At 57.3% G+C, this 49,124-nt stretch carries 48 protein-coding genes and 3 tRNA genes (1 of these 51 only partly in view); 16 read left to right on the top strand and 35 right to left on the bottom strand.

The genetic code is table 11. The features are described 5' to 3' along the window. Window positions 1–122: 122 nt before the first annotated feature. Window positions 123–2,723: an ATP-dependent chaperone ClpB gene (gene clpB / locus GWA01_RS12885; RefSeq protein ID WP_146798713.1), complete on the bottom strand. Its 2,601-nt coding sequence runs from the start codon at window positions 2,721–2,723 to the stop codon at window positions 123–125. Between the two features lie 87 nt (window positions 2,724–2,810). Next, window positions 2,811–3,890 carry an aldo/keto reductase gene (locus tag GWA01_RS12880; RefSeq protein ID WP_146798747.1) on the bottom strand — a complete coding sequence of 360 codons (1,080 nt, stop codon included), beginning with the start codon at window positions 3,888–3,890 and terminating at the stop codon, window positions 2,811–2,813. Between the two features lie 185 nt (window positions 3,891–4,075). Here GWA01_RS12880 and GWA01_RS12875 point away from each other — a divergent pair, with 185 nt between their 5' ends. After that, on the top strand, window positions 4,076–6,289 hold the full coding sequence (locus tag GWA01_RS12875) for a S9 family peptidase (protein ID WP_146798711.1): 2,214 nt from the start codon (window positions 4,076–4,078) through the stop codon (window positions 6,287–6,289). 27 nt (window positions 6,290–6,316) lie between these two features. On the opposite strand, the gene GWA01_RS12870 is transcribed toward GWA01_RS12875, so the two are convergent. Both GWA01_RS12870 and GWA01_RS12865 read right to left on the bottom strand, forming a co-directional pair. Continuing rightward, a complete protein-coding gene (locus tag GWA01_RS12870) occupies window positions 6,317–6,868 on the bottom strand; it encodes a hypothetical protein (RefSeq protein WP_146798709.1) in 552 nt (183 codons plus the stop codon). A gap of 6 nt (window positions 6,869–6,874) precedes the next feature. Beyond that, complete coding sequence (locus tag GWA01_RS12865; RefSeq protein WP_146798707.1) at window positions 6,875–7,459, bottom strand: YqgE/AlgH family protein; 585 nt, start codon at window positions 7,457–7,459, stop codon at window positions 6,875–6,877. A gap of 74 nt (window positions 7,460–7,533) precedes the next feature. Here GWA01_RS12865 and GWA01_RS12860 point away from each other — a divergent pair, with 74 nt between their 5' ends. Both GWA01_RS12860 and GWA01_RS12855 read left to right on the top strand, forming a co-directional pair. Then, window positions 7,534–8,289: an SDR family NAD(P)-dependent oxidoreductase gene (locus GWA01_RS12860; protein ID WP_146798705.1), complete on the top strand. Its 756-nt coding sequence runs from the start codon at window positions 7,534–7,536 to the stop codon at window positions 8,287–8,289. Further along, window positions 8,279–9,151 (top strand): polyphosphate kinase 2 family protein, encoded by an 873-nt coding sequence (locus GWA01_RS12855; protein ID WP_146798703.1) that lies wholly within the window; start codon window positions 8,279–8,281, stop codon window positions 9,149–9,151. The genes GWA01_RS12860 and GWA01_RS12855 overlap by 11 nt, the downstream gene beginning before the upstream one ends. Window positions 9,152–9,212: 61 nt before the next feature. Here the strand turns inward: GWA01_RS12855 and GWA01_RS12850 are convergent, their stop codons facing one another. After that, complete coding sequence (locus tag GWA01_RS12850; protein WP_186819577.1) at window positions 9,213–11,024, bottom strand: DEAD/DEAH box helicase; 1,812 nt, start codon at window positions 11,022–11,024, stop codon at window positions 9,213–9,215. A gap of 134 nt (window positions 11,025–11,158) precedes the next feature. Then, on the bottom strand, window positions 11,159–11,809 hold the full coding sequence (locus GWA01_RS12845; RefSeq protein WP_186819574.1) for a class I SAM-dependent methyltransferase: 651 nt from the start codon (window positions 11,807–11,809) through the stop codon (window positions 11,159–11,161). An 84-nt stretch (window positions 11,810–11,893) separates the two neighbouring features. Between GWA01_RS12845 and dapF the strand changes: the two genes are divergently transcribed. The 3 genes from dapF to ftsY all read left to right on the top strand — a co-directional run bounded on the left by dapF (window position 11,894) and on the right by ftsY (window position 14,883). Next, window positions 11,894–12,667: a diaminopimelate epimerase gene (gene dapF / locus GWA01_RS12840; protein WP_146798697.1), complete on the top strand. Its 774-nt coding sequence runs from the start codon at window positions 11,894–11,896 to the stop codon at window positions 12,665–12,667. Window positions 12,668–12,720: 53 nt separating this feature from the next. Continuing rightward, window positions 12,721–13,857 (top strand): MiaB/RimO family radical SAM methylthiotransferase, encoded by a 1,137-nt coding sequence (locus GWA01_RS12835; protein WP_228118660.1) that lies wholly within the window; start codon window positions 12,721–12,723, stop codon window positions 13,855–13,857. Window positions 13,858–13,920: 63 nt separating this feature from the next. Continuing rightward, on the top strand, window positions 13,921–14,883 hold the full coding sequence (gene ftsY, locus GWA01_RS12830; protein WP_146798692.1) for a signal recognition particle-docking protein FtsY: 963 nt from the start codon (window positions 13,921–13,923) through the stop codon (window positions 14,881–14,883). Between the two features lie 33 nt (window positions 14,884–14,916). Here the strand turns inward: ftsY and GWA01_RS12825 are convergent, their stop codons facing one another. The 10 genes from GWA01_RS12825 to GWA01_RS12780 all read right to left on the bottom strand — a co-directional run bounded on the left by GWA01_RS12825 (window position 14,917) and on the right by GWA01_RS12780 (window position 24,645). Then, window positions 14,917–15,396: a hypothetical protein gene (locus tag GWA01_RS12825; protein WP_228118654.1), complete on the bottom strand. Its 480-nt coding sequence runs from the start codon at window positions 15,394–15,396 to the stop codon at window positions 14,917–14,919. Between the two features lie 6 nt (window positions 15,397–15,402). Continuing rightward, the gene (locus GWA01_RS12820) at window positions 15,403–17,370 is read right to left on the bottom strand and encodes a serine/threonine-protein kinase (protein WP_146798690.1); all 1,968 of its coding nucleotides are present in this window, start codon (window positions 17,368–17,370) and stop codon (window positions 15,403–15,405) included. A gap of 115 nt (window positions 17,371–17,485) precedes the next feature. Then, window positions 17,486–18,775 (bottom strand): adenylosuccinate synthase, encoded by a 1,290-nt coding sequence (locus tag GWA01_RS12815; RefSeq protein WP_146798688.1) that lies wholly within the window; start codon window positions 18,773–18,775, stop codon window positions 17,486–17,488. 55 nt (window positions 18,776–18,830) lie between these two features. Then, the gene (locus GWA01_RS12810) at window positions 18,831–19,970 is read right to left on the bottom strand and encodes an ATP phosphoribosyltransferase regulatory subunit (RefSeq protein WP_146798686.1); all 1,140 of its coding nucleotides are present in this window, start codon (window positions 19,968–19,970) and stop codon (window positions 18,831–18,833) included. Beyond that, window positions 19,967–21,124, bottom strand: a complete 1,158-nt coding sequence (locus GWA01_RS12805; protein WP_146798684.1) for a phosphoserine transaminase — start codon at window positions 21,122–21,124, stop codon at window positions 19,967–19,969. The genes GWA01_RS12810 and GWA01_RS12805 overlap by 4 nt, the downstream gene beginning before the upstream one ends. Before the next feature lie 51 nt (window positions 21,125–21,175). Further along, a tRNA-Leu gene (locus GWA01_RS12800) sits at window positions 21,176–21,259 on the bottom strand. A gap of 59 nt (window positions 21,260–21,318) precedes the next feature. Then, complete coding sequence (gene argC, locus GWA01_RS12795; RefSeq protein WP_146798682.1) at window positions 21,319–22,218, bottom strand: N-acetyl-gamma-glutamyl-phosphate reductase; 900 nt, start codon at window positions 22,216–22,218, stop codon at window positions 21,319–21,321. A 38-nt stretch (window positions 22,219–22,256) separates the two neighbouring features. Continuing rightward, window positions 22,257–22,754 (bottom strand): GNAT family N-acetyltransferase, encoded by a 498-nt coding sequence (locus GWA01_RS12790; RefSeq protein ID WP_146798680.1) that lies wholly within the window; start codon window positions 22,752–22,754, stop codon window positions 22,257–22,259. 68 nt (window positions 22,755–22,822) lie between these two features. Next, complete coding sequence (gene ettA / locus GWA01_RS12785) at window positions 22,823–24,502, bottom strand: energy-dependent translational throttle protein EttA (protein WP_146798678.1); 1,680 nt, start codon at window positions 24,500–24,502, stop codon at window positions 22,823–22,825. A gap of 69 nt (window positions 24,503–24,571) precedes the next feature. Then, window positions 24,572–24,645 (bottom strand) — tRNA-Ile (locus GWA01_RS12780). A 217-nt stretch (window positions 24,646–24,862) separates the two neighbouring features. Between GWA01_RS12780 and GWA01_RS12775 the strand changes: the two genes are divergently transcribed. The 4 genes from GWA01_RS12775 (at window position 24,863) to GWA01_RS12760 (ending at window position 29,921) form a co-directional block, all read left to right on the top strand. Next, window positions 24,863–27,007 (top strand): FUSC family protein, encoded by a 2,145-nt coding sequence (locus tag GWA01_RS12775; protein WP_229316088.1) that lies wholly within the window; start codon window positions 24,863–24,865, stop codon window positions 27,005–27,007. Between the two features lie 111 nt (window positions 27,008–27,118). Further along, entirely contained in the window at window positions 27,119–27,511 is a 393-nt protein-coding gene (locus GWA01_RS12770; protein ID WP_146798676.1) for an alcohol dehydrogenase, read from the top strand. Between the two features lie 157 nt (window positions 27,512–27,668). Continuing rightward, window positions 27,669–28,190, top strand: a complete 522-nt coding sequence (gene ppa, locus GWA01_RS12765) for an inorganic diphosphatase (RefSeq protein WP_146798674.1) — start codon at window positions 27,669–27,671, stop codon at window positions 28,188–28,190. A gap of 198 nt (window positions 28,191–28,388) precedes the next feature. Further along, complete coding sequence (locus GWA01_RS12760; RefSeq protein ID WP_146798672.1) at window positions 28,389–29,921, top strand: carbohydrate porin; 1,533 nt, start codon at window positions 28,389–28,391, stop codon at window positions 29,919–29,921. Between the two features lies 1 nt (window position 29,922). On the opposite strand, the gene GWA01_RS12755 is transcribed toward GWA01_RS12760, so the two are convergent. The 3 genes from GWA01_RS12755 to GWA01_RS12745 form a co-directional block, all read right to left on the bottom strand. Continuing rightward, window positions 29,923–30,807, bottom strand: a complete 885-nt coding sequence (locus GWA01_RS12755) for a LysR family transcriptional regulator (RefSeq protein WP_146798670.1) — start codon at window positions 30,805–30,807, stop codon at window positions 29,923–29,925. Continuing rightward, window positions 30,804–32,144: an FAD/NAD(P)-binding protein gene (locus tag GWA01_RS12750; protein WP_146798668.1), complete on the bottom strand. Its 1,341-nt coding sequence runs from the start codon at window positions 32,142–32,144 to the stop codon at window positions 30,804–30,806. Before GWA01_RS12750 ends, GWA01_RS12755 begins: the two co-directional genes overlap by 4 nt. Window positions 32,145–32,322: 178 nt before the next feature. Then, window positions 32,323–32,397: transfer RNA gene (locus GWA01_RS12745), tRNA-Gly, on the bottom strand. 215 nt (window positions 32,398–32,612) lie between these two features. Between GWA01_RS12745 and GWA01_RS12740 the strand changes: the two genes are divergently transcribed. From GWA01_RS12740 to GWA01_RS12730, 3 genes are read left to right on the top strand one after another with little or no spacing between them, the layout of a single operon-like run. Next, a complete protein-coding gene (locus GWA01_RS12740; protein ID WP_146798666.1) occupies window positions 32,613–33,572 on the top strand; it encodes a thioredoxin family protein in 960 nt (319 codons plus the stop codon). A gap of 4 nt (window positions 33,573–33,576) precedes the next feature. Then, window positions 33,577–34,272, top strand: coding sequence for an LON peptidase substrate-binding domain-containing protein (locus GWA01_RS12735; RefSeq protein WP_146798664.1), 696 nt, complete (start codon window positions 33,577–33,579; stop codon window positions 34,270–34,272). Continuing rightward, complete coding sequence (locus tag GWA01_RS12730) at window positions 34,269–34,460, top strand: Trm112 family protein (RefSeq protein ID WP_146798662.1); 192 nt, start codon at window positions 34,269–34,271, stop codon at window positions 34,458–34,460. The genes GWA01_RS12735 and GWA01_RS12730 overlap by 4 nt, the downstream gene beginning before the upstream one ends. Here the strand turns inward: GWA01_RS12730 and GWA01_RS12725 are convergent. Both GWA01_RS12725 and GWA01_RS12720 read right to left on the bottom strand, forming a co-directional pair. After that, the gene (locus GWA01_RS12725) at window positions 34,443–36,017 is read right to left on the bottom strand and encodes a globin-coupled sensor protein (RefSeq protein WP_146798660.1); all 1,575 of its coding nucleotides are present in this window, start codon (window positions 36,015–36,017) and stop codon (window positions 34,443–34,445) included. The genes GWA01_RS12730 and GWA01_RS12725 overlap by 18 nt on opposite strands. 129 nt (window positions 36,018–36,146) lie before the next feature. Next, window positions 36,147–36,473: a hypothetical protein gene (locus GWA01_RS12720; protein ID WP_146798658.1), complete on the bottom strand. Its 327-nt coding sequence runs from the start codon at window positions 36,471–36,473 to the stop codon at window positions 36,147–36,149. Window positions 36,474–36,588: 115 nt separating this feature from the next. Here GWA01_RS12720 and GWA01_RS12715 point away from each other — a divergent pair, with 115 nt between their 5' ends. Then, the gene (locus GWA01_RS12715) at window positions 36,589–37,251 is read left to right on the top strand and encodes a protein-tyrosine phosphatase family protein (RefSeq protein ID WP_146798656.1); all 663 of its coding nucleotides are present in this window, start codon (window positions 36,589–36,591) and stop codon (window positions 37,249–37,251) included. Here the strand turns inward: GWA01_RS12715 and GWA01_RS12710 are convergent, their stop codons facing one another. From GWA01_RS12710 to GWA01_RS12690, 5 genes are all read right to left on the bottom strand, one after another. Further along, window positions 37,252–37,770 carry a helix-turn-helix domain-containing protein gene (locus GWA01_RS12710; protein ID WP_146798654.1) on the bottom strand — a complete coding sequence of 173 codons (519 nt, stop codon included), beginning with the start codon at window positions 37,768–37,770 and terminating at the stop codon, window positions 37,252–37,254. Between the two features lie 61 nt (window positions 37,771–37,831). Continuing rightward, a complete protein-coding gene (gene lnt / locus GWA01_RS12705; protein WP_146798652.1) occupies window positions 37,832–39,358 on the bottom strand; it encodes an apolipoprotein N-acyltransferase in 1,527 nt (508 codons plus the stop codon). A 131-nt stretch (window positions 39,359–39,489) separates the two neighbouring features. Then, window positions 39,490–40,320, bottom strand: coding sequence for a GNAT family N-acetyltransferase (locus GWA01_RS12700; RefSeq protein ID WP_146798735.1), 831 nt, complete (start codon window positions 40,318–40,320; stop codon window positions 39,490–39,492). Between the two features lie 101 nt (window positions 40,321–40,421). Then, window positions 40,422–40,973 carry a Fur family transcriptional regulator gene (locus GWA01_RS12695; RefSeq protein ID WP_371858451.1) on the bottom strand — a complete coding sequence of 184 codons (552 nt, stop codon included), beginning with the start codon at window positions 40,971–40,973 and terminating at the stop codon, window positions 40,422–40,424. A 103-nt stretch (window positions 40,974–41,076) separates the two neighbouring features. Continuing rightward, window positions 41,077–41,484: a MucR family transcriptional regulator gene (locus GWA01_RS12690; protein ID WP_146798650.1), complete on the bottom strand. Its 408-nt coding sequence runs from the start codon at window positions 41,482–41,484 to the stop codon at window positions 41,077–41,079. An 86-nt stretch (window positions 41,485–41,570) separates the two neighbouring features. Here GWA01_RS12690 and GWA01_RS12685 point away from each other — a divergent pair, with 86 nt between their 5' ends. Beyond that, on the top strand, window positions 41,571–41,813 hold the full coding sequence (locus GWA01_RS12685) for a sulfurtransferase TusA family protein (protein ID WP_146798649.1): 243 nt from the start codon (window positions 41,571–41,573) through the stop codon (window positions 41,811–41,813). Here the strand turns inward: GWA01_RS12685 and GWA01_RS12680 are convergent. The 6 genes from GWA01_RS12680 to GWA01_RS12655 form a co-directional block, all read right to left on the bottom strand. After that, window positions 41,803–42,237, bottom strand: a complete 435-nt coding sequence (locus GWA01_RS12680) for a GNAT family N-acetyltransferase (protein ID WP_146798647.1) — start codon at window positions 42,235–42,237, stop codon at window positions 41,803–41,805. The genes GWA01_RS12685 and GWA01_RS12680 overlap by 11 nt on opposite strands. Continuing rightward, window positions 42,234–42,860, bottom strand: coding sequence for a tRNA (adenosine(37)-N6)-threonylcarbamoyltransferase complex dimerization subunit type 1 TsaB (gene tsaB, locus GWA01_RS12675; protein ID WP_229316090.1), 627 nt, complete (start codon window positions 42,858–42,860; stop codon window positions 42,234–42,236). The genes GWA01_RS12680 and tsaB overlap by 4 nt, the downstream gene beginning before the upstream one ends. Next, window positions 42,851–43,504, bottom strand: coding sequence for a malonic semialdehyde reductase (locus GWA01_RS12670; RefSeq protein WP_146798645.1), 654 nt, complete (start codon window positions 43,502–43,504; stop codon window positions 42,851–42,853). The genes tsaB and GWA01_RS12670 overlap by 10 nt, the downstream gene beginning before the upstream one ends. Before the next feature lie 3 nt (window positions 43,505–43,507). After that, window positions 43,508–44,071, bottom strand: a complete 564-nt coding sequence (locus GWA01_RS12665) for a NifU family protein (RefSeq protein WP_146798727.1) — start codon at window positions 44,069–44,071, stop codon at window positions 43,508–43,510. A gap of 51 nt (window positions 44,072–44,122) precedes the next feature. Next, window positions 44,123–45,448 (bottom strand): ATP-binding protein, encoded by a 1,326-nt coding sequence (locus GWA01_RS12660; protein ID WP_146798725.1) that lies wholly within the window; start codon window positions 45,446–45,448, stop codon window positions 44,123–44,125. A 77-nt stretch (window positions 45,449–45,525) separates the two neighbouring features. Beyond that, complete coding sequence (locus tag GWA01_RS12655) at window positions 45,526–46,290, bottom strand: response regulator transcription factor (protein ID WP_146798643.1); 765 nt, start codon at window positions 46,288–46,290, stop codon at window positions 45,526–45,528. 170 nt (window positions 46,291–46,460) lie between these two features. Between GWA01_RS12655 and fbaA the strand changes: the two genes are divergently transcribed. Continuing rightward, entirely contained in the window at window positions 46,461–47,534 is a 1,074-nt protein-coding gene (fbaA, locus tag GWA01_RS12650) for a class II fructose-bisphosphate aldolase (RefSeq protein WP_146798641.1), read from the top strand. A gap of 48 nt (window positions 47,535–47,582) precedes the next feature. Here the strand turns inward: fbaA and GWA01_RS12645 are convergent, their stop codons facing one another. The 3 genes from GWA01_RS12645 to thyX form a co-directional block, all read right to left on the bottom strand. Next, window positions 47,583–48,314: an SDR family NAD(P)-dependent oxidoreductase gene (locus GWA01_RS12645; protein ID WP_146798639.1), complete on the bottom strand. Its 732-nt coding sequence runs from the start codon at window positions 48,312–48,314 to the stop codon at window positions 47,583–47,585. A gap of 91 nt (window positions 48,315–48,405) precedes the next feature. Continuing rightward, a complete protein-coding gene (locus GWA01_RS12640) occupies window positions 48,406–48,627 on the bottom strand; it encodes a hypothetical protein (protein WP_146798637.1) in 222 nt (73 codons plus the stop codon). Window positions 48,628–48,645: 18 nt separating this feature from the next. Continuing rightward, window positions 48,646–49,124, bottom strand: partial view of an FAD-dependent thymidylate synthase gene (gene thyX / locus GWA01_RS12635; RefSeq protein ID WP_146798635.1) — the 3' portion only. 442 nt of this gene lie beyond the right edge of the window; the window shows 479 of its 921 coding nt (coding positions 443–921); its start codon lies beyond the right edge, outside the window; its stop codon occupies window positions 48,646–48,648.

Genomic DNA, 49,124 nt, shown 5'->3' with positions numbered 1-49,124 from the left:
TACATTCAAGGCCCGGATTTCTCTTATTTTTTAGACTTATCCCCGTTTTCCGTTGTTAAATCGATCCAGATAAAAATCAAAAAAATGCCGATTTCTCGGCACTTTTCTGGAATTGCTTCAGATTATCCCTCTGAAGCAGTGTGACCGTTGATAACCAGTCCTTTGTCATCCGCAGAAACGCTGATTGTCTCACCGTCATGAATGCTTCCGTCCAGCAATAGGCCTGCAAGAGGGTTCTGGAGACTGCGCTGAACCACGCGCTTCAACGGACGCGCACCATAGATCGGATCATACCCAGCTTCCGCCAGCCACTCCGTTGCCTTGTCATCCAGTGAAAGTGAGATCTTGCGATCGTCCAGCAGCTTACGCAGCCGTCCAAGCTGGATCTCTACAATCCGCCCCATATCTGCCCGCTGCAGACGGGAGAACAGGATGATTTCATCCAAACGGTTCAGGAACTCAGGCCGGAAGTGATTGCGCACAACAGACATAACCTGTGCCTGCACCAGTTCGACAGGTTCGCCATCTGGCTGATTCGCCAGAACATCAGACCCGAGATTACTGGTCAGCACGATAATCGTGTTGCGGAAATCAACCACACGCCCCTGGCCGTCCGTCAAGCGGCCGTCATCAAGTACCTGCAGAAGAATGTTGAAAATGTCCTCATGGGCCTTCTCAACTTCATCAAACAGGATGACCTGATAAGGACGACGACGCACGGCTTCAGTCAGTACGCCACCTTCGTCATAACCGACATATCCCGGAGGAGCACCGATCAGCCGCGACACAGCGTGCTTTTCCATGAACTCGCTCATGTCGATACGCAGAAGCGCGCGCTCATCATCAAACAGGAACTGAGCCAACGCCTTTGTCAGTTCGGTCTTGCCAACGCCCGTCGGTCCGAGGAACAGGAATGAGCCAATCGGACGATTAGGATCCTGCAGACCAGCCCGCGCACGACGAACAGCGTTCGATACTGCAACGAGGGCCTGCTCCTGCCCAACCACACGGTCTCGCAGCACCTCCTCCATCCGCATCAGCTTGGCGCGCTCACCTTCGAGCATCCGGTCCACGGGAACTCCCGTCCAGCGGGAAACGATCGCCGCGACCCCCTGATCCGTCACAGCATCTTCAAACAGACCATTTTTGGATGCCTCGGCCTCTTCTTCCTGAGCCTTGGAAATTTCTCCCTCAAGCCTTGGAATGACGCCATACATAAGTTCGGACGCGCGACCGAGATTGCCCTGCCTTTGTGCGACCTCAACATCTGAGCGCGCCGAATCAAGCTGTTCCTTCAGCTTCTGTATCGCGTTTACGCGGTCTTTCTCTGCGTGCCAGGACGCACCCAGCGCATCTGACTGCTCCTCCAGATCTACAAGCTCGGCTTCCAGCGCAACCAGTCGATCCCTGGAAGGGGTGTCGTCTTCCTTGCGAATTGCCTCACGCTCGATCTTGAGCTGAATGATGCGGCGATCCAGTTCGTCCAGAGCTTCGGGCTTGCTGTCGATCTGCATCCGCAGACGGCTGGCTGCTTCATCAATCAGATCGATGGCTTTATCTGGCAGGAAGCGATCCGTGATATAACGGTTGGAAAGGGTTGCAGCGGCCACAATTGCATTATCGGTAATGCGGATACCGTGATGCAGCTCGTATTTTTCCTTGATGCCGCGCAAGATCGAAATTGTGTCAGCCACCGATGGCTCGCCCACGAATACCGCTTGAAAACGGCGGGCAAGAGCCGCGTCCTTTTCGATATATTTACGATACTCATCGAGCGTGGTGGCACCAACGCAATGCAGGGTTCCGCGTGCCAGTTCCGGCTTGATGAGGTTGGAAGCATCCATCGCTCCGTCCGAACGCCCAGCGCCAACCAGCGTGTGCATTTCGTCAATGAACAGGATGATCTCGCCTTCTGCCGTCTCGATTTCCTTGAGAACGGCCTTCAAACGCTCTTCGAACTCGCCACGATATTTGGCACCGGCAACAAGTGCGCCGAGATCAAGGGAAAGAAGCTTCTTGTTGCGCAGCGCCTCCGGCACATCGCCATTTACAATACGCTGTGCAAGCCCCTCCACAATGGCAGTCTTGCCAACGCCCGGTTCACCGATCAGCACCGGATTATTCTTGCTGCGACGCGCAAGAACCTGGATCGTCCGACGAATTTCCTCATCGCGACCAATCACCGGATCAAGCTTGCCCGTCTGAGCAATGGCCGTCACGTCACGCGCATATTTTTTCAGCGCGTCGAAATTGTTCTCGGCAGACGCACTGGTGACTGTGCGTCCTTTCCGGATCTGCGCCACAGCACGTTCAAGAGCCGCAACACCTGCTTTGCCATCATTTAGCGCTTTGCCCGCAGCCGTATTGCTGCCAGCAATCGCGATGAGAAGCCGGTCCTGCGCAACATGACTGTCCCCCGCAGCCTTTGCAGATGCTTCTGCACCATCAAGCATGCGTACGAAATCTGGCGTTGCCTGCGGTTGCCCTGCACCACCGCCCTGCACTTTTGGCAGCTTGGCCAATGCCGCGTCATTTGCGACCTGAACAGCCTTTGGATCGCCACCCGCTGCGCGGATCAGACCGAAAGCAGCACCTTCCTCGTCATCCAGCAGCGCCTTGAGAAGATGCTCGGGCGTCAGTTGCTGGTGATAGTCCCGAAGCGCAATGGTCTGTGCGGCCTGAAGAAAGCCCTGACTGCGCTCGGTGAATTTCTGAATGTCCATACCTAGATCCTTTTATGCCCCGTTACGGCGACAATGATGTGCTCGGCCGCCCCCGAAGGCAGCGGCCTGTGCACAATATTTAGGCAATCATTTCTTCTGTTCAAGGGCATCCCGATGACGTTTTGCAGGCCCATGCAAAACAAGGTCCGCCGGAGAGAGACGCTCGAATGCCGAACGGTTCTGATGCCAATATGGATAAATGAGGTCCGGGGCGCTCGCCTCATCCAACCGTGCAACCTGATCTTTCGTCAGGCGCAGCGTCGCCGCAGAGAGATTGTCCAGAAGCTGACTTTCCTTGCGCGCGCCCAGCACCAGCGACGTGATGCCCGGTTTGTGCATCGTCCACGCAAGTGCGACGCGCGCAGCAGAGACATCATGCTCCTCAGCAACCTGTACGAGCACTTCAACCGTATCGTAGAGCTTCTCGATATTACGGACCTCTGGCTCACTCCATCCGGCAATCCGGCGGGAATCTTCAGGTGTGGCCTTTCCGCGACGATATTTCCCGGTCAGCAAACCACAGGCAAGCGGGCTCCAGACCTGCACCCCAAGCCCCTGGTCCACAGCCATAGGCAACAGCTCAAATTCCGCATCCCGCGCTTCCAGCGAATAATAGATCTGCTGGGACACCGGGGCGATGAGGCGATCGCGCTCTGCCGCAGAGAGCAATTTCATCACATGCCATGCCGAGAAATTTGAAATTCCCGCATACCGGATCTTACCCTGATCCCGGAGCGTCTGAAGCGCTTCCAACATTTCCTCGACAGGGCTTTGGCCATCCCATTCATGAAGATAGTAAAGATCAAGATGATCCCGGCCCAGTCGTCGCAGACTATCATCACAGGCATTGAGAATATGATGCCGTGAAAGTCCCTGCTCGTTAGGCCCCTTCCCCGTCGGGAACCGGACCTTGCTGGTCACAAGCAGTTCCCGGCTGCGGCCCTTCATGGCCTTTCCAAGAATTTCCTCTGCCTCTCCACCGGAATAAGCATCAGCCGTATCAAACATGTTGACACCATGCTCGACACAGATGTCGATCATCCGCGATGCCTGGGCGATATCCACGTCCCCGGTGGCGGCGAAACTGCCGCTTCCACCAAATGTCACTGATCCAAAATTGAGGGCTGAAATCTTGAGGCCGGAGCGGCCAAGCTGACGATACTGCATATTCATCAGGTTCCTCTGTTGAAGCGTACCGTCATACGAACTCCTCAAATCCCGAACGGTCCCAAAAAAGCTTGGCCACCTCTCGCAATCGTGAGGAAACCAAGATTCGTTCGACAGAGACTCTGTTCACTACCTCTCACCCGGTCCATGATCGAAATCAAAACAGCCTACAGACTGGAGACGCCATGTTGTCCCGCCGCCTCCGCAGAGCCGCGCTGCTCTGCGCCTGCGCAACACCGCTTGCCGTTACAGCCATATCCAATGCTCTCGCAGCAGACCCTGCCGCATGCATGATCGATCTGGCCAAAACCCGGAACGGCACTCTGGGCCTTCCAATCCGCGCACAGATGACACCGGACGGCCGCTCGGCCCTGTTCGTGCGCTCTGGCCCCAGCGACACGCGCCTGCACCTTTACCGCTACGATTTGGCCGATCATTCAACCCATGAACTCGCAGCCCCTGCGTCCGGCCCTGAAACCCTTTCCGTCGCCGAGAAAGCCCGGCGCGAGCGGGCCAGACAGTCCATGTCCGGTATCGCGGAATACCAACTCAGCGATGATGGGCAGACCGTTCTGGCGTCCGAAGGCGGACACCTCGAACGCGTGGACCTACAGACCGGCAAGGTCAGCCCGGTCTCCGGCGACTGGATCGCACCCCGCCTTTCCCCGAACGGAAAAATGCTCGCTGTCGTCAAAGACAACGATTTGTATTCCGTGGATCTCGCAACAAATCACGAAACACGCTTGACGACCGGTGGTACCGAAACCCTCACACACGGCTTGGCCGAGTTCGCCGCCGCCGAAGAGCTTGAGCGCGCAGATGGCGCCTGGTGGTCTCCCGACAACCAGCAGCTCCTGTTTGAAGAAGCCGACACCAGCGGTGTCGAAAAGCACTACATCACAAACCCACAATCGCCCCAGAGCGCACCAGTCGAGTTCCGCTATCCTCGCGCAGGCACAGAAAACGCAAAAACCCGCTTCGGGCTGGTATCAGCATCTGGCGGCCCCGTCCGCTGGATCTCATGGGATCATGACGCCTTTCCGTATCTGGGGCGCGTGGTCTGGCGTAAAAATGGTGGCCTGTTCGTCGTACTGCTCAACCGTGCACAGACCCAAGAGCAACTTCTCTCTGTGGACGCGGCAACAGGTGCTGCAAAACCAATTCTTTCCCAATCTGATGCTGCATGGATCGAACTGGACCCTCGCGCCGCTTCCGGTGGTCACGATCTCCCCGTAGCACTTGCAGATGGATCAGGTTTTCTATGGGCAGCCGATCGCGGCAAGAACTGGCAACTGGAACTTCATGCACCGGATGGCCGCCTCAAAACGGTCCTGACACCGCCAAACCTGCCTTACGTCGCGCTCAATGATTATGATGCCGCATCCGGCACCCTGACCGTCACCGTCCGTCAGAATCGCATCGACAACGAAGTGGTTCACATTTCACTAAAAGACGGCAGCATCAGCCCGATCGTGACGGAACACGGTATTCATAACGTTCACTTCACACCCGGCGCCCATGCCATGATGGTGGACAATTTCCTGAGTGCCAATGGTACACGCCAGGCACTCCTGCGAGACCGGGACGGGCACATACTCGGTACCCTGCCGAGCGTGGCCGAAACACCAAAAATCAAGATGCACGTCCAGTTCACCACAGCTGGCGCACGTGATCTGGATGCCGCGATCATTCGCCCGGAAGGATTTGTTGCCGGGCGCCACTATCCCGTCGCACTCTCCGTGTATGCCGGACCCGGCGTGAAGCTCGTGCATGACACTCCCAGCAGCTTCATCGACGATCAGTGCCTTGCCAACCAGGGATACATCGTCGTGACTCTGGATGGCCGAGGCACTCCGGGCCGCAACCATGATTTCGAACGCGCCATCAAGGGAAACCTGATTGACGCGCCTTTGCAGGATCAGGTTGATGGCCTTCAGGCGCTCGGCAAGCGATTCCCCGAACTCGATTTGAGTCGCACAGGTGTTTATGGCTGGTCATTCGGTGGATATTTCACAGCTATGGCCACCATCCGCCGACCAGATGTCTTCAAGGTGGGCGTAGCAGGCGCACCACCCGTCGACTTCGCCGATTATGACACAGCCTACACCGAACGGTATCTAGGCGTCCCGAAGACGGATGCCGAAGGCTACAGGAAAAGCAACGTGCTCACCTATGCCAGCAATCTTCAGCGTCCTCTGCTGCTGATGCACGGCATCACTGACGACAACGTCTATTTTGAAAATACGATGAAGCTGACACAGGAATTGCTGCACGACGGCAAACCCTATGACCTGCTTCTTCTTCCAGGAACGCACATGCTTCCAGACCCCGTCATCCGCGCCCGCGTCACTGAACGGCGCGTACAGTTTCTTGGAAACGTCCTGAAGCCTGGGAAATAGCCAGCCATCGGAGGCTCGGGTCAGGCCTCAGGGCGTGGGTCGGGCTTCCGGATTATAAGGGGAGCCACTCCAGGCTTTCAGGGCCGAACGATATTCGGGCGAAGCCCTGAGCCGTGGCAGATAATGGATCGGTCGCTGGCTCGACAGAGACAGTTTGGTGCCGCCGAGCGCGCCGCGCGCTCCACAATAAGTGCCACAGCTCCGTGCCCCGTCATCCAGAACAAGCTGGCCGCCCTTGCGCTCGAAACGCAGGACACATACGGGCTGATCGGGTAGCGGCGTGGATGTATCGTGATAGACAAGAGCCTCTCCTTCGAGACGCCCTACGCCCGAAATCGAACACTGATGACCATTGAAAAACTGCAAGTCCGCGCGAACATACGCAGCCATATCGTTCAGCGGCACAATCTCCACGACGTCGTCGCTCCAGTACACATCTCCGGTCACGTCGCCGTTTTTAAAATGCGCACCATAACGCCCGGCAAAAGCCGACATTGTTTTTGGCACCGCAATATCCGCGGCACTGGCAACTGACGGGAGCGCTAAAACTGCCAGTAACAAGACCACGTAGCGCATCACGATATCTCAGGCCTCACCAACCGCCATCGACAAAGCTCCAGGATCGAGATTGATCGCAGCCAGAGCCTGACGCCATTTTTTAGAATGGTCAGTGCCAAACACAATGTCTTCCGTCGCAGGTGCCACAAACCACGCACTGTCACGCAGCATTTCTTCCTCGAGTTGTCCCGGCTCCCATGCAGCATGACCAAGCGCCATCATCGCCCTGCGTGGGCCATGGCCCGCTGCAAGTTCGCGTAAAACATCAAGGCTTGCCGTCAACGTCGCATTGCCATTCACGCCCAGACTTCCTTCCCCCTCCCAGTCAGTGGAGTGCAGGACAAATCCGCGCTCACTGTCCACAGGCCCCCCCATGCACAAGCCAATACGGCGCTGCGGTGGAGACGGCTCAATGTCCAGCTGTGCGAAAAGATCATCCAGCCCCGGTTGGGAAAGACGGCGATTCACGATCAGGCCCATCGCGCCATCTTCAAGAGAATGTGCACACAGATAGATGACCGATTGGGCAAATATCGTTCCGGCCAGGACTGGGCCAGCAACCAGGAGCTTTCCTGTCAGATTTTGATCATGTCCGGCAAAAGTGTTCTTCATCCTTGCCAAGATGGGTGCATCAGGCCCTTCATTGCAAGCGTTGCACATGCAGCAGTTCCCTTATGGAGGCTCCCATGTCCCTTACCGTTTTCGTAACTGGTGCCACTGCCGGATTCGGGCACGCCATCGCCACCCGCCTTGTTCAGGATGGACATCGCGTCATTGCGACAGGCCGCAGGCTCGACCGTCTGGAGGCCCTGCGCCACGAACTGGGTGAAAACCTTCTGCCATTCCAGCTGGACATGACAGACCGCGCAGCGATCCGTGCACTCCCCGCCAACCTACCGGAAGACTGGAAGACCGTAGACGTCCTGATCAACAACGCAGGCCTCGCCCTGGGTATGGACGCCGCACAGAACTCAGATCCCGATGACTGGGAAACCATGATTTCCACAAACGTTTCCGGCGTTGTGGAAATCACCCGTGCGCTTCTGCCGCTGATGGTGGAGCGCAATTCAGGATATGTCATTTCGCTGGGAAGCACCGCTGGCACATACGCCTATGCTGGTGGCAATGTATACGGAGCCACCAAGGCATTCGTGCATCAGTTCATGCTGAATCTGCGCACGGATCTTTTAGGCACCCGCGTCCGCGTCACCAATATCGAGCCGGGACTCTGCGGCGGCAGCGAATTCAGCAACGTGCGCCTGCGCGATGATGACAAAGCCGCAGCGGTCTACAAAAACACCACACCTCTCACACCGGCCGACATGGCAGAAACAGTCTCTTGGCTCATAAGTCTGCCTTGGCATGTGAACATCAATTACATGGAAATGATGCCCGTCTGTCAGGCATCCGGTGGCCTTGCGGTGAACCGTGATGTCGGCTGAAATCGGAATCCCCCCACATCTGCGCATCACGGACGGAAAAAATTTCCGTCTTTCGTCCATTGATACTCACGATAAACTCGGCCGCGAAAAACTCACATCCCGAACACGCATCCGGGACTGCGTAGATCGCATGGCCGTCCTGCAGGGCCGCCTTGCGGCCTATGCGTCTAACGGCATTCTCGTGGTGCTTCAGGGCATGGATGCCGCAGGCAAGGACGGTGCCGTCCGTCATGCCTTTTCCGGACTGAACCCGGCAGGCGTCCGCGTTACATCCTTCAAGGCGCCCGGCCCAGTCGAAAAACGACACGATGACTTGTGGCGCATTCATGTCGCCATGCCATCACGTGGCGAGATCGGTATTTTTAACCGCAGTCATTATGAGGATGTGCTGATCGAGCGTGTCCATCCCGACATGGTTCGCGCACGCGGGCTTGATCCTGATGCGCCCGGTTTCTGGGAGAATCGTCTCGAAGATCTGCGCAATTTCGAGACTTATCTGACCAGACAGAACATTCTGGTCGTGAAGCTTTTCCTCCACATTTCCCCGCAAAAACAGCGCAAGCGTTTGCTCAAACGTCTGGATCAGCCCGAGAAACGCTGGAAATTCGACCCCTCCGACCTCGCGGAGCGCCAGCTCTGGCCTGCTTATACACAGGCCTACGAAGAAGCGATCCGTGCGACGGCAACGCCCGAAGCCCCGTGGTACATCATTCCCGCAGACCGCAAATGGCTGACGCGGGTGATGGTCGCCGAGGCCTTACTGGCAACACTCGAAAGCCTGCACCTCAAAGAGCCAAGTGCAGATTTTTCCCCTGCACTAAAAGCTGCACAGGAAGCGCTCCTCAAAGACGGGCACAACTGACCTGGCAGATATAAAAAAGGGCCGCCGGAGATGCTCCGACGGCCCTTTTCAAACCTGAAACTCAGGAACGGCGCTTACGGCTGGACCCGTCACCCTTGGGCGCACCCGAAGGCTTGCCACGGCTGACACCGGCGCCACCGCGCCCCTTGTAGCCACCGCCGCCACCGCGCGGACCACCCTTGAAGCCACCGCCGCCGCCAGAACGACCGGAGAAGCGCTTGCCTTCGCCCGGATTACGGCCACGCGGGCCATAGCTCGGACCACCGGCAGGGGCTTCTGAAGGCTCGATGGAAACCTCGTCCGCATCTGCACCAGCAAGGCAGGCCTTGAAGCGGTCAACGCTCTCATCAGCGATCTGGAACAGCGTATGATCGGTATCAATACGAATGCTACCAATTTCGCGCTTCTGAACGCCACCAAGGCGGCAGATCAGCGGGATAAGCCACTTCGGATCTGCACGCTCCGAACGGCCGACGCCCAGCTTGAACCATTCGCCGGAGATTACGCGCGGCTCGCGATCTTCGCGCTCCGGACGGTCACCTCGCTCGCGTGGCTGATCAACAGTCAGCGGACGGATCTGCTCAACCTTCGGAAGACGCGCGGTATACATGTTCACCAGTGCAGCAGCGAGCTGCTTGGCATCATGCGTCTCGACCAGACGTGCAACCAACTCATCACCCTCTGGGGTGGTGGCTTCGGTCAAAATCGGATCGTCCAGCAGGCGCTTGGTGTCCTGCTCGGCAATCGCCTCGGCAGTAGGAACGGCTTCCCACTCAGCCTTGATCTTTGCCCCCATCAGCAGGCGCTCGGCCTTGCGGCGCTGGCTCAGCGGAACCATCAGAACGCTGGTGCCCTTGCGACCTGCCCGGCCCGTACGGCCCGAACGGTGCAGAAGGGTCTCAGATGCGCTCGGTAGGCTCGCATGGATCACGAGGTTCAGCGCAGGAACGTCAATACCGCGGGCAGCAACATCCGTTGCAACGCAGACGCGTGCCTGACCAGAGCGCAGGCTCTCGATTGCGCGGCTACGCTCGTTCTGACCCATTTCGCCCGAAATAGCGACGGACGCGAAACCACGCTCAAGCAGTGCAGCCTGCACCTGACCAACAAGCAGACGCGTGTTGCAGAACACCATCGCGGTCGGGCTCTCGTAAAAACGAAGCACGTTGACCAGCGAACGGCCCACTTCCTGCGGCGGCGTCATGACACAGCGATAGGTAATGTCAGAATGCTGTTTTGCGCCACTGACCGTATCAATACGGGTAGCATCTTTCTGGAAGCGCTTTGCCAGCGACGCGATTTCGCGTGCGATGGTTGCAGAAAACAGAAGCGTGCGACGCTCTGCAGGGGCCGCATCAAGCAGCTGCTCCAGCTCGTCGCGGAAGCCCATGTCGAGCATTTCATCGGCTTCGTCGAGCACTACGCACCGCAGTGCGGACAGGTCAAGCGAACCTCGGGAGAGATGGTCACACAGACGGCCCGGCGTACCAACAACGATATGCGCACCACGGCCCAGATTGCGGGCTTCGGCGCGGGCGTCGGTTCCACCAATGCAGCTTGCGATGCGTGCCCCAGTCTCTGAGTAAAGCCACTCAAGCTCGCTCTGGACCTGAAGGGCCAGTTCACGCGTCGGGGCAATGACCAGAGCCATCGGCTGAGGTGCAGGCGGCAAACGATCAGCATCACCCAGCAGGGTCGGAGCGATCGCCAGACCAAAGGCCACCGTCTTTCCCGATCCAGTCTGGGCAGACACCAGAAGGTCACGTGTTTCCAGTCCCGGCTGCAGCACAGCTTCCTGGACGGGAGTCGGCTGTTCGTAGCCGCGCGCGTCCAGCGCGCGCCTGAGAGCGGGATGGGTATCGGGAAATGGCATCTTTAATGAACACTCGGCAAACGTCACGCCGACGACAGAAAGCGGCGGCTGGGATGCCGCTGCATAAAGACTTCCGGACACAAATGCCAGAAGCTTCGCTCATCTACCCGTAATTCTCTTGCTTTTTGTGCGAATCAGACCACTGGACGACGTCCGACAACCGCATGAACAGTGTCCTGCCAAGCCGTGAGATCTTCCGGTGGCACCACTTCACCTGTGTCCAGTTCGACCAGTCCAGCGCGTGACATCAGCACACTCACCAGCCGCCCACGATCCGACGGCTCAAGCGCCTGCCACATCGCCACCGCCTTAGGTGCATGGAACTGGTCTGAGAACGTGACGATCAGCGGAGCACCAGGCTTCAGAACACGCACAACTTCGCCAAGAACGGTGAGAGGCCGCGTCAGATACGCCAATCCGTCACAAAGACAGACTGCATCAAAACTCTCATCCTCAAAAGGCAGTTCCGGCACATCGTTGAGGTCCTGGACAACCCGTTCGTCGAAGGCCGGGTTGGCATCCAGAGCCGCCTTCGAAACATCCAGACCAACCACATCCTGAAAAGCCGCTTCCGTGGGAAAATGGCTCATCGAACCGCCCATCAGGTCCAGAACGCGCCCACCGACGGGCAATGTGGTCTGGTACAGTGCCGTTACGGCGGTCCGTGCTCCCATGTCCATCAGCGAATCCGGAAGTCGCTGGGCAAAGAAGATCGTATCGGGCTCATTATTGGCACGTGTGAACGCCGCCGCATGAAACCCTTCCAGATTGTCTGTCCCGCTCATATCAATTCCTTCCTCGCTAGCCTGCGGAGATGAGCGCAGGTTCTCCGTGCGTCAACCCGGACGATGCTTTATGGAGACGCTGCCATGATGATTGCTTTCACCAAAATGCACGGACTGGGCAATGATTTCATTGTCATCGACGGCCGTGAAAACATGCCTGCACTCGACGAAGCCACCATCCGCCGCCTGTGCAACAGGCGGTTCGGAATCGGGTGTGACCAGCTTGTGCTGCTTTCCGCCCCTACACTCGCCGGAGCAGACGTTGGGGTGCGTTTTTTCAATCCGGACGGGTCCGAGGCAGGCGCCTGTGGCAATGCATCGCGCTGCGTCGCATGGCTGGTGGGAAACGCACCAACCCTTCAAACCCCCGCCGGGCTCCTTCCTACGCAGCAGAATGGCAGCCTGATTACGGTCAACATGGGCAAACCACGCTTCGAATCGGGAGACATCCCGCTTTCTCATGCCTGCGATACGCTGCACCTGCCATTACAGGACGCCGCAGCCTGCTCCATGGGAAACCCACATGCGACTGTGTTCGGCGATATCACGCGCGCAGAGACGCTCGGCCCTGCCATGGAAACTGATCCTCTTTTTCCAGAGCGCGCGAATATCGGTTTTGCGGAAATTATATCTCGCTCACACATGCGTCTTCGCGTCTGGGAACGCGGCGCGGGCCTCACACTGGCCTGCGGTTCCGGAGCATGCGCCGCAGTCGTCAACGCGGTACGCCGAGGCCTGACCGAACGTAGCTGCACCGTCACGATGGACGGTGGAGACCTGCACATCACTTGGCTCGAAAATAGGGACGTCCTGATGGCAGGCCCTGCTATGACGGTTTTTTACGGGACAACCGTGTGAACCCGACACTCCTCACCTTCGGATGCCGTCTCAACGCTCACGAGAGCGATGCAATGGCACATCATGCGCGCGGGAAGGACGATACGATTATCGTCAACACGTGCGCCGTCACGACCACCGCAGAACGCCAGGCCCGTCAGGCAGTCAGACGCGCGCACCGTGAACGGCCTGATGCCAAAATCATCATCACAGGATGTGCTTCCGAAATTGACGCAGCACGCTGGTCAGCCTTGCCAGGCGTGACCCGTGTCATACCAAACGCGGACAAGCTAAAGCCTGAAATATGGGGCGACACCACGCCAGGCCTCCCCCCTTCCCGCCACGCCCGCGCGCTCCTGCAGGTTCAGCAGGGCTGTGACCACCGATGCACATTCTGCATCATTCCCTTCGGTCGAGGGGATTCGCGGTCCACCCCCACTGAAGAAGCCATCACCCGCGCGCAGGCTCTCTGCGAAACAGGACACCGGGAAATCGTTCTGACAGGTGTGGACATTGCGTCGTGGTCAGGCGCAAACAATGAAGGTCTGGGGGCAATGTGCCGCAGCCTGCTTCGGGCCGTGCCGGGGATCGAGAGGCTGCGTCTATCCTCCATTGATCCAGTGGCGCTCGACACAAAAAATGGCGACCCTGATCTGTGGTGGCTTCTCGAAAACGAGCCCCGCCTGATGCCCCACCTGCATCTTTCCCTGCAGGCCGGATCAGACCTCATCCTCAAACGCATGAAGCGCCGCCACACCACAGCCTGCGTGGCAGACCTGATCAGTCGCGCCCGACAGATGCGCCCGGATCTGGGAATCGGCGCAGATCTCATCGCAGGCTTTCCAACGGAAACGAACACACTATTTGAGGAAACCCTCTCCTTCATTCAGGATCAGGCCATCCCCTTCCTGCACGTCTTCCCATACAGCGAACGTCCCGGAACACCTGCTGCACGCATGCCAGCCGTTCCAAATTCCGAACGTCAGGAGCGTGCCGCACGCCTGCGCGCCGCCGGCGAAGCAAACCGGGACGCATTCCTGGCCCGTTTCATCGGAAAAAACGTTACTGTGCTGGTCGAAACCCCCATGCGAGGACACTCCCCGGAATTCGCCCCTGTGAACCTGAGTGGAAACATTCCTCCACGAGGCACCATCGCTCTCGCATCTGTAACAGGCATTGAAAACGGCGCACTCATTGGGAAAATCAGCTGAGAAACACACTCTATCTGCACGGATGCACTTGACGTCAGGCCGGACCTGTCCGAACTCCGCTGCATGGCTGGATTTTTCTCACGACTCAAACAGGGTCTCTCTCGGTCGAGCACGCGGCTCGGTGCGGTTTTCACACATCGCAAACTTGACGATGCTGCGCTCGAAGAGCTGGAAGATGAACTGATCGCTGCTGATCTTGGCCCTGCTGTGGCCGAGCGCGTAATCGAGGAATTCCGAAGCTCACGCTTTGGAAAAGACGTCACCAGTGATGAAATCCGTGATGCCCTCGCCACCGAGATCTCCCGCGTTCTGGAGCCTGTGGCCATTCCTTTCGAACCGGACCCAGCCAGAAAGCCGCATGTCGTGCTGGTTGTTGGCGTCAATGGCGTCGGCAAAACCACAACGATTGGAAAAATGGCGCGCCATTATTCCGAACTCGGCAAATCGGTCATGCTCGTTGCCGGCGATACCTTTCGTGCAGCAGCCGTCGAACAGCTTCAGGTCTGGGGGGAGCGCTCCGGCGTGCCCGTAATCTCCGGGAAACATGGAGCAGACGCTGCGGGGCTGGCGTTTGACGGCCTCAAGCGTGCGACAGAAGAGGGCACGGACCTCCTGCTGATCGACACTGCGGGCCGCCTGCATAACAAAGGCGCGCTCATGGAGGAACTGGCCAAAGTCATCCGCGTCATGCAGAAATTTGACGCCACAGCGCCCCACTCCGTTCTGCTGGTGCTAGACGCAACCACCGGTCAGAACGCCATTGAGCAGGTGCGTGTTTTCCGGGATCTCGTGAACGTCACAGGACTAATCGTGACAAAGCTGGACGGGTCCGCCCGCGGAGGAATCGTCGTCGCGCTGGCAGACCAGTTCAAACTTCCTGTGCACATGGTCGGCGTTGGCGAACAGGCAGAAGATCTGCGCCCCTTCTCCGCACAGGAATACGCGCGGGGATTGGTAGGAGGTGGCGCCGATCTCGCTGCACGCCTTGTCGAAACACAGTCTGAGGAAACAGACACATCTGCCTGACGGCAAATATTGCTTCCGGACGCGGATAGTAGCTCAGTCTTCGCTGCTATCCGGCTGAATCCACTCTTCCTGCAAAGCCTTGATGCGTGCTTCGATGGCTTTGCGACGCTGACGCTCGCTTTCAGCATACCAAACTCTGGCACCCATTGAGCCAACCTCGGCAATCAGCCACGCAGCGCCAAGCGCCAGCCAGTCCAATATCAAAATAGTGGGCTGCGTGATCTCACTGAGACATGTTGCCCAGTCACCTCGGACCGACCATGCAACCCGAAGCGGATGCACCATCGCAGCCCCCAGATAAAACATGACGACCATGACCCGCTGCCCATCTGCCTCGGGATCGATAAGACGCAGAAACACGAGCGGTAGAAGAAGCACGCCACCCACCAGAAGACTTCCGGGCGTATAGGCAAGCAGCAACCCGATAATGATCCCGTGCCACCAGCGAAACGCGGGAATATCCGGAACTGACAGGGTCGCTGCCGAACCTTTGTTACGCATCAGCTTTGCCATGGCCCCTCACCGACAGAACTCGAACCACACACTCGTCATCGCCACGCCAATGCCCGTGATGAGGGACACAAACTCACCTGTATTCCGCGCGAGACGCTTATTTCTGGCGCTCATGTCCGGATCCGGCTCAAGAGCGTGGACGAGACGCGCGATTTCCTGCTCGGCACGCTGCGCCGTCTGCTGATCCAGACGCAGCCCATGCGGATCTTCAGCAATTCGAAGCAGCTTCGTCAGGTTTCCCTGTGCAACAGCATCTTCCAGAGCAAGACGCCGCTTGGCCCGCCCAGTCCGGCTGCGCCAATGTCGAAGCTCTTGCTTGAGTAAGGGAAACATGCGGCGCGTAATTGCCGGAACGGCGCCCTGCTCTGCCACACGCTGCACCGCAGCTAGCAAAATCAGGTCAGCATTCCAGATCGGCAACCCGGCTTTCTGTGCCTCCAGCGCACTCGTCAGGCGCTGCCTTGCGAAATGACTGGCGAGAAACGAACGCATTTCCGCATCCAGCAGACCATTACGCGTCAATCCCTCAACCGGAAGCTCATTCTCCGAAGAATGCTGCTCGGCCCAGGACAGGATACCACTCATCTGTGAGATGCGATCGACGATGCATCGTGGCGACAGACAGACCTGTAATGGGTTATTATCATAAGGAAGTCGGCGGATGCGATCAGGGCCTTTGACACCCGTCCTCTGCCCCAGCACAACCAATTCCATGACCTGCGTTTTCTGAGCCTCAGGAACCAGCGGATGATCGAACATCTCCGGATTGCCCATGATAAAACTGGTAATCATGGAGACGTCGCGCTCTTCATTCTGGCGCTTGTCACCGAGGCTGCCAGCATAAGCGAGCATCTGTGGCAGGGCATTCGGCCAGAACCATCGTCCGCCCCAGAAAAGAGGCGCTGAAGGATCAAGAATTGCGATAACGCGGGTTATTGCCAGCGTCGCGGGATCAATGGCCTTGCGATCACTGGAGGGCAAAAAGCTGCCCCCTGTCTGCTCGATCAAGGATGCCATTCGCCCTTGCTTAAGCTCATTGCGAAGCCAACTTGCAATGACCTGCCGTTGCAGCAGAGACGAAAATTCTACAGGCGCACGCGCGGCATGCCATGCCAGCGCGCGGGGCGTCCACACGTCTACCGTCCCAATCCGCAGCGGTACCCGGGCAGGGCTTTCCGGCCGAAGGGAAAAAAGCTTGCTTGGCGCCATGGTAAAGAGATCGCTGGGCGAAGGGCGCGACGCAGGATCGTCGGACAGCATAGCCCACAACATGGACGCAAGCCCATCTGGCAGGCTTCGGCCACCGATATAGGCCTCGGCACTACCCATTTGGAGACGACGCTCGAGTATCTGTTCGTCTGTCAGTCCCTTGAGGGGAACTTCGCCAAAACAGAGTGAGACGATAAGAACGCCCATCGAAAAAACGTCACAGGCCAGCGTACCATCGCCCCTCGCCGCGGGATGACAAACCGCAGACGACAATGGTTCAAAAACCAGCGGCTGATGCATGCCAGGAGGCGCAAGCCCTGCAGGACCAAGCACCAGCTTGTTCATGCCGCTTCCAAAAAACAGATTGTCGGGTCTAATGGCGCGGCAGGTGAGCTCTGCTTCCTGCATCAGAAGCAGAATGGCAGCCAGCGGGCGAACTGCACCCTCGATGATCTGATTTTCACCCCATGAAGGAAAACCATCCGTCAAAGGTGGGCCGGGCGGATGGCCGCAGATGACCCAGAGCGCACCTTTACTGTGCTCATGCGCATAGACTGACATCAGGCAGTCATGTCGCAGCATCAGAATTTCAGGCAGTCGCGGCGACGGCGATGAAGGCGCCAGTGCCAGACAGCTACTGCCCGAAGCACCAACGTTCTGCGCGGCGAATGTGGGGCATCCCCCGATATCGGCAAGGCGTCGGCTCTGGCTAACCAGATACCGATCTCCGATCATCAGTTCCGGGAGCTCTTCCTTCCCCTGCATCCCGACCGCCCCTGCGCCATTGTTTCACGCTCCTTTCTGGACAAACAGAATTGAGACTTCGTTAACGGCGCAGGTGATTCGAGACAGCTTCCCCGTTTGGGAAAGATTATGAAACTCAGTCTTCGAACGGATCACGCATCAGGATCGTGTCATCACGCTCCGGACTCGTGGAAAGCAGGGTTACCGGCGCCTCGATCAGTTCCTCGATGCGACGCACATACTTGATGGCCTGTGCCGGAAGTTCAGCCCACGAACGTGCACCAGCAGTCGTCTCGTTCCAGCCTGGCATCGTCTCAAAAATCGGCTTGACGCGGGCTTGTGCACCAGGAGCAGACGGGAAGCTGGTGATTTTTTCGCCATCCAGCTCATAGCCAACACAAATCGCAATTTCTTCAAGACCGTCCAGAACGTCCAGCTTGGTCAGGGCAATACCGCTGACACCACCAACACGACAGGCGCGACGCACCAGAACAGCATCAAACCAGCCACAGCGGCGCGGACGGCCCGTCACTGTTCCGAATTCGTGACCGCGCTCACCAAGTGTCCGGCCCACAGCATCATACAGTTCAGACGGGAAAGGACCTTCACCAACGCGCGTTGTGTAAGCCTTGGCAATACCCAGAACAAAACCAACCGAGTTCGGCCCCACACCACTTCCGGATGCCGCAACAGCAGCAACCGTATTGGAACTGGTGACGAACGGATATGTGCCGTGATCGACATCCAGCATCACAGCCTGCGCACCCTCGAAGAGAATACGGCGGCCAGCACGACGGGCATCGTCAAGGCGATCCCAGACCGCACAGGAATAAGGCAGCAGGCGAGGAGTAATCTCGGCTAGAAAAGCTTTCAGTTCTTCCTTGGTGAAGGTGTCTGCACCCAAGCCTGCGAGCAGCGTGTTGTGATGCAGCAGAACTTCGTCCAGCTTCCAGTCCAGCGTCTCCGGCTCGGCCAGATCACAGATACGGATAGCGCGACGGGCCACCTTGTCTTCATAGGCAGGGCCGATACCTCGGCCTGTCGTGCCGATCTTGCGATCGCCACGTGCAGCTTCACGCGCACGATCCAGCGCACCGTGCACAGGCAGGATCAGCGGAGCATTCTCGGCAATCCAGAGCGTTTCGGGGGTGACGGTCAGGCCCTGTGCCGTCACGCGATCAATCTCGATCATCAGTGCGCGGGGATCAACCACAACACCATTACCAATCACGCCAATCTTGCCACGGACAAGACCGGAAGGCAGCAGGGAGAGCTTGTAGACCTGCTCGCCCACAACCAGCGTGTGGCCCGCATTGTGGCCACCCTGGAAACGAACAACGATGTCTGCACGACTGGCAAGCCAGTCTACAATCTTGCCTTTGCCCTCATCGCCCCACTGGGTGCCGATCACGGTGACGTTGGACATGACTTGGCTTCCTCGACCTAAAATTCAGAGCAGAAAATACGTAAAGACAGGCAGATCAGAGCGGTAACGCCACACCATCCCGCCAGACATGGGTGCAGCGCAGACGCTGGGCCTCTGCTGCGGGGTCCTGATCGCGCCCAAGGGCCGCAACCGTGGCAAAACCGCTGCCATGCAATTCCACGAGATCCGCACGGGCAAGATCAACGGGAACATAGCAGCGCGGTCTGGCATCCGGAACCGGTGCGGCGCGCAGGAGAGCCTGCGGACGCAATGTCAGACCACAGGCCGCTTCCTGACCAGCCAGATAACGGCCACCACGCCCAAGCTCTTCACGGGATGTGGTGGAAAAAACGGTGACGCAGAGACCCGTATGGTATCTCCAGCCACGAACATCGACCGGATCAATCGTCAGGCGCAGCTCAGGCGAGCGCTCACGAATGGCGTCAACGCTCGCTTTCAGACGATCGAAATGCCCACGAATTTTTTCGGGAAAATCGACCTGCGACAAGAGCTCCAGACCACGATCCGCCGGACCAGCCGAACGCAGCATAACCGCCAGTTGCTCGCGCACGGAGCCCCCAAGCTCCTCAACCGCGCTGGCATCTTTTCGATCAAGCGCATGAATCAGGGCAGCACGTTCGCCCTCCGGGATCGCACCTTCAATCAAACCAAGCAGCAACGCTGGCATGGACAGATCAAACGACACGCCATCAATACCAAGCTCCTGCAGAGCTTCCGCACCCAGAGCCACCACTTCAGCATCGGCCTGAGCCGAATCCGGACCAATCAGTTCGACACCCGCCTGCGATACCTGACGGTCAGACTCACGTCCCGGCGTTCCGATAACGACGCAACTTCCAGAATAGGAAAGGCGCAGCGGACGAGGCGCATCTTGCAGACGTACCCCGGCAATACGGGCGATCTGCGTCGTCATGTCGGGGCGCAGGGCCATCATACGATGGGAGCTGGGGTCCATGATCCGGAACGTCTGCTCCGAAAGGGCCTCACCTGAACCACCGAGCAATGAGCTTTCAAACTCCAGGAGCGGCGGGCGGACACGCTGATAGCCATGGCGTGAAAATGCTTCCATGACGCGCGCAATGCCGCGGGCCTCGGCTTCAGCTTCCCCTGGAAGAAGGTCTGCAAAGCCAGACGGCAGCAAAGCTGCGCTTGGTGTCTCGGAATATGGGCTCATGCTGCAAACTCCGTGCAGGTCAGCTCGTAGGCCCAGTCGAGCCAGGGCAGCAAGGCCCTGATATCTTCAGCTTCAACAGTGGCTCCACCCCAGATCCGCAGTCCTGCAGGTGCATCGCGATAAGACGCCAGATCATAGCCAGCGCCTTCCGATGCAACGAGGCCCGTCAAATGTTTGACAGCCTTGGAGCGTGCGTCGGGAGAAAGCGCCTCGAACCATGGAGCCGTGATTTTCAGGCAGATGGACGTGCACGAACGTGTCTCGACCGTTTCGGCCAAAAAGGACACCCACTCCGTCCGCTCAACCCATTCACTGATAATGGCAAGATTGGTCTCGGCTCGCGCTTTCAGCGCCGGAAGGCCGCCTGTGTTTTCTGCCCACCGCAATCCGTCCAGCGCGTCCTCGACGCACAGCATGGACGGCGTATTGATGGTATCGCCCTCAAAGATGGCTTCCATCAGCCCCTTTTTATTCGTGAGGCGGAAAATTTTGGGCAAGGGCCGCGAAGAAGCCTTTGTTAGACGCTCGGCAGCACGCGGACTGATGGCGAGCATGCCATGTGCGGCTTCACCACCCAGCGCCTTCTGCCAGGACCAGGTCACCACATCGAGGCGATCCCACGGTAGATCCATCGCAAATGCAGCCGACGTCGCATCACAGATCACCAGACCATCATGCTCCTCGGGAATAAGCTCCGGACCCGGAATTCGCACGCCGGACGTTGTCCCGTTCCATGTCAGAATGACATCGCGCGACCAGTCCACGGCAGAGAGATCTGGCAGGGCACCATAGGGAGCCTCAAGCACGCGTAGATCTTCGATTTGCAGAATATCGCGCAGATCCTGCGCCCATGTCCCCGAGAAGCTCTCAAATGACAGCACATCAACGCCACGCTCACCAGCCAGCGCCCAAAGGATCATTTCAACAGCGCCGGTATCAGACGCAGGAACGATCGCAACCCGCCAGTCTGAAGGAATTCCAAGTACGCTTTTGGAAAGCGTAATAACCTCTTTCAGGCGCCCCTTGCCCTCTGGCGTACGATGAGAGCGTCCAAGAAGGGCCTGATCAAGTGCAGAGAGCGTCCATCCGGGTCGCTTGGCACAAGGGCCGGATGAAAAGAACGGGCGGGAAGGCTTGGCGGTCGGCTTGGACATGCTCGTTCCGGGCTGATCGATCCGGGATTGCCTTGAAAAAGCACCCGTCTGTGGTGCGAGAGGGGGGATTCGAACCCCCATGCCTTTCGGCGGTCGATTTTGAGCCGACTGCGTCTACCGTTCCGCCACTCTCGCGTCTGCGGCCCGAACCCTAGTGCATTCGCACCAAAAGAACCAGACCGCGAAAGAAAAAGTCAGTGCCCCGTCATCAGAAGAAGATTCTGGATAGCTGCACCTGAAGCACCTTTGCCCAGATTGTCAAGTCGGGCCGTAAGGACAACCTGATCGCCTGAACCATGAACGCGCAACTCCATGCCGTCCGTATCCGCCAGTGTATCCGCGAGCAGCATGGTCTCCTGCGGCAAGACCCGGACGCGATCCGCAGCCTGATAGGTCTGTTTCAGAACGTTCTCGACATCCGAAGCATCGGGCTTGCCGGGAAGATCCGAGAGGTGAAGCGGAATGGAAACGATCATGCCCTGCGGGAAATGTCCGACGGACGGCACGAAAATCGGCTGGCGTGTCAGACCCGAGTAATGACGCATCTCAGGAAGATGTTTGTGCTGAAGTGCCAGACCGTAGAGAAAAAATGCCGGGCCACCATTGCGCTCATGTTCTTCGATGGCCGAGCGGCCCGCACCGCTGTATCCCGACACTGCGTTGACCGAGACAGGATGATCAGCAGGCAGCAGACCTGACGAAACAAGCGGGCGAAGCAAAGCAATCGCGCCCGTAGGATAGCAGCCGGGATTTGCAACATACTTTGCGCGGCGAATACGCTCTGGCTGTTCTGAATCGAGTTCAGGCATGCCGTAAGCCCATCCGTCAGCGATGCGGTGGGCCGTGCTGGCATCCAGAATCCGGACATTCAGTCCCCCCGCAAGAGCCACGGTCTCACGGGCAGCATCATCCGGCAGACAGAGAATCGCCACATCCGCACTGGCCAGCATTTCCCGTCGGGCCGAGGCATCTTTTCGCAGAGCTGGATCAATGGAGATCAGCTCGATACCGTGTTCGGAAGGGAGAGCCTCTATCCGCTGCCGGATTCCAAGGCCAGTTGTGCCGGCTTCGCCGTCAATGAAAACGCGTGTCATACCTCTTGCATAACGGATTTTCGGAATGACGACCATTCTCAGGGCACGGTGATTTCATATAGCAGCATTGTCCGGCCATCGCGCTCAAACGTCTCGGTATGATGCAGCCCGATGCTGCCCAGAACGATTCGCGATGCGCGATTGTCCTCGCTGGCAATCGCAACAACACGCTTTATGCCCGTATCCATAACGAAATACAGCGCAGCGGCTGCCGCCTCGCGGGCAATGCCGCGCCCTGCTGCCCAGGGAAAAATAGAGAAACGAAGCCCAAGGCCACGTCCATCGGGGCGCTCATGAACGCCGGTTATTCCAACAAAAAGTCCATTTTCACGAATGGCAAAAATGCCAACGCCGCAGCGAGCCCAGAACGAAACGTCCTCGGCCATTTCTTCTTCTGCTTCGATCCGGTTGCGTACGCCGCCAAGCATCTGGCCAAAGGCACCGGCGTCACTCTTGAGCCGGATGATATCTTCCAGATCCGGCCAGTTCACAGGCGTCAGAACCAGACGCGAGGTGCGGATTTCACGTCCGAACACCCGGACCTCCTCGAATTGTCAGGCGCGGAACCGACATGGCTCCGGCCCGACAAAGGACACTGGCAGGATCAGCGTGCCAGAGGGCGATATTTGATACGGCCCGGCTCGGTTGCATCAGGCCCAAGACGACGGCGCTTGTCAGCTTCGTAGTCCTGGAAGTTCCCCTCGAACCACTCGACATGGCTGTCACCCTCGAACGCAAGGATATGCGTCGCAAGACGATCAAGGAACCAGCGATCATGGGTGATGATCACGGCGCAGCCTGCAAACTCCGCCAGCGCATCTTCGAGAGCACGCAACGTATCAACATCGAGATCGTTGGTCGGCTCATCGAGCAGGATAACGTTACTGTCCTTCTTCAGCATCTTCGCAAGATGGACGCGGTTACGCTCACCACCGGACAGGACGCCTACGCGCTTCTGCTGGTCAGAACCCTTGAAGTTAAAGGCCCCAACATACGCACGTGACGGCACAGTGCGTTTGCCAAGCTGAATGACATCCGTACCACCGGAAATCTCTTCCCAGACCGTCTTGTCATCATCAAGCGTGTTACGGGACTGATCGACATAACCCAGCTTAACGGTCTCACCGACGCGCAGAGACCCGACATCCGGCTGGTCATAACCCGTGATCATTTTGAACAGCGTGGACTTACCCGCACCATTCGGACCGATAACACCAACGATACCGCCCGGCGGAAGCTTGAAGTTCAGGTTTTCAATCAGGAGGCGATCGCCATATCCCTTGGACAGGTTCTCAGCCTCAATGACTGTTCCACCCAGACGCGGACCAGGAGTGATGACAATGTCCGCCGTGCCACCAGCACGCTCGGCATTGTTAGCAAGCATTTCCTCGTACTTGGTGATACGGGCCTTGCTCTTGGCCTGACGAGCCTTGGGAGAGCTGGAAATCCACTCCTGCTCGGCTGCAAGCGCACGCTGGCGGGCGCTCTCTTCCTTCTCTTCCTGCGCAAGGCGCTTGCGCTTCTGGGTGAGCCAGGAAGAGTAGTTTCCTTCAAACGGATAACCACGGCCACGCTCAAGCTCGAGAATCCAGTTGGTAACATTATCAAGGAAGTAACGGTCATGGGTGATGACCATGACAGTGCCCTGATAGTCACGCAGCGTCTTCTCAAGCCAGCTGACGCTTTCCGCATCAAGATGGTTGGTTGGCTCATCAAGCAGCAGAATGTCAGGCTTTTCGAGCAGCAGGCGGCACAGGGCCACACGGCGGCTTTCACCACCGGACAGATTCGTCACCGGGCTGTCGGCAGGCGGGCAACGTAGGGCATCGAGCGCGATATCGAGCTTGCGGTCCAGTTCCCAGCCGTCGCCGGCGTCGATGGTTTCCTGAAGTTCAGCCTGCTCAGACAGGAGCGCTGTCATCTCGTCGTCCGACATCGGCTCGGCGAACTTCATCGAAATTTCGTTGAAGCGGTCAACGGCGTGCTTGAGCTTGCCGAAACCGAGTGCAACATTTTCGCCGACGGTCAGATTCGGATCAAGCTTCGGCTCCTGCTCAAGATAGCCGATGCGCGTACCTTCAGCGGCCCAAGCCTCGCCGCCATATTCCTTCTCGATACCCGCCATGATCTTGAGCAGTGTCGACTTACCGGCGCCATTGACGCCGAGGACACCGATCTTGACGCCAGGGAGAAAGGATAACGTGATGCCCTTGAAGACCTCGCGGCCACCCGGATAGGCCTTTGTAAGGTCCTTCATGACATAGACATACTGGTAGGCGGCCATGGCAGGACTCCTGATGATGGTGGGTGATGCGCGGTGTGCTTCGGCAAGGGCACACGAAAAATAGCACCCTGCGCCCGGCAGGACTCGAACCCGCAACCAAGCCGTTATGAGCGGCCGGCTCTAACCAATTGAGCTACAGGCGCACAGGTGCAGGACGAAATTGCTCACCTGAGAGGTTTTTGCAAGAGGCCATCGTGGCAAAACCTTCAATTTCGTTATACTCTTATCTGCCTTCCCGCCTCCCGACAGGCCCTCGTGGATCTCTGCCGACGTTCCGAGATGGCATCGTGCAGCCATCTGCCGTGGGGAAATCATGCCTGAAAAACTCTCGATCCCTAAAATACCGGACGGTTCCTCAGAGTGACCGGAGCAGCAACTTTCGCCCCGTGGCGAAAACTGCGCTGGCTCTACGCTCCGGACCCGGTCATGGCCGGTTACGCCCTAAGGACAACCTGTACGTCCCTCCTCGCACTGGGAATTGCCCTGTGGATGGAGCTCGGCAGCCCGCAATGGGCCGCACTGACTGTCTGGATGGTCGCACAGGGAACACGCGGACGGAGCCTCGCCAAGGCAAAATGGCACCTCTTTGGCATGGTGCTGGGGGTCATCTGCGGCGTAGGGCTGGTGGCAGCCTTTCCGCAGTCCCCCCTGATGTTCATCCTGCTTCTGGCCGGTGGCATCGGCATATTCTGCATGATCGGGACATTCCTGCCCGGCCCGGCGTCCATGACGAATTACCGCATCCACGGCATGCGGGCAACGGGCTTCACCTACGCGATCATCTCTCTCGACGGAATCGCAGACCCAAACCATATTTTTAGTATTGCCGCATCCCGCGCGACATACATCGTTCTGGGCATTGTTCTTGAAGCATCCATATCCGGCCTTTTCCAACTCGGCCTGACCAAGCGCACCAGACAGCAACTGGCCGGTACATTCGAAGGGGCCCTCAAATCAGCGCTTGGCGCCGTCTCGGGCGTTCTCGCCGGTGATCCGAAGGCCCTGAAAGACATGCAGGGCGTCTTTGGCAACGTAACAGCCCTCGGAGACCAGGTGGAGTTTGCGGAGGTCGAACTCGGTCGCCACGATCACGCAGGCGATCATACCCGCGCAGCCCTCGCCGACATAGCAGTCCTTCTTGCACGGGCGCAGGACCTCGCAACACTCATGCGCCTTCCCCTGAGCCAGGATGATGCCTTTCGCATAGAGGCAGACAATATCCGCAGGTTTCTTCTGGATATCCCTGATCGCCTGAATGGGCCCGAAGGCATTTCTCCCATCCTTGCTGATCTGCGCGACCTTCATCGCGAATGCCGCCTGAAAGTGGTGGCAGCGTTCGAAGCAGAAGACACAGAGCACGATACCCGCGAGGCAATCCTGAGGCACGGCATGCTCCAGCAAGGCCTCGTTGAGCTGATCGACACCCTGCGCATGGCGCTCCGTCAGTTCGAAGCCGCCCGCAACCCTCAAAAGCACGACAGTTTCCACGCACCGATTCGCTCTTACAGGGACTGGGAACAGGCAATAGCCAACAGCCTCCGTGCCTCCGTAACCATATTTGGAGCAGGTCTGATCTGGATCGCCACAGCATGGTCCTCCGGGCTTGCGTTCATCATGTTCGTGGCCATCGTCTGCAGCCTGTTTTCCACACTTGAACGCCCTGCCCTCGCCACGCAGTCCTTCCTGCGAGGGGCATGTTGCGCGGTGATCGCAGGCGGTATCCTTGATCTCGCACTACTTGGAAAACCTACGGTATTCGAGATGCTGGCCATGTGGTCCGGACTGGCCATGATGCTCGGCGGCCTGGCGTTCGCCTTCCCGCCCCTCACGCTTTCGGCCGTGTCTTACAACCTCTTCCTGCCCATCATGATTGGCCCCTCCAATCAGGACCGGACAGACGAGATTGCGTATTTCAATACGGCCCTGCCCCTCATTCTGGGGCTGCTATACGCCACATGGATGTACAGGGTCTTCCTGCCCTACGACGCAGCCCATCAGCGCTGGACGATGCGTGAACATATTCTCAAAGACCTTCACCGCATCGCCGCAGGCAAGGGGCGCGAAACGGTCGACAGCATCGTTTCACGGAACGTGGACCGGTTCGTGCGACTTATGAACAATGCAGGCAACACGCCAAGTCCGGTCATCAGCGCCTATCTGAACGGAATTCTGTCCGCGATGCGCGTGATGCTCAACCTGCTTCGCATCGAGGCGATCCAGCACGCTTCCGGCCTCTCATGGCCTGCACGTCGGGCGCTGGATCTCGTTATGGCAAGGATGAGCCATTTCAGCGGCCGCTATCACGGGCATTACGGACGAACGCTACGGGCGACGAACCTCGCCATCTCTCGCCTACGCCGCGAAGAGACCATCGAACACCGTCCGCGTGAACGATTCGTCCTGATTGCTGCCCTGACGAGCCTCGATGTCATTTCAGCAGAGCTTGACACCAACCGCGTCTTTTTCGATGCGAGATCGCCATATTTTGATCCAAATGAGCGATGATCACGCAGAAATGTTCTGCAACGCTCTTTCTTTTTCCCGCAGCGGGGAGAAATCTCCGCAACTGACCGCGGGTTGCCGCGGAAAACAGGGATCTTAAGAGAGGATACCGCCATGTTTCGTCGCATTGCGCCCGTTATCGGCCTTGCACTGGGTCTTGCAGCCTCCGCTGCGCACGCACAGACCCCACCTGTTCCAGATCCGATCCAGGGCACTCCGAGCAAAGATTTCTCGAACGTTTCCCCGTCTAATCTCGCCGGAATCATGAACTACTGCACGGAACATGAGTACGTGTCTTATGAAGTCGGCAACCCGATTCTGTACGGGCTGAGCGAAAAGTACAAGACAACCGAGCCCAACGAGACAGGCAACTACGACTATGCCCTCGGCACGGCTGGCCAGTTCGCCCGCAACGGCAGCACCTTCATCATTACGGCCTACACATCGATCGATGATCGCAAGGAAGCCTGCGCAAACGCCGTGAAGGCTTCGCAGCCCTACCTATAAGGTCCAGGCCTTTCCAGACGTTGCCGACAAAGGGTTCTTTTCCGCTCACAAGGCGGAAAAGGGCCCTTTTCTGCGTCTTAGACGCCCCCTGGGCAGATCAGGCCTGCGCCGGTAGTATCAGACGCATCACACAACCACCTACCAGGACAGGACTGTCATGGACATCTCCAAGATTTCTGCCGGCAAAGACGTGCCAAACGACATCAACGTCGTCATCGAGATCCCACAGGGCTCCCAGGTGAAATACGAAGTGGACAAGGACAGCGGGGCCATTGTGGTAGACCGTTTCCTGTTCACGCCTATGGCGTATCCTGCAGCCTACGGCTTCATTCCAAACACTCTCGCCGCTGACGGCGACCCGGCAGACGCGCTGGTCCTGACACCGGCTGCAGTCGTCCCGGGCGCGGTCATCCGCGCACGCCCGATCGGCATGCTGAAAATGGAAGACGAGAGCGGGCAGGACGAGAAGATCATCTGCGTTCCGCACGACAAGATCCACCCGCAGTTCACGGACGTTCAGTCCATCCACGACCTGCCAAAAATCACACTGCGCGCCATCGAGCATTTCTTCGAGCGCTACAAAGATCTGGAGCCCAACAAATGGGTCAAGGTTTCCGGCTGGGCTGACAAGGAAGAGGCTGGCAAAGCCATTCTTGCCGCACTTGCCGCTGCCAAGTAATCATTTGAAATAACCCAACGGCAACTTTTGCCGTTGGGTATCATTGGTTCGAAGCCTCGTCCTTTTCTTATAAGGACGAGGCTTTTTTGTTCACTAATGCGTTGGGCAGGGGAAAATTCCCAAATTTAATGTGCATTCTAACGTTCTTTGTGTGACAAGATTAAATTGATTTCACCCGTTGTCCCAAGGAACAGCGACTTGCATCGCCTGAGTTTTCCAGCCGTCCTCTGTGCGGTTTCCCTCCTCCCTGCAGCAGCTGTCGCCCAGACCACAGCCGCGTCCTCCAAAGCGACCACAAGTACGCCCCTGAAAAAGGCCATTACCGTGGCCCCACGGATGCAGGTCCTCCCAACCGTTGCCACATCTGAGTGGCCAGACCAGAACTCTGTTCAGGCCAGTGAGCGCGTGGATACGCCGCTAGATCAGATCCATTTCGACGGCAGCACTGTTCCTCCGCTTCCTCACCCGGAAGCGCTACTCACGGACCCATTCGGATGGAATACGGCCCTGCGGCGCAAAGGCATTGCGCTGCTGATGGACAACACCAACGAATTCACGGGCGCGATCACCAAGCCAACACCGGGCTATGGGTTGAGACAGGGAAGCAGCAACGCTGGCCAGTACAGCTTTGAGACCGATATCGACTGGGAAAAGCTGGCGGGTGTCCGCGGTTTCTCCACGCATACGGTCATGGTTGGCCGTTACGGTATTCCAGCAAGCCGCATGTTCGGCGATAACCTCAACCCCAGCTCCGAAATCTACGGCGCAGGCGGTAACGTCGTCGTCCATCTGGTTTACGCATACGGCGAAGAGACGCTTGCACACGGTCATTTCGACATCGTGGCAGGACGTATTCCGTTCCTGAACGATTTCTCGTCAAATCCGCTATACTGCACGTTCATGAACAACGCCTTCTGCGGTAACCCCAAAGCCGCCGGTGAAAATACAGCGCATTCTTCCTACCCTGACGGCGTATGGGCTACCCGCGTTCGCGTACGCCCCACCACGCATACCTATATTCAGGCAGGCGTGTATTTCAGTCAGGCGGGTATTTACGGCAACACGCAGTATCGCACGGGCTTCAAGTTCAACGGCGCTGATATCAACGGTGAATCCATCCCTGTAGAAGCAGGCTGGGAGCCAGTCTTTGGAGCTGACAAACTGCCGGGTCACTACAAGGTCGGCTATGCTGTCGATACGATCGATCACAACGACACATATTATGATAGCAACGGCAACGCATTTGCCCTCAGCGGCCTTCCGGCCCGTAAGCTGCATGGCTCCTGGGCTGCATGGTTCCTGGCTGACCAGATGGTCTGGCGCCATCACAATGCTGCCAACAAGGAAGCAGGCCTGACACTCGTCGCTGGTTTCTACGCCAACAGTCCCCGCAATTCGACCCGCGCACAACAGTACCAAATGGGCTTCGTGGACAGTGGCCTGCTGCGTGCACGTCCATTCGATACGATCGGCATCAACTTCATGTATGTGAAGGTCGCCAACAACGTCACCAGCACACAGATCCTGCAGATGGAACAGGGACAGCCGCTTCTGAACGGCTCTTATGGCCCACAGTCGTTTGGCGAAGTTCTTGAAGCCACCTATCGCATCCGTGTGATGCGCGGCGTCACGTTCGCACCAGACTTCCAGTACTTCATCCGGCCGGGTGCCCAGGCAGCCCTGCGAAACGCAGCGATGCTCGGCTTCCGCTCACACATCCAGTTCTTCTGATCTACCCGCCCCCGGTCAGAAAAGCCGCGAAAGCAGCCCCACTCGGACCGGGATCCCTCTGAGGGCAGGACACCAGCACATACCGCCGTTCAGGAAGCAAGAATGGAACGGCGTGCAGGAGCCCTGCCTCCAATGACCCTGCCACAACTGATGCAGACAACACGGTTGCCGCACCCCCCGCTTCCACAGCAGCACGCACTGCCTCATTCGAGCTGAATTCCATCAGCACAGACAGATCTCCCACGGTCATTCCCGATCCACGCAGCACGTTCTCCAGCACCCCGCGCGTGCCAGATCCCGTCTCCCTGAGAATCCAGTCCGAACCCACCAATTCTGGAACAGTCTGAGGCGGAGTATTTTTCCATGGATGGAATGGCGCCACCACGAGCAGAAGCCTGTCCAGAGCCACCGTCTCACAGCGCAGGTCCGACAGATCTACTTCCCCCTCAATCAGACCAAGCGTTGCATGGCCCTCTCGAACTGATCTGCAAACCTCCGCCGTGTTTCCAGCCTGCATCCGCAGCTCAACGCCAGGGTAAAGCGCTCGAAAAGCCATCAGGCGCCCCGGTAGCCAGTAGCCTGCAATCGTCTGACTGGCATGCAGATTCAGAACACCTGAACCCAAACCTGCAAAATCAGCCATTCTGGCTTTCAAAGCCGCCATGCGCGCAATCACAGCCTGCGCTTCCACCTGCAGCAGGCGCCCGGCGTCTGTCAGTTCGATACGCCTGCCAATACGACTGAACAATGACAGACCACACCCGGCTTCAAGCATTGAGATTGCATGGCTCACCGCAGATTGCGTGAGGTTGAGCACGCGTGCAGCTTCCGTCACATGCTCACGTTCTGCCACCGCCAGAAAAACACGCAGTTGATCAAGCGTCATGCAGCCCTCTTTGCAAGCAGGCCTGCGAGCGCCGCGGCCTGATCCCGGATCTCCGGAATGGCGACGGACTCAAAAAGCGTACCAATCCGCATCGGGCCAATCGCAAAAATATCGCCGTGAGTGTCGCCCCGCACATCCGTCAGAGCGCCGTCTTCCAGACATTCCAGCCCACCACCCAGAACACTTTGCCTGAGGTCACCACGTTCCAGCATGTTTTTCAGAAGTGGAGAGCCAACTTTCAGATAATCCCGATGCGGCCCGGTACAATTCACCACACGGTCAGCCTGCAAAACCTTCATGCCTTCAGAAGTGCCAACCGTGACCTCTGCACACTTGCCCTGCAATCCAACGGAATGGACATGGCCCCGCGCAAAAACCAGCCGCCCCTCCCGTATCTCGCTCTCCAGTAACGCCGCAACTTCAGGAGCAATACGATGACGCGCAATATCCCAACGTCTTTGTAAATGTCGGCGGAATCGCTGTCGTTCCACCACAGGCATGGACAGCCAGATCCGGTTACTAACGCAGCGCAGCGAATCTACGGCCGTCCTCCAAGGCATGCCGCCACGCACTGCTTTTTTGAACGCTTTAAGACATCCCACAGCCGTCAGAAGCATCTGCGCATCCACGATAGGAGGAACACAGGGCGTTGATTGCGACAGATGAGCCTGTGGAGGCCATCCGTGTCGCGACAAGGCTGTAATTTTCCCGCGATGACCGCTCTCGCGAAGCTTCACAACAACATCCACCGCCGTTAGCCCCGTTCCTGCCAGAACGACGGACATTTCAGCGCCTGTCTCATCATAAAGAACCTGCTGCCAGGCATTATGCTCATACACGCCCTCAGCCTGAGCCCGAGGCTCCACATTCCGCAAAGCTGCCGGATCAAAATTTCCTTGAGCGAGGATCACGACATCCGCGAGCAAAACACGCCCATCATCCAGATCCAGGTGCCACTGTCCGTCTTCGCGGTAACAGTCCGTTGCACGAACCTGCCAGTGCTCGGGCTCTGCATCATGCCAACATTGCCGCAGATACTGGCCAAATATCATTCTCGGTGAAAAATTATGGGGGGCAGCACCTACGTCAACAGTCTCTCGCAACCAGCGCAGAAAATGATCGGGATCTTCAGGAAATGCGCTCATCGAACAATTGCGGACATTCAGAAGATGCTGCGGGCAGGACGTGGAATATGCGAGACCCAGAGCCGGTTTTTCAGCAGGATCAAGAATAATAATACGTGCCTGAACATTTGCGTTGCGCAGGTGAAGCGCGAGCAACGTACCGCTCGCACCTCCACCCACAATCACAAATACAGGGACAGAAGCTGATGTCATTTTGGCCTTCCGGGGGAACCGCAGAAACTGCCGTTACCGTCGTCCTTAATGATCCATCAATCCAATAGAAGCTTTGTGTCGGATCGTTCGAAAATGTAAATGAGTAGGACTTCGTGGCCCCAAACGCGAAAAACGGCCCCGAAGGACCGTTTTTTCGAGAAGACTTTCTTAGAAAGTCTGGAGCGGGCGATGGGATTCGAACCCACGACCCCAACCTTGGCAAGGTTGTGCTCTACCCCTGAGCTACGCCCGCACTCCGTGGAGCGGCTTATCGCTGAATCAGCTTATCAGCGCAACCCCATCACGGCGCTTTTTTGCATTTTTTCCGAAATTTTTTCTTCAATATCAGGAAAACTGCCATTTTTATGAGGAACTACAGCGTCTGGTTCAGCCTCCCCTTGCGTTGAGAAGCCACGAAGCCGATCTTTCAGGAAGATTAGCCCACGGCACAAAACGGATTTTTACTTCATGAGCAGCAGTTTCAGCGAACATCTTATCGGCCAGTCCCCGAAATCCTCCCCGTCAGCAGCAGGGAAAGGGGTACAGATCGTAGATGCCGACGAGCGGAACTTCATGGCTGAAGTTATTGAAGCAAGTCAGAGCATTCCTGTTCTGGTCGATTTCTGGGCGCCATGGTGTGCCCCGTGCCGCCAGCTCGGGCCCGTCATCGAAAAAGTTGTTCAGGCAGCAGGCGGCCGCGTCAAACTTGTAAAAGTGGACGTCGAAGCCAATCAATCGCTCGCCGCACAACTTGGACAGCTTGGCCTTCCACTGCAATCGATTCCCGTTGTTGTCGCGTTCTGGAAGGGACAGGTGCTTGACCTGTTTCAGGGCGCCCAGCCCGAGAGCGAAATCCGCCGGTTTGTAGAATCCCTTCTCAAACTCGCAGGTGGCGCCATGCCGGCAACCGAAATCCTGGCTGCTGGAAAACATGCTCTTGCAGAAGGACAGGCTGAGCAGGCCGTGGGGCTTTTCGCTCAGGTTCTGGATACCGAAGCAGAAAATCCCGAAGCCTGGAGCGGCATGATCCGGTCGCTGATCTCATTGAATGAAACAGAATCAGCAGAAGAAGCCCTGTCGCAGGTTCCTGAAAAGCTCCTCACACACCCAGAAATTACAGGCGCCAAGGCAGCGCTGGAACTTCATCGCGAGAGCCAAGCTGCAGCTTCCGAACTTGATGGCTTACGCTCAGCAGGCAACGCCAACCCCGACGATCTCGGACTGAAAATGAAGCTGGCCGCGGCCCTGAACGGTGCAGGCTTCCGTGCGGAAGCGGCGGAAATCCTGCTCGAAATCCTCAAAAAGGACCGCGAGTGGGAAGATGGCGCGGCAAAAACAGAACTCCTCCGCTTCTTTGAAGCGTGGGGGCATACCGATCCCATCACCCTGACAGCCCGCCGCAAGCTGTCTTCTCTTCTGTTTTCCTGAGCGCATGGCTTCCTTTTTCGAACAAGGATTTTCAGAGGGCGAGGATGAAATTCCACGCCGCGTTCCCTCTTTGTCAGACATCACCCTTGCTGACATTCCGCCTCGCCTCGGGCTCTTTCCCTTGCCGGGTGCGCTCCTGCTGCCCGGTGGCCGGTTGCCGCTGAACGTCTTTGAGCCACGCTATATTGCGTTGCTTGAAGACGCTCTCGCAGACCGACGGCTGATCGGCATAATCCAGCCGGACAGCCTTGCAGAGGATATGGATGATCTTGATGAGCCTGATCTGCATACGATCGGAACCATCGGGCGCATTACATCCTTCACGGAACGTAGCGACGGCACTTTCTCCATCACCCTCTTCGGTGTCTGCCGTTTCCGTCTTCTGAGAGAAAGTGGGACTGATCGAGGGTGGAGGCAGGGCATTGTAGATGCCTCATCATTCTCCGCCGACCTCGTGGAATCGGAGCCCTCCCCACTCAACCGTGGCGAGCTTATGGAGGCTCTCAGGCGCTATTTCGCAGCCCGCCGCCTCCGTACCAACTGGCCCACAATAGAAGAGATGGACGACGACACTCTGTTACTCGTCCTGCCGATGCTCGTACCGTTTTCACCAAACGAAAAGCAGGCCCTTCTGGAAGCCGAAACCCTAAACGACCGCGCAGAGGTCTTGCTCGATCTTCTTGCTCGCGGCATGGAATGAACATGACATCTGAACTCGATCCGCGCCTTCTGTCCCTGCTCGTGTGCCCCGTCACCAAAGGGCCCCTGACTTATGACCGGGAGGCCCAGGAACTGATCAGCCCGCGTGCCCGCCTGGCTTTCCCTGTTCGCGATGGTATTCCAGTCATGCTCCCGGAAGAAGCTCGCGCCCTAAACGAGCTGCCCTGATTTCTTCTGGTCCCCAAAAGCCCCGCGCGTCTTAAGCTCCCGGGGCACATATTTCTCTTCCTGTGACACTCGTTCACGAACCTTGAAGTTCATGACCAGCTTCATCAGGTCGGTAGCGTCAACTGCCAGGGCACGACTTGAATCCGTGGCTTCCTGGACGCGGATGGAGTTGGCTCTGGTCGCGGCTTCCAACTGGGTCGTACTGGTGTTGATTTCCATGATCCGCTGCGCCTGAGCCTGCGCCCCCGAAGCAATCTGGCCTACCGCTTCACCCAGTTGCTCAACCGAGCTCTGAATACTCCGAAGCGCGCCACCTGTTTCATCGACAAGACGCACACCGCGCTCAACATCCTCCAGGCTTTCCCCGATCAGAGATTTGATTTCCTTTGCAGCCGTCGCAGAGCGACGTGCAAGCGCCCGAATCTCCTGCGCCACAACCCCGAAGCCCAGCCCCGCATCCCCCGCCCGCGCGGCCTCGACGCCAGCATTGAGTGCAAGCAGATTTGTCTGGAGCGCAATATCGTCAATCACTCCGATGATCTGGCTGATCTGATTGGAAGATGAGGAAATCTTGCCCATCGCGTTAATTGTCCGGGCAACAACCTCGCCCCCCTGCACGGTCTCTCCGCAGCAGCGCGATACCGTGTCATCCGCTTTGCTGGCCTCTGTAGCGACTGATTTCACGGATTCGGTAAGCTCACCGATCGTGCGAGCCACCATCTGAAGACCTTCGACCTGCTCTCCGATCCGCGTTGCAGCATCTTCGCTCGAATCACTGATGCTTCGCGCCCGGCTTTCCACCTTGCCACTCGTGTCCCGCACAGCAAGGATGATGCTACCCAGCCCCGCACATGCTTTGCGAAACGCATTGCTCATACGATTAGAGCGATCTGCTTCCGCACTATCGATTTCCTGAACCAGATCTCCTTCCGCCATCTGCTCAAGCGCGTCGGCCAGCGATTCCGTCAGGACACCAAGGCTGGAAATCCGCTCCTGCTCAACCCTGATCTGCTCGGCCACATCCACATTCTGCATGTACGCCTTAAGACTGAGATCCATATCCAGAAAAGCTGTCTTGATAATCAGGCTGACCTGAGAAGCCAGAAGATCGCCATCAGGAGCGGGAGAACGCGAGCGCCCCCAGAAACCCCTGCGTGCCGACTGCTCACTCACCGTCTGCCGCACAAGATCCGCACAGAGCCGCTCAACCAGAAGCGCATAACCCGCAATATACCACTGCGGCTCCAGACCAATCCGGGCATGAGCATCCCCGATCCGTCGGGTACTGTTCAGATAGTCAGCACCCAGTTCACCGCCGAGAAGCTGGGCCCAGTGCTCTTCCTGGCGTCGGCGCGCCGTCTGCTGCTGCGTGGGTGAGGAAAAGAATTTTGTCAGTTCTGGCCTGCGGCCAAGTTTCTCGTAAAAGCTGTCGAGAACGGCGCCTAGAGACCCCCGAACCTTCTGCTGGAGCTGTCCGAGCTGGCGCCGCTCACGGCTGCCGATCTCCAGGAATGCCAGACGTTCGGCAAGTTCGGGTGGAATCGACGTCTCTGTCATCCGCTGTCTCCATAACGTGCGACACCTCAGACAAGGAGGTTCAACTTGCAATAACATTTCAAGCGTTACGCAATTATGAAGACATTCTCCGAAACAAGAGAACTAGAGCATTAGAATCACAATACTGGATCAGTGCGTATTTGATCCATAAGAGACTTCCGTATCCGGCGTTGAAGCACGCGGAGTAAGATCCATTCCATTACCAGAACCGATTGAAACCGTTCCCGGAGCGGCACTGCGACCATTACTCTCAGGCATTTCTGCGGACCGCGAAGATGGAATGGGTGCATCATCTGCATAGCCAGTATTGCCATCATGATGGCGATGGTGTCGCCCACCATCAGAACCCGCGCCAGGAGGCGGAAGCTCGGACATATCAGCAGGCGGCCCATCAAACAGCGACGAGGCGCCACAGGCTGTAAGGGCAAGAGGCAGGGCAAGAAGAATGAACGACATACGTCTCATGTGCGCAGTGATAGCACTTTTACGCGGTTGACGCATCCCTGCCCGGAATGGGACACAGCGCCCATGTTCACGCCCGCATGGGCTAATCCTTTCAGGACACCAGATCATGTTTGAAGGCCGGATTACTTCCTCCGCCGCTCGCCGCCGTGCCTGGTGGGACAGCCTCTTCGTAGACCACGCAATCTTCCGCCTCGTCTGGACAAACGTCACTCCCGTCATTCCGAGCAAGGTATGGCGCTGCAATCATCCAACCCCTGCCCGGCTGAAGCGCCTTAAATCCAGCCTTGGCCTGAAGACACTTGTGAATCTGCGCGGGCATCGCCAGTGCGGCTCCGACGCGCTCTCACGCAGCGCGAGCGAAACCCTCGGGCTTGACCATCTCGACATGGCATTCGAAAGCCGCGGTGCACCACATCGCGATCGTATCCTGCGCTTTTATGGCATGTATCAAACCCTGCAATTTCCCATGCTGATGCACTGCAAATCCGGCGCAGACCGCGCAGGTCTGGCGTCAGGCCTGGTCGTGATGTTTGAGGGAGGAACTGCAACGCAGGCCCTCAGACAACTCCACTGGAAATTTGGTCACTTCAACCGCTCCCGTACCGGAATTCTGGATGCGTTCTTCCTGCGTTACCGGGATGAAGCAGAAGGACGCATTCCATTTCTCGACTGGGTCAGAAATGAATATGACGAAGACCGCCTGCGTGCAGATTTCAAAGCCGGCAAACTTGCGTCTTTCCTGAACGACAACGTTCTCAAACGCGAGTAATCAGAGCGTTTCTGATGTGGAAGACATGCTGCGTATCAGATCAAGCATCCGCTTTCGCATGGACGAATCCGGGATGCGGTAATATGAGCGCACAAGATCAACAGTCTCCCGTTTGGTAAAGAGAGACGCTTCATCTGGCGGGAGATCGAAGAGTTTGGGTGATGCTACAGCCTTGGGTGGCGGCCCCCCGAATGCAGACTGCGTCTCCGCGAAACCAGTCGACACTGGGAAAACAGGGGCAGACGCCGCTGATGTATCTTCCCGCATGTCATCAAAGAAAAATCCTATGGGAACATCCAAAACCCGAGCAAGATCGTAAAGGCGACTTGCTCCCACACGATTGGTGCCACGTTCATATTTCTGAACCTGCTGGAATGTGAGCCCAAGCGCATCTGCCAGTTTTTCCTGAGACATCCCCAGAAGTGTCCGACGCAGACGGATGCGGCCACCCACATGAGCGTCGACAGGACCCGCGGCTGATACACTCTTGGCCGCCGCGCCTTCTGTCGACGTTGTCATTCCGCAATTCCTCTCCAGAAAACTTCTGGAAGGTTACCCAAACAACCTAATATTATCAATGTTAACCTTTTGGTACAAACACAACCCGCTCTGCTCTCTGCCCCCGACGAGGGATAAAAGCCAAAAGCATAAACAGAATGGCCAATGATGCCGGGATCGCCCGCCCCCAACGCGAAAATAGTGTTGCCTTTAACGGTGGCGGAACATCGGTGACCAATGCATCGGCCAATCCCCATCCAAGACGACTAACTTCATGGCCGCGCCCATCATAAACAGCTGAAATACCGGTATTATTTGCAAAAACAACAGGCAACCCCTCTTCAACGGCGCGCATCCGTCCCGTTGCAAGATGCTGACGGGGGCCCGCACTATTTCCGTACCAGGCATCATTCGAAATGGTCAGAAGCCAGTTAGGGCGCTTGTGACGCTCCGTCACCGAGCCTGAAAAAATGATTTCATAGCAGACCATCGGTCCCAGGGAGCCAATATCAGGCAAAGTCCACGTCCTGAGACCAGGACCCGGCGTAATAACGCCCGGAAGAATATTGAACGGCAAGATCCAGGGCTGATATTCACCAAACGGGACAAGACGACTTTTGTCGTAGATCGCTTCGATATGCCCGTCAGGCGCCACTGCTTCCAGACTATTGAACCAGTGGCCATCCTTTTCACGGTCTGAGCCGATCAGGGAGGGTGCGCCACTGGCTGCCTGCTCAATCATCTGCCGTGCAAGCTCGTCTTCATCCAGAAGACCGGGAAAGCCAGACTCAGGCCAGATCACAACAACCGGGCGGGAGCTTCCATCGTCGCGCGCCTGCTGTACACCTTTAGAGGTCAGTCTGAGATAGCGTCGGAAATTCTCGATTGCACTCTGATGGCTGATGATTTCGTCTTCAGAAACATTCCCCTGAACAAGAACAGCGCGCGGATTGACAACATCAAGCGGTTGAACTGTTTCAAGTCTCCAGTAACCCCAGCCACCCCACAAAATGGCCGCTATCAGAACAGCCGAAGCTGCCCTGCGGCTGCGAAAGACCGTCAGAGCACCCAGCACGACAAACAGCGTAATGCCATCGACACCAATCAGGCTGGCAGGCTGAATAAAGGCATCTCCAACTACACCTGGAAATTCCAGATCACTTCCAAGCGGGTTCCACGGAAATCCGGAAAACAGAAATACTCGCCCCATATCCACCAGAGTCCAGCTTCCGGAGAACATCAACACCCGGCGCCACCCTGCGGGCACCAGTCGACACAGGACTGCGGGCACAGCCACCAGTGGCGCAATGATGAGGGACACACCGGGAGATGCAAACGGCACCACCCACCAGAATTCATGCACACGGGTCAGGATGGCATTCGTCAGCCAATATAGACCCGCAATATGAAACCCCATTCCAAAAAGGAAACCGCAAAGCGCAGCCTGCTTCCAGCTTCTGGCGTCTTCTGCAGCGCGATACAGCACCAGCAATCCGAGTGGCAGCACGAAAAGCGCGCACACAGGAGGGAGCGAGAGCGCTGCAAAAGCGCCGGAAAGCAACATCAGAGCGGCCAGGCGCCAGCCACGGACAGGAAGCGTCGGGTTCATGGAAAAAGCACCGTCCGAATTTGAGAAGAAACCGCCCTGACTGAAAAGCGGCAAACAGAAATAAGGCCAGGTTCAAACGACAGAACGTTCTTACCCGGCCTTGCTAAAAGAGGTCGTCCGTCGAGACAGCGTCAGTCCAGCGCGTCGCGCAGTCGGCGCTCATAATGGCGATAGTATTTGTCAGCCAGAAGCTCACTCTTAACCAGAACAGCAACATCCGTGGTGTTGAACTGCTCATCCACCACAGCACCATCACCGACATAACCGCCTAGGCGAAGATAACCTTTGATCAACGGGGGCAGCTTGTTGACGCAGGCCCGGAAATCAAGAGCGTGGGGGTCCGTGCGCTGCATCTCGACGTAGCGGTCTGGCAATGCACGGATGCGGAGGGCCGGAGGTGCGAGATGATTGTGATGCAGATAGGTCAGTTCATCAGCCAGAGCATCCGGATTGGTCCCCGCGAGGCTTGCACAGCCAAACAGCACATCAATACGGTGAAGGAAGATGTAAGACGCAATGCCACGCCACAAAAGCTGCATCGCAGAACGCCCACGATGCCCGCGTTCCACACAGGAACGTCCGACTTCCAACAGACGCCCCGGAAATTCTGTCAATGTAGAAATATCATACTCGGACGACGTATAAAAACGCCCAAGTTTTTCTGCGGCATCCGAACGCAATAGACGATAAGTACCAACAACGCCTTCGGCACCGGAAGATATGGCGTGATCAATGACCAGCAGATGGTCAGCAACCTCATCAAACTCGTCCACATCGCGCTTTGTGCGGAAAGTCCGTTCGTCCGGACGTGCGCCCATTTCCTCGAAGAAGACCTTGTAACGCAGTGCCTGAGCTGCATCGCGCTCTGCTTCGGTCGTCGCAATACGAACGCCAAGATCGCCACCCCGAAGCTCCTGAAAACCGCCATCGCGATCCAGTGCCAGGGTTGAGAGCGTTTCCATCTGCTTCAGCGTCGTTTCGCTACTTGCCAGAGTGTGACCGGCCTTTGCAGCCTCACTACCCTTCATAGAGGTGATGAGATCCGATTCTGCTGGTTTGCTGGTCATGATCCGCTCGTCTCTGTGTTGATGCTGTCGCTCTTTGCCTTCGTCTCCGAAGAGGCAGAACGACTTCCCCCACGTCGACGGGCAAACAGCTCTATGCGGTGAGACACAAGATCAAAACCGAGCTTTTCGGCAATCTGCGTCAGAAGAATGACCGGTTCATCATTCTCGAATTCAACCACACGGCCGCTGTCAACGTCGATGATATGATAATGATGGCCATTTTCACTGGCCTCATATCGGGCACGACCACCGCCGAAATCACGGCGGGCCAGAATACCCTTTTCTTCCAGAAGCCTGACTGTCCGATAGACGGTAGCTACGGAAATACGGCTGTCGAGCGCAGAGGCGCGTCGATAAAGCTCTTCAACATCCGGGTGATCTTCGGCTTCGGAAAGCACATGGGCGATGACACGTCGCTGCCCGGTCATCTTCAGACCGTTCTGCACACAGAGGCGCGCTATCGGCGAATCATCTACGATTCCGGAAGCAGGAGAACGCCGACTGCCGGCTCGGGGATTTCTATCCACAGATTTTGTGCTCACCACCATGTCTGCGGCCTAGCCGATAAAGGATCAGCTTGTCCAATTTTACTGTCAGAACAGCATACCGCCCCTGCGGATGAAGTCACAGGGGCAATATGTTAGTTCGGTCTCAGTCTTCGCGACGACGGCCCAGACCGATCTTGCGCGCGAGCGAGGAACGATGGCTGGCGTAGTTCGGTGCAACCATCGGATATTCCGGCGGCAGACCCCAACGCTCACGGTATTCCTGCGGTGTCATGTTGTAGGCTGTCTTGAGGTGACGACGCAGAAGCTTCAGCTTCTTTCCATCTTCAAGGCAGATGATGTAGTCAGGGAATACAGACTTGCGCGGCGGAACGGCAGGTGTCGGCTTTTCAGCAGGGACTTCTTCCGGGACTTCCACATTCGCAAGAGCTTCGTGGACGGACCGGATCAGAGCCGGAAGCGCCTCGGAAGCAATATCATGGCTGGAAACATAAGCGGTAATGATCTGCGCTGTCAGACGGCGCATGCCAAGAACATCGGACTCTTGCGACATTATTAAACCTTCTTCATCCTGTGGAGACGCGCATGTAGCAGTAATAAAAAACATACTGCAAGCATATATCTTATAGGGAAACGTAAATGACAAAAAATGACATAAATGTTCTTGATGTCCGGCACCTGATTTGCCCAATGACAACAGTGCATGTGCGGCTACGCCTGGACAACATGACTTCCGGAGAAGTCATCAACATTCTTGTGAAAGGTGAAGAGCCTCGTAGAAATGTGGCTTCTTCCATCAGAAGCCTTGGACACGAAATCCTCGAAACTTCAGGCACTTCCGAGGCGGCAGAAGACTATTGTTTCAGGGTGGTCAAGGCTTGAACAAAAGCACGAGAGCGTCTGAGCCATCCGCGTAATACGAAGATCGGCAACCGACTTCACTAAAACCACACCGCTTATACAAGCGTAACGCGCCTTTGTTAAGAACAGATACTTCAAGAAATACTGAATAATCTTTCATACTTTCCCGAACGAGACATGCTCCGATTCCCAGACGCCTTACATTCGGACGGACAGCCAGCGTCAGGATTTCACTTTCATCAGCAATTGTCCGCAGGAGCAGAAATCCTGCGGGCTGCCCTTCAACCATGGCCACAATCGCTTCAGTCCCCCGAATACTGAGCAAAGAGCCAAAAGAAGCCTCGTCCCATACTTCTCCAGCTTCGAACGCTTCCGCGTGCATGGCCGCGAGCAGCGCTTCACAGCCACTGCCCAGTCGGGAAACCCGAATATCGTGCAATGTCATAAAGGAGCGGGACGAAGCCCTGTAGCCGGAGGCTTAGCCTCAGGCGGGTCCACATACAGTGGCATCAGAGGCCGGGAGCGCCCGTCTCGGGCTGCATGCAAAATGCCCAACGCCGTTGGCGCAACACAATCAAGCACTTCACATGAAAGACCGAACACCTCAGCGACGGCATCTCCGGCCGCAGCTTTCCAGCATGAAGCATCCAACACATCCGTTTGGACTGCGATAACGGCCCCTTCCGGGCTGTCCACAAAAACACGTCCACGACGCGCAACACTGACGCAGGTTACATCTGGGCGGCCGAGCGTGGCGCGGATGGCTGCCCCAAGCGTCACACCCGCTACCGGACATCCCCAGCCAGCCGACAACCCTGCCGCCAAAGACAATGATGCCCGCAATCCCGTAAACGAACCTGGCCCGACGACAGCTGCAACCAGGTCGGGCGCCCCTGCCCAGCCCGCTTCATGAAGAAGATCACGCACCAGAGGAGCAAACTGCTCAGATGCACCCCGCCCCGTTATGAGGCGCTGCGCGACAACATTTTCCCCCTCAATCAGTGCGATCAGGTTGGTGTGTCCCGCACCAGCACCGGCGCCATTAAAAACCAGAGTTTTCAGAGACACAGACAGGCTTCACCGAAATCAAGACGAGGTGCCCGGGGTACTGCATGATCTGGATGTGGTTCGTTTTCTGCCGGATAGCCTAGACCAACCAGAAAATTTGCCCGCCAACCCGTTGCCGCAAGAAGCGCATCTTCAACCATGAAGCTATCGAAACCAGACATTGGCATCACTGACAGGCCAAGCATTCGCGCAGCAATAATCAGATAGCCGCCTTCTAGCGTACTATTACGAAACGCCGTTTCTTCCGAAAGGCCGACATCTGCTGCAAACCAGTCCCGCAGACCTTCCTGAGACCCAAGCCGCGGCAATGTCTCAAAGAACAATGGGTCCTGACAGATAACGGCCAGAACCGGGGCACTCATGGCCCGCTCAACATTCCCTGGAGACAGCGCAGGGCGAATGCGCTCACGCGAATCCTGATTAGTCAGAAAGACAAAACGACCCGGAGAGCAGTTACCCGAGGTTGGGCCAAGCTTCACCAGATCATACAGGCGACGCAGAACATCTTCACTGACCGGACGCGGCGAAAACGCCTGTGGTGTTCTCGCATCCGTAAACAGCTTCTCCGCACCCGGCACCGGACCAGACGGTACAGCCGTTTCGTTCATATCCATTACGGGCAGGTCAGATGTCTGCTGCTCCATTCCTCAATCCTCGACCTGCTCGACCGCAACCACTTCCGGCACGTAATGACGGAGCATGTTCTCGACGCCATGCTTAAGCGTCGCGCGGGAAGACGGGCAACCCGAACATGCACCCTGCATCGTCAGGTATACGATGCCGTCCTTGTAGCCACGGAATGCGATATCGCCACCGTCCCCAGCAACAGCCGGACGGACCCGTGTATCAAGAAGCTCGCGGATCTGAGCCACGACTTCCTTGTCTTCAGGGGCGATATCATGTTCGACAGTATCCTGATGACCCGCCAGAACCGGTCGGCCAGTCGCAAAGAATTCCGTCAGCGCAGTGAGCACGACAGGCTTCACATCACCCCAGCTGACACCATCAGCCTTGGTGATGGAAACGAAGTTGCTTCCCAGAAACACACGTCGCACATCCGGAAGATCAAACAATGATTCCGCAAGCGCCGAACGACCTACAGCCGCATCCGCATCGCCAAAATCAACAGGACGGGAATCGCCCGTCACGCTGCGACCCGGAAGAAATTTCAGGGTCGCGGGGTTCGGGGTATCCTCAGTCTCGATCAGCATTGAAGTCATGGCTCTCATTCTCCAGTTGCCCTTGAGATGTGCCACTTTAATTCAGGAAGCAAGACCCCGGACCGGATTAGTCCTGCTTCCGCGCGCTGAGACCGGCTCCTCCGATGGAGGAAGCACGATTGTGGCACACAGCCCACCATATCCCTTAGAGGCATCTCCACGCCCGAGTTTAAGGTATCCCCCCTCTCGAGCAATTTCACGCGTCACAATAGCCAGCCCGAGTCCCATACCGCCCGTCTGTCGGGAGCGTGAGCTCTCCAGCCTGTAGAAAGGGGCCAGAACACGTTCATATTCGCTCTCGGGAATGCCGGGGCCATTATCGCTGATGGAAACCTGCACACCACCATCTGCGGTACGCTCAAGCGTTGCCAGAACATTACCGCCGTAATTAAGAGCGTTTTCGATCAGATTGGACAGAACGCGCTTGATCGCCAGAGGCCGCACCCTGACGAGCGCTCTGTCCGGTCCTTCATATCGTGCATCCCGCCCACGGTCGGCGTGGTCGTCCAGAAGCGTGGCCAGAGTCGCAACAAGATTGATCGTTCTGGGAACCTCCGGATCATCCGCGCCTGAAAGATAGGCAAGAACGCCATTCACCATGGCTTCCATTTCGTCCAGATCCGCTTCGATCGCAGACTGGGCTTCACCATCATTCAGAAACCCACATCGCAGCCTAAGCCTTGTGAGGGGCGTCCGCAGATCGTGTGATACAGCCGCAAGCGCCTGCGTACGATCGTTAATCAGGCTTTGAATCCGCTTCTGCATGGCGTTCATGGCGCGCGCGAGACCACGGACTTCGCGAGGTCCGCGCTCATCCAGCGGGACCCACGTCTCGTTTGAGCCAATCCGGTCAGCAACACCTGCCAGCGCGCGTAGAGGCATGCTCAGGCCGCGAACAAGCATCGTCGCAGCCAGCACAACCGCACCAGCGACGATGGCGGCAGACGCAAGTCCGCGGGTAACATGCTGGTGGCGACCGAGCATTCCTGGCACGCGAAAGAAAATAAAGCTACCGTCCGGAAGCTGGACGGAACCCATGACGTCCGAAACACCGGCGCCAATCGTATAAAGCGAAAGATGAGCATGGACGAGCGCCGGATCATTCTCGATCAGGCGTCGGGTAAGTTGCCCGAGTCCATAGGACAAATGCGCGCCATGTCTGGCAGGCACAGTATTCACGGGCTGCCAGCTCAGATTGAGCTCCGCGCCCGAAAGCATCACGGCAAGGAAAGACCGCTGTGTAAGGGGCGCTGCCGCCAGAACACGCAAATCCGTGCTGAGAGCCTCGCCAAGCTGCGCAATCCGCGCATCATCGACGATATAGGTTTCAGCTTCTTCGTAGAAAACAGCATTGGCCAGGAAGACCATCGTGATGGCCACTGCGAGTACGACAGTGACCCTCCCGACAAGACCCAAAGGCCAAAGTAATATGCGGTGCGCGCCAGTCAGACCCGCTCAACCTCTGCAACGAAAATGTATCCAAGACCGCGCACTGTGCGAATCAGCGTATCGGCATCATGCCCGAGCTTGCGGCGCAATCGGCTGACCAACACATCGATGCTGCGATCAGAGACATCACCCAGACGTGTTCGGGACAGTTCCAGCAGACGGTCACGGGCGATCACGCGCTGTGGATTGTCCAGGAAGCTCGTCAACAGATCGTGCTCAGCGCCTGAGATATCGACCGTCGCACCTGTTGGATCCGTCAGTTCCCGGCGGCGAAGATCCAGTGTCCACCCTGCGAAACGCAACGTCTCACGGCGAACCTTTTCAGTAGACGTGCCCACGCTTCCGCGACGCAGAACGGCACGAACACGGGCAAGAAGCTCACGCTGGCCGAAAGGCTTGGGCACGTAGTCATCCGCGCCAATCTCAAGACCCGTCACACGATCACGTTCTTCAGCACGCGCGGAAACCATAATGATGGGGACCTGCGCAGGCGCGGTTTCGTTCGGATGTGCCGCACCCTGCCCATTGCGCAGAGCACGACAGAGCTCAATGCCACTCACGCCCGGAAGCATGACATCGAGAATGATGAGGTCCACAGGTGCCACATCGAGAGCAGCCCACATTTCCTCGCCACTGGAAACGCCACGGACGCGGAAACCCCCACCCTGCAACGCGCGCAGGATGAGTGTTCTCATTCCCGCGTCGTCTTCGACCACGAGAATGCGGGCAGGGAGATCTGGATCGGAGAGATTCGGTGCCATAATGCCTCCATGATACCGTGCGGAAAGCACAACAGGCAACACAGCTGCACACTAGGTCACAAAACACCAAAACGTGCGAACCGCTGACTTGTCATACGTTCTCACATATACAATGCACGTTTCCTGTCTGAGGCACATGCCTCTTTGTCTCCTGTGATCCGGAGCCCACCATGCCAAGCATCTCTCCAGGCGTCGTCAGTGGCGCAGACTACCGCACTCTGCTTGATGCCTGCCGGGACGGCGGATACGCCCTGCCGGCCGTCAATGTCGTTGGAACGAACAGCGTCAACGCCGTCCTTGAAGCCGCAGCCCGCAATGGATCAGACGTCATTATTCAGGCATCCAACGGTGGTGCACGCTTCTTTGCCGGAGAAGGCCTCCCGGATGCGCACCGTGCCCGCGTCCTTGGTGCTGCTTCCCTTGCGCGCCATGTCCACCTTCTGGCGAAGGAATACGGGATTGCGGTCATCCTCCATACCGACCACGCCGATCGCAAGCTTGTTCCGTGGCTCGATGACCTGATCAGCCTCAGCGAAGACGAGTTTGCCGCCACAGGACGCCCTCTCTTCACATCACATATGCTCGACCTTTCAGCCGAACCGATCGAGAAAAATCTGGAAACCTCGGCTGAGATGCTTAAGCGCCTTGCGCCTCTGGGCATGGGACTCGAAATCGAACTGGGCGTAACCGGCGGCGAGGAAGATGGCGTTGGCCATGACCTTGAAGAGGGTGCGGACAACGCGCATCTCTACACGCAACCCGAAGACGTTCTGCGCGCCTGGGAACTGCTGGCCCCTCTCGGCACAGTGTCCATCGCGGCGTCTTTCGGTAACGTCCATGGCGTCTATAAGCCTGGGAACGTCAAGCTGCGCCCCGAGATTCTTCTTGCCTCCCAGCAGGCTGTCGCAGCAGTGGCAAAAACGGGACCAAAGCCGCTCAGCCTGGTTTTCCACGGCGGTTCGGGTTCGGAAGTCGCGGATATCGAAGCCGCGGTATCCTATGGTGTGTTCAAGATGAACATCGATACGGATGTGCAGTTCGCATTCGCAGAAGGCGTGGGCGCCCGCGTCTTTGAAAATCCGGAGGCCTTCCGCCACCAGATTGACCCGACCTCGGGCAAGCCCCTGAAATCATTGTATGACCCACGCAAATGGCTGCGTGCAGGCGAGAAGAGCATTATCCAGCGCCTGGATGAAGCTTTCGAGACCCTTGGTGCCAAGGGGCGCTCCATCGCGAAATCCTGAGAAGCACATTCTGGCGGAATAAAATATTCCGCCAGATGATTGATCCTATCAGGCGCACAGTCCTCCATCGACAGTCAGCACAGTGCCCGTGACATAACCTGCAGCCGGGCTTGCGAGATATGACACGGCCTCTGCAATGTCCGACACCTTTCCATACCCGCCTGTGGCACAGAAACTGCGGATCAGAGCCGCACCCTCGCCATCTGCCGGATTAAGTTCCGTGTCGATCGGCCCCGGCTGCACGACATTGGCCGTAATGCCCCGTGTCCCCAGATCACGCGCAACGCCCCGTGCAAATCCGGGAAGTGCCGCTTTGGTTGCGGAATAGAGCGAAATACCCGGAAACGGCGAACGCTCTCCAAACGCCGAACCAATATAAATCAGACGACCGCCAGACGTCATATGCTTCACTGCTTCAGACGTCTCGATCATAACAGCGCGAAGATTCAGGTTCAGAACCTGCTCGATCTGTTCGATTTCCGCCTGATCAATTGATCCATAAGGATACATTCCAGCATTACAAACGAGCGCATCGATGCGTCCGAACTCCTGGATAGTGCGGGCGATAATGGCGCGGTTGCCCTCGGCTGAACCGCCATCTGCCTGAATGGGAAGTGCCCGGCGGCCTGTGGCACGAATTTCGGCAGCGACTTCTTCTGCACGCGCTGCATTGCGCGCATAGGAAAAGGCGACATCATAGCCGTCTTCAGCAAGCTTAAGAGCGATTCCTGCACCGATACCGCGGCTTCCGCCGGTTACGATGGCGACACGTTGGGTCATTGCGAAACTCCTTGCTACATGAATGCACAAAGGTTTCGCATGGATTGGAAGTCATTGGGATAGCCTGACTACACCACGACAAATCTGACCGTCAGGGTTTCTGGCAAGATACCGTAACTGTGGGACCACAGAAGGGAAGGCCACGCTTCGCAGGAACTGGCCAGAGAAAATGGATTCCAAGAAAAATCAGGACAAACACCCCGGCCGTGATGCCCCATGGCCGCAGGCTTGCTTGCCGCACAACAGGCTCGGCAAGAGGCTCCTTTTCCTGCTGGAGCCTCGCTTCCCGCAACAGGGTTTCAAGATCGCTCAAGCCCGGTTTCCTGCCTGATCAGCCATGTGGATGGGGAGCGTCCAGCATGGCATTCATCTCAATCCATTCCCGTTTCGTCAGGCCGGAATTCTCCTGCCCTACGTCCTCACCGGCGAGACGCCTACGCAGCACCTTGAGCATCCCGGCAGAGAACGTGAAAGCACCCAGACGATATTCCTCGAAAGCCGCAGCCGTTGCCGGAACCCATGCCTTGAGAATCTCAATCATTTTTTCGGCATAAACACGGATTTCGTATTGCGCATGTGCATCCGCACGCAGTGCGAGGAAGTGCATGAGATTATGCAGATCAACCTTCCAGTACCATTGCGTATAGGTGTTCAGCGTAAGATTCATGCGGGCAAGTTCACGGGCAAGACCCATACCCTCGGGGTCAAGCATAGTCTCGTAATCATCGTAGCACTGGGTGGCATCCCGATGCAGAAGATGCAGCACCTGACGGGCAGCATCTTCGTCCAGCGCATCACTGCGTCCCTGAC

It is taken from the genome of Gluconobacter wancherniae NBRC 103581, from assembly GCF_007988885.1.
Classification (GTDB): domain Bacteria; phylum Pseudomonadota; class Alphaproteobacteria; order Acetobacterales; family Acetobacteraceae; genus Gluconobacter; species Gluconobacter wancherniae.
This window is presented reverse-complemented; position numbering and strand designations above follow the sequence as displayed.

What these genes read in the sequence shown, in the direction of transcription:
- GWA01_RS12665 (WP_146798727.1), bottom strand. Translation starts at nt 44,071, where the DNA reads ATGCTGATCGAGACTGAGGATACCCCGAACCCCGCGACCCTGAAATTT.
- GWA01_RS12865 (WP_146798707.1), bottom strand. Translation starts at nt 7,459, where the DNA reads ATGAAGAACACTTTTGCCGGACATGATCAAAATCTGACAGGAAAGCTC.
- fbaA (WP_146798641.1), top strand. Translation starts at nt 46,461, where the DNA reads ATGCCAAGCATCTCTCCAGGCGTCGTCAGTGGCGCAGACTACCGCACT.
- GWA01_RS12770 (WP_146798676.1), top strand. Translation starts at nt 27,119, where the DNA reads ATGTTTCGTCGCATTGCGCCCGTTATCGGCCTTGCACTGGGTCTTGCA.
- GWA01_RS12740 (WP_146798666.1), top strand. Translation starts at nt 32,613, where the DNA reads ATGAGCAGCAGTTTCAGCGAACATCTTATCGGCCAGTCCCCGAAATCC.
- GWA01_RS12715 (WP_146798656.1), top strand. Translation starts at nt 36,589, where the DNA reads ATGTTTGAAGGCCGGATTACTTCCTCCGCCGCTCGCCGCCGTGCCTGG.
- GWA01_RS12825 (WP_228118654.1), bottom strand. Translation starts at nt 15,396, where the DNA reads ATGGCAAAGCTGATGCGTAACAAAGGTTCGGCAGCGACCCTGTCAGTT.
- lnt (WP_146798652.1), bottom strand. Translation starts at nt 39,358, where the DNA reads ATGAACCCGACGCTTCCTGTCCGTGGCTGGCGCCTGGCCGCTCTGATG.
- clpB (WP_146798713.1), bottom strand. Translation starts at nt 2,723, where the DNA reads ATGGACATTCAGAAATTCACCGAGCGCAGTCAGGGCTTTCTTCAGGCC.
- ppa (WP_146798674.1), top strand. Translation starts at nt 27,669, where the DNA reads ATGGACATCTCCAAGATTTCTGCCGGCAAAGACGTGCCAAACGACATC.
- GWA01_RS12725 (WP_146798660.1), bottom strand. Translation starts at nt 36,017, where the DNA reads ATGACAGAGACGTCGATTCCACCCGAACTTGCCGAACGTCTGGCATTC.
- GWA01_RS12810 (WP_146798686.1), bottom strand. Translation starts at nt 19,970, where the DNA reads ATGAGCCCATATTCCGAGACACCAAGCGCAGCTTTGCTGCCGTCTGGC.
- GWA01_RS12850 (WP_186819577.1), bottom strand. Translation starts at nt 11,024, where the DNA reads ATGCCATTTCCCGATACCCATCCCGCTCTCAGGCGCGCGCTGGACGCG.
- dapF (WP_146798697.1), top strand. Translation starts at nt 11,894, where the DNA reads ATGATGATTGCTTTCACCAAAATGCACGGACTGGGCAATGATTTCATT.
- GWA01_RS12860 (WP_146798705.1), top strand. Translation starts at nt 7,534, where the DNA reads ATGTCCCTTACCGTTTTCGTAACTGGTGCCACTGCCGGATTCGGGCAC.
- GWA01_RS12695 (WP_371858451.1), bottom strand. Translation starts at nt 40,973, where the DNA reads ATGGTGGTGAGCACAAAATCTGTGGATAGAAATCCCCGAGCCGGCAGT.
- GWA01_RS12755 (WP_146798670.1), bottom strand. Translation starts at nt 30,807, where the DNA reads ATGACGCTTGATCAACTGCGTGTTTTTCTGGCGGTGGCAGAACGTGAG.
- ftsY (WP_146798692.1), top strand. Translation starts at nt 13,921, where the DNA reads ATGGCTGGATTTTTCTCACGACTCAAACAGGGTCTCTCTCGGTCGAGC.
- GWA01_RS12660 (WP_146798725.1), bottom strand. Translation starts at nt 45,448, where the DNA reads ATGGTCTTCCTGGCCAATGCTGTTTTCTACGAAGAAGCTGAAACCTAT.
- GWA01_RS12750 (WP_146798668.1), bottom strand. Translation starts at nt 32,144, where the DNA reads ATGACATCAGCTTCTGTCCCTGTATTTGTGATTGTGGGTGGAGGTGCG.
- ettA (WP_146798678.1), bottom strand. Translation starts at nt 24,502, where the DNA reads ATGGCCGCCTACCAGTATGTCTATGTCATGAAGGACCTTACAAAGGCC.
- GWA01_RS12835 (WP_228118660.1), top strand. Translation starts at nt 12,721, where the DNA reads ATGGCACATCATGCGCGCGGGAAGGACGATACGATTATCGTCAACACG.
- GWA01_RS12730 (WP_146798662.1), top strand. Translation starts at nt 34,269, where the DNA reads ATGAACATGACATCTGAACTCGATCCGCGCCTTCTGTCCCTGCTCGTG.
- GWA01_RS12720 (WP_146798658.1), bottom strand. Translation starts at nt 36,473, where the DNA reads ATGTCGTTCATTCTTCTTGCCCTGCCTCTTGCCCTTACAGCCTGTGGC.
- GWA01_RS12735 (WP_146798664.1), top strand. Translation starts at nt 33,577, where the DNA reads ATGGCTTCCTTTTTCGAACAAGGATTTTCAGAGGGCGAGGATGAAATT.
- GWA01_RS12815 (WP_146798688.1), bottom strand. Translation starts at nt 18,775, where the DNA reads ATGTCCAACGTCACCGTGATCGGCACCCAGTGGGGCGATGAGGGCAAA.
- GWA01_RS12710 (WP_146798654.1), bottom strand. Translation starts at nt 37,770, where the DNA reads ATGACAACGTCGACAGAAGGCGCGGCGGCCAAGAGTGTATCAGCCGCG.
- argC (WP_146798682.1), bottom strand. Translation starts at nt 22,218, where the DNA reads ATGACACGCGTTTTCATTGACGGCGAAGCCGGCACAACTGGCCTTGGA.
- GWA01_RS12700 (WP_146798735.1), bottom strand. Translation starts at nt 40,320, where the DNA reads ATGGAAACGCTCTCAACCCTGGCACTGGATCGCGATGGCGGTTTTCAG.
- GWA01_RS12820 (WP_146798690.1), bottom strand. Translation starts at nt 17,370, where the DNA reads ATGCAGGGGAAGGAAGAGCTCCCGGAACTGATGATCGGAGATCGGTAT.
- GWA01_RS12685 (WP_146798649.1), top strand. Translation starts at nt 41,571, where the DNA reads ATGACAAAAAATGACATAAATGTTCTTGATGTCCGGCACCTGATTTGC.
- GWA01_RS12875 (WP_146798711.1), top strand. Translation starts at nt 4,076, where the DNA reads ATGTTGTCCCGCCGCCTCCGCAGAGCCGCGCTGCTCTGCGCCTGCGCA.
- GWA01_RS12845 (WP_186819574.1), bottom strand. Translation starts at nt 11,809, where the DNA reads ATGAGCGGGACAGACAATCTGGAAGGGTTTCATGCGGCGGCGTTCACA.
- GWA01_RS12645 (WP_146798639.1), bottom strand. Translation starts at nt 48,314, where the DNA reads ATGACCCAACGTGTCGCCATCGTAACCGGCGGAAGCCGCGGTATCGGT.
- GWA01_RS12880 (WP_146798747.1), bottom strand. Translation starts at nt 3,890, where the DNA reads ATGCAGTATCGTCAGCTTGGCCGCTCCGGCCTCAAGATTTCAGCCCTC.
- GWA01_RS12855 (WP_146798703.1), top strand. Translation starts at nt 8,279, where the DNA reads ATGTCGGCTGAAATCGGAATCCCCCCACATCTGCGCATCACGGACGGA.
- GWA01_RS12680 (WP_146798647.1), bottom strand. Translation starts at nt 42,237, where the DNA reads ATGACATTGCACGATATTCGGGTTTCCCGACTGGGCAGTGGCTGTGAA.
- GWA01_RS12670 (WP_146798645.1), bottom strand. Translation starts at nt 43,504, where the DNA reads ATGGAGCAGCAGACATCTGACCTGCCCGTAATGGATATGAACGAAACG.
- GWA01_RS12805 (WP_146798684.1), bottom strand. Translation starts at nt 21,124, where the DNA reads ATGTCCAAGCCGACCGCCAAGCCTTCCCGCCCGTTCTTTTCATCCGGC.
- GWA01_RS12655 (WP_146798643.1), bottom strand. Translation starts at nt 46,290, where the DNA reads ATGGCACCGAATCTCTCCGATCCAGATCTCCCTGCCCGCATTCTCGTG.
- GWA01_RS12690 (WP_146798650.1), bottom strand. Translation starts at nt 41,484, where the DNA reads ATGTCGCAAGAGTCCGATGTTCTTGGCATGCGCCGTCTGACAGCGCAG.